Source organism: Lacticaseibacillus yichunensis (assembly GCF_003946405.1).
Taxonomy (GTDB): Bacteria; Bacillota; Bacilli; order Lactobacillales; family Lactobacillaceae; genus Lacticaseibacillus; species Lacticaseibacillus yichunensis.
In genome coordinates this window covers 1-51668 of sequence record NZ_RHOG01000017.1, presented here as the reverse complement: position 1 = coordinate 51668, position 51668 = coordinate 1, and the positions used below count along the sequence as shown (strand labels likewise).

Here is a 51668-nt window from a genome sequence, read left to right as displayed (position 1 = left end):
GCTTAAAGCATAGCACCGGGGAAGACCAGGTGCCTTTTTTGTTATTCAAAAAAGGTCCAAAACTTCCGGCGTTGTCACAATCAACACCAAAAATTTTAGACCCGGCGCACGACGCTGTTTTCAATTGAGCGCATGATACAGGAACTGGGACCGCGTGTTGGCTCAGTTCTTTTTCTTTGCCTCGGCGCACTCGGCTTCTGCGGTCGCCCGGGTCGTTTCATCGCTGCCTAAGGGGACCCGCGGCTCTGGGCCCGGGGCAAAATCAACCTTTGGACCTATGCACAAACCGCTGGGACCAGTCATACTATAGTCACAGTGGTAATCGTAAGAAGACCTGGAGGTAATCCCATGAATGAACGTGAACGTATTTTAGACCTCGTCAAGCAAGGCGTTTTGACCAGTGAAGAAGCGCTGGTCTTGCTGGAAAATTTGGCGAAGGCGCAGGCAGCGCCGACCGCCGATCGAACTGAAGAAAAGAAGGCCGCACCAAAGCCGGATCAAGAACCAAAACATGATGCAGAAGAAGCGGCGCTGACGGCCCTCAACACCAAGATCGCCGAAAAGTCCGGCTCCCTTGATGCGGCCATCGCGCAGCACAAGCGCATCGCAGACAAGATCGCAGCCAATGAGGAACAGATCATTGTGCTGGACACGATGGAGGACCTCGACACCTTAACGGAAGATAAGTACAAGGAACGCGGCGCCCTCAAGAACGAAAATGCGACGCTGAAGGTGCAGCTCGACGAACTCGCCGATCAGCAGGACAAGCTCAAGGGCGAATTGGCCGATCTGAGCCGCCAGCGCCGTGAACTCAACCGGCAGCATTTCACTGACAAAGTGTTCCCGGACGATTGGCAGGATCAGGCAAAAGGCGCGATCAACGACATTTCGAAGACAGTCGGCGATGCGACGTCGCAGATCTCCTCGTTGGTCAAGCAGACCTTCAGCACCGTTTTGGATAACGTCGACTGGAAAGATGTCACCGTCAAAGTGCCGGGCATCGCGACTGAGAAATTTACCCATACGTTTGATTTTCCAACTAGCCAAGCGACCATCATCGATGTGAAGGCGGCTAATGGGGATGTGACGTTCCGGCCATGGGACCAAGCTGGGTTCCGCGTAGATGCGACGATCAAGTTGTTCGGTAAAATGGATGCGGAAAGCCCGCTTCAGGCGTTCCTCGATCGCAGCCGCATCGATGTCACCGATGATCACTTTATTTTCCAGGTGCCAAACAAACGCATCCAGGCCGATCTGGTCATCAGTGTGCCAAAACGCGAGTATGACCACTTCAATGCGCGCCTGCTCAATGGCAGTGTGACGGTCGATGGCCTCAGCGGCAAAGACTTTTACGCGAAGAGCACCAATGGCGACCTGATCTTCAATGGACTTGAAGCTGTGATGCTCGAGACCGATGGGGTGAACGGGTCGATCAAGATCGTGGGCGGCAAGCTGCGCGATGTGATCGCGACCACCGTCAATGGCGATCTGAAGCTGCAAGCCAGCCCGCGGACCGTGGAACTGCAAACGGTCAACGGCACGATTCGCGCGACACTTGCCAGTGATTTCACCTCGCTGCAGGGATCCAGTGTGAATGGCACGGTCAAGCTGGCGGTGCCGGCGACGGTTGCTGTGAACGGCGAGCTGCGGACGCATTTTGGCACGATCAAGAGCCGGATGGCCGGTGTTGATGCCAAGGCAAAGACCAAGGCACTGGATCTGGATCGGCCGGGGACTGGTGAGGGTCGCATCAAGTTCACGACCACCAGTGGTAATATTCAATTAAAAGATACCGATTTAGATGATTAAAGGAGTTTGATCGCGATGCCGTTTCTATTGATACCGCTTCTCTTATTTGTCGGCGGCCTGATCTTGATGATGGTGATCATGTTAGGTGTGACCCTTGTACGCGTGCTGTTTTGGCCCGTTGTGCTTGGCTTATTCATCTGGTGGCTGGTCCGCCGCTCAGATCATTCGCCGCGCCACCCCCACGAAGACTGGCAGGACCACCTGCGGCAAAATCAGCATGCGCGTCGTGAAGCCCATCATGTGACGGAAACGACAGTGCACAAGGAAAAACCGGCCGCCAAGCCGGAGCAGCCGACGTCCAGCCAGTCCCATGATGACGACTGGAGTGATTTCTAATGACTTTTCTGCGCAAAGTGGCCTTGACCACGGTTGTCTTTTTAGCCTGGGCCGCCATTTTTCCCCATCAGCTGGTGATTGCTAGCTGGCAGACCGCCGTCCTGGGCGCCTTGGTGCTCGGGGTCTTGAACGGGCTCGTTCGGCCGGTAATCAAGCTGTTGTCATTACCGATCACGATCTTGACGCTGGGCTTATTCCTGCTGGTGATCAACGGCGCGATGCTCGCTTTGATGGCGGGGCTCGTCGATGGCATCTGGTTCAGCAGTTTCGGCGTGCAGATCGTGATGGCCATTGTCATCAGTTTCGTGAACGCCACATTCGGTGAACCACGCGACTAACGTCCATTGAGGTCGAGGCAGCGATGCCGCGGCCTTTTTTGTTGGGGTTGGACGAAGCAAAAAGGCAGGAGAGATTTCCACCTGATTCTCCGAAGTGTAGTCGGGCTCCGGCGAGTAGGGGCGAGACAAAATAGGCTTCCATGTTAGCCGCTCCTTCTCAGCCATTCAGGGGCCGGCTGTGCCGCTTACACCGAAAGTGAGCTTTAAGACCGCGGTTTTTGCAGGCTTAAAGTCACTTGGGAGCGTTCCAGCCAATTCTGGCCGGCGTTCACCCGCAATCCTCCGCAAACTGAAATGAAATTGACAATCATTTGAGTTTCAATTAATAGAAAGAGAAATAGCTAACCGCGGGCCTCCGCACCGTAGTTGGGCTCCGCGGGGCAGGTCTGAGACATCTAGTCGGCCTGGTCGCCCGATGGCCAAGTGCGCCATCAACCGCCCAGGCCAAGCTAGCTGCTCAGACCTAAGCGCCCCGCTCCGCACCGTAGTTGGGCTTCGCGGGGCAGGCCTGAGACATCTAGTTGGCCTGGTCGCCCGATGGCCAAGTGCACCATCAACCGCCCAGGCCAAGCTAGCTGCTCAGACCTAAGCGCCCCGCTCCGCACCCTGCCCCTGTTAACTTCCGCTGAGTGATGATAAACTGGGAGTAACTATGTGAAAGTCGGGTGACATGATGGCAGATAGCATCACTGTACGACAGCTGGTCGAAAAGACCCACCTTGATGTCTTTAGCGGCGGCGACTACCTGGATGAACGGCAGATCGTTGTCAGCGATATTTCGCGGCCAGGCCTCGAGCTGACCGGTTATTTCAATTACTATCCGCATGAACGCATTCAATTATTTGGGCGAACTGAAAGTGCCTTTGCGCGCAACATGACGTCTGCGGAGCGCCTCTTGATCATGAAGCGCATGGCCACGGAAGACACGCCGGCGTTTTTGGTCTCACGCGGCATCGCGCCACTGGATGAAATGGTGGCGGCCGCCGATGCCGCCCATGTGCCAGTGCTGGGGTCAAAATTGCCAACGACTCGCCTGTCCAGTTTGATCACCGAGTATCTGGATGGGCAGTTGGCCGAGCGCCAAAGCATGCACGGCGTCCTGGTCGATCTGTATGGGCTGGGGGTCATGATCACCGGCGATAGCGGTGTCGGCAAGTCCGAAACAGCACTTGAATTGATTCAGCGGGGTCATCGCCTGATCGCCGATGACCGTGTCGACGTTTACCAGCAAGATGAACAGACGATCATCGGTGAGGCGCCGGCGATCTTGTCGCATTTGCTGGAGATTCGCGGGCTGGGCATCATCGATGTCATGAATCTATTTGGCGCCGGGGCGGTTCGTAGCAACGTTCGTGTCGACTTGATCGTGCATCTGGAAAATTGGACGCCGGACAAGCAATTTGATCGCCTGGGCTCCGGTGAACAGAGTCAGATGATCTTTGACGTTGCAGTGCCGAAGATCATTATCCCAGTCAAGGTCGGCCGCAACTTGGCCAGCATCATTGAAGTGGCCGCGATGAATTTCCGCGCCAAGTCGATGGGCTTTGATGCGACAAAGACGTTTGAAGACAACTTGAACAAGTTGATTCAATCCAATTCGAAAGAGGGCTGACAGATGATCGGCGCATTAAATCCTATTGCCCTTCACCTCGGGGGCCTCGAGATCCATTGGTACGGCGTGATCATCGCCATGGCAGTCCTGATCGCGGTGACCTTGGCGATGAAAGAGGCGACCGCGCGTGGCGTCAACGAAGACCATATTTTAAACTTGGTCCTGTGGGCCTTGCCCTTTGCCCTGATCGGGGCGCGCCTTTATTACGTGATGTTTGAATGGGGCTATTACGTCAAGCATCCGGCGGAGATCATTGCCATCTGGAAAGGCGGTATTGCGATCTACGGCGCCCTGATCGCCGCGGTGATCGTTTTTCTGGTGTACTGCCATTATAAGTGGCTCTCGCCGTGGCTGATCTTCGACATCGCCGCGCCGACTGTCATGCTGGCGCAGGCGATTGGCCGCTGGGGCAATTTCATGAACCAGGAAGCATTTGGCGCCAAGACGACCTTGACGTACTTGCGCGGGCTGCATCTGCCGGAATTCATCATCCAACAGATGAACATCAATGGTGCATTTCGCCAGCCAACCTTCTTATATGAATCCATGTGGAATCTCGTCGGGTTTGTTTTGATCATGAGCATCCGGCATCACAAGCACTGGTTCAAGCAAGGCGAGATCTTCTTGAGCTATGTGATGTGGTACAGTTTTGGCCGGTTCTTCGTTGAAGGGATGCGCACTGACAGTCTCTATTTGGCGGCTGGTCTGCGCGTGTCGCAGCTACTTTCCATCGTGTTGTTCGTCGTTGCGCTGGGCATCTTTATCTGGCGGCGCAAGAAACAAGACGACCCATGGTACTTGGAAGGCAATACATTGAAAGCATTGAATAATTAGGAGTGATCTTTTGGGAAAACGAATCGCGGTACTCGGCGCCGGCTCTTGGGGCACCGTCTTAGCCAACTTACTGGTGGAAAATGGGCATGATGTCCGCTTGTGGACGCATGATCCCGCACAGCTGCCAGAAATCAATGACCAGCACACGAATGAGCATTACCTGCCGGGCTTTCATCTGCATGAGGCCCTTCACGCAAGTACCGACCTTGAAGCGTCTCTGAAAGATGTCGACGCGATCTTGTTCGTCGTGCCAACAAATGCGATTCGTTCGGTTGCCACGCAGGTCCTGCCATTGTTGGCTGAGCGGTCCGTCAAGCCGATCATCATCCATGCGGCAAAGGGCCTGGAAAAAGGCTCGAAGAAACGCATCTCCGAGGTCCTCACTGAAGTCTTGCCTGATGACCTGATTCGTGGCATCGTCGTCATTTCCGGACCAAGTCACGCCGAGGATGTGGCGGCGGGAGACATCACGACCTTGACGGCTGCCTCTGTCAGTGTGGAATGCGCCAAAGCCGTGCAGGCAATCTTCATGAATCAATATTTCCGGCTGTACACCAACACCGATGTCATTGGCGTTGAGCTTGGCGCGGCGCTGAAAAATGTGATCGCGATCGGCGCCGGAGCGCTGCATGGTCTCGGCTACGGTGATAACACCAAGGCGGCGTTGATGACGCGCGGCCTCGCCGAGATCACGCGGTTGGGCGTCGTGTTCGGCGCGGAGCCGTTGACCTTCATCGGGCTGTCCGGTGTGGGCGATCTGATCGTGACCTGCACCAGCGTTCACAGCCGCAATTGGCGGGCTGGCGACCAGCTGGGCCAAGGCGCGAAGATCGATGATGTGCTGGCCAACATGGGGATGGTCGTGGAAGGATATTCCACTGCCAAAGTCGCCCATGAACTGGCCAGCGAAGTCGGCGTCGAGATGCCGATCTCTGAGGCGATCTACCAGGTGCTTTACCAGGATGCGCCAATCAAAGAAGTGATCGCGGATCTGATGGGCCGTGAAGGCAAGCCTGAGTTTGATTTTCAGGGCTAGCGCCGGGTGCGTTGAGAAAAAAATGGGGGGGAGCTCAGGTCGCGGCCTGCGTTCCCGTTTTTTTCCAGAAGCCGGCATCGGCAGTTGACATTTGGCCAAGAGCTGGTAGACTAGATTGTAGACAACTTACATTAAGTAAGCATGAGGCAAAGGAGATCCGTGTATGGCGAAAGAATATGATGTGATCGTGATCGGTGCCGGCCCTGGTGGGATGACGGCGGCGCTTTATGCGTCCCGCTCGAACCTCTCTGTTTTGATGCTGGACCGCGGCATTTATGGCGGCCAGATGAACAACACCGCCGCCATCGAAAATTACCCGGGGTTCAAGTCGATTCTTGGCCCAGAACTTGGCCAGAAAATGTATGATGGGGCCACCCAGTTCGGCGCCGAGTACGCGTACGGCAATGTGACCAGCATCACGCTCGACGGCACCACCAAGGTCGTCACCACGGATGAGGATACTTATCGGGCCAAGGCGGTGGTCATCGCGACTGGCGCTGAGCACCGGAAGCTTGGGATTCCCGGCGAGGAAGACTATGGCGGCCGCGGTGTATCCTACTGCGCGGTCTGCGATGGCGCGTTCTTCAAGAACCGGGAAGTGGCCGTGATCGGCGGCGGTGATTCGGCGATCGAAGAAGGCACCTACCTGGCGCAGCTGGCCTCGAAGGTGACGATCATTCACCGGCGCGACCAGCTGCGTGCCCAAAAGATCTTGCAGCAGCGCGCCTTTGCCAACGATAAGATCGACTTTGTGTGGAATGCGCAGGTCGAGGCAGTCGAAGGCGACGAGAACAAGGTCACCGGCGTGCGCTACAAGGATAAGGTCACCGGTGAGGAAAAGGTCGTTCCAGCCTCTGGGGCCTTCATCTATGTTGGCATCACACCACTCACCGAGGGCTTTGACGGCCTCGGCATCTTGGATGAAAATGGTTGGATTCCGACCGACGAAGGCATGCACACCAGCGTTCCTGGCATTTTTGCCATCGGGGATGTGCGCCAAAAGACGCTACGCCAGATCACCACGGCGGTCGGCGAAGGTGGCTTGGCCGGCCAGGGCGTTTTTGACTACATTCAGAGTTTGCAGGATGACAGTTTGTCTGTGAATGCGTAAGAACGTGGGAAGTCAGTTGCGGCTGGCTTCTTTTTTTGCCCTCAAAATCGGCATTTGGCGTATTTCCTTGAGCCGTGAAACTGCTATCATAGAAACGGCACTGTTTGAGTCGATTTTCTTTGCATCCGGCAAAACGCGTGTACAATGAAGACAGATGAATCGACGATCAAATTTGAGGAGCTGAGCTGAATGGGATATCAAGAAAATTATCAGCGGTGGGCGGATGAGCCAACGCTGATTCCTGAACTGAAACAGGAACTGGCCGCAATGGCGACTGATGAGGAGACGAAGGAAGAAGCTTTCGCCGCCCCGATGGCGTTTGGGACCGCCGGCATGCGCGGCATCATCGGCGCCGGTATCGGCCGCATGAACATCTATACGGTGCGCCAAGCGACGGAAGGCCTCGCACGGTTCATGGACACGCTGCCGGCCGAGCAAAAAGCGGCTGGGGTCGCGATCAGTTTTGATTCGCGCTATGAAAGTGAGAATTTTGCCCATCAGGCGGCTGGGGTGCTGGGCGCGCATGGCATTAAGAGTTTTGTTTTCGACAGTTTGCGCCCGACGCCGGAGCTGTCGTTTGCCGTGCGGTACCTGAAGACTTACGCCGGCATCATGATCACCGCCAGCCATAACCCGAAGCAATATAACGGCTACAAGATCTATGGGCCGGATGGGGGCCAGATGCCGCCGGATGAATCCGACCGCATCACTGACTATGTGCGCTCGGTGGATGATGTGTTTGCAATCAAGGTGGTCGCTGAGCACGCGCTGCGCGACCAGCAGCTGGAGACGCTGATCGGCGAGGATGTCGATCAGCCTTACTATCAGGCTGTCGCCACGGTCACCATCGACCCCGATCTGATTCACACGATCGGCAAGGACATGAGCCTGATCTATTCGCCGCTTCATGGCACCGGCCGCATTCCGGCGCAAATGGTGCTGCGCAACGCCGGCTTTGAAAAATATGAGCTGGTGTTGAAGCAGGCCATCGCCGATCCAGAATTTCCGACCACGCCTTTTCCCAATCCGGAATTTGCCCAGACCTTTGACCTTGCGATCGAGATGGGCAAGGCCAGTCACGCGGATGTCCTGATCGCCACCGATCCCGATGCCGACCGCCTTGGTACCGCTGTTTGGACCGGGGAAGGCTACCAGCTTTTGACGGGCAACCAGATCGCGTCGCTTATGCTGCAATATATTTTGCAGGCGCGTAAGATGGCCGGGACCTTGCCGAAAAATGGGGCAGTGGTCAAGTCGATCGTGTCCACGGAGCTCGCCACGGCGATCGCCAAGGATTATGGCGTGACGATGATCAATGTGGAGACTGGCTTCAAGTTCATCGGCGATCAGATCAAGCATTTCGAGGAGACCGGCGAGCACGAATTTCTGTTTGGCTTCGAGGAGAGCTATGGCTACCTCATCAAGCCTTTCGTGCGCGATAAGGATGCGATTCAATCGACCTTGTTGTTGGCGGAAGTCGCGGCTTCCTACAAGCGCGAAGGCCTGACCTTGTGGGATGGCATTCAGGCGCTGTACAACAAGTACGGCCATTTTGCCGAAAAGACGGTCGGTGTCGATTTTGAAGGCGTCGATGGGGCCAAAGAAATGGCGGCGCTCATGACCAAGTTCCGCGAGCACCGGCCAAGTGACTTCGCCGGGGTCAAGGTGGCGTCGGTTGAGGACTACAAGGCCCAACAGATCACCAAGGCGGATGGGTCAACCACGGCGATCGATATGCCGGTCAGCGATGTGCTGAAATACATCCTCGACGACGGCACCTGGATCGCGATTCGCCCCTCTGGCACCGAGCCAAAGGTGAAGTTCTATGTTGGCACCAGCGCCGGCAGTAAGGATGACGCTGCGAAGAAACTCGATGCGTTTGAAGCGGCGCTGACCGCGTTTCGAACGGAAGCATAATTTTGTGAGAACGGCTTGCCATCATTCGGTGGTCGGCCGTTTTTTTGCAGCTGGCAGGCGCTTGGCCTTGCCCCACGCCGGTCTGCGTGGTACGATTGGAAAAATTTTTACACTCACACAAAATAGGAGGGTCTTTGCTCATGGGCATGCACCAGTTCATCCAGGGTTTGAATAATTTGGAAACATTGCGGCGCGCACCGGGATTTTTCAAGTACGCGGAACACAGCGTTGCCGCGCATAGTTTCAAGGTGGCAGAGATCGCCCAGCTGCTCGGGGACATTGAGGAACACGCCGGCAACACGGTCAATTGGCAGCGGCTCTATGAAAAAGCGTTGAACCATGATTACACGGAGCGCTTCATCGGCGACATCAAAACGCCGGTCAAATACGCGACGCCGGCGCTGCGGGCGATGTTGGCAGATGTCGAGGAGTCAATGACGGAAAACTTTATCCAAAATGAGATTCCGGCCGACTATCAAGCTGTTTACCGGCGCCGTTTGGGGGAAGGCAAGGACGACACACTGGAGGGCCAGATTCTGAGCATCTCCGATAAAGTCGATCTGCTTTACGAATCATTTGGCGAGATCGAAAAGGGCAATCCGGAGCGCGTCTTCGTGAACATCTATACGGAAAGCCTGGCCGTGATCATGTCCTTTGACGCTCGGCCATCCGTCCGCTACTTCCTGGACGAGATCTTGCCGGACATGTTGAACGAAGAATTCGCGGACAGGGACATGTTGACAAAATTGACTCGCGCCATCATGGTCAAGGAGCAGGCATAAGCCGCCTCATGCGCCTAATGGACCTAGCTGCCCCGCCATCCCGCGAGCCTTCACACTGTAGTTGGGTTCCGGCTCGCATGGCGGGGGACATCTAACTGTCTCGTGCACTCGAGGCGAAGTGCGCCTCAAGCACCCGAGCCAAGTTAGCAGCCCCGCCATCCCGCGAGCCTTCACACTGTAGTTGGGTTCCGGCTCGCATGGCGGGGACATCTAACTGTCTCGTGCACTCAAGGCGAAGTGCGCCTCAAGCTCCCGAGCCAAGTTAGCTGCCCCGCCATCCCGCGAGCCTTCACACCCTAGTTGGGTTTCGCGCGGCAGGGCCGAGACATCTAGGCCATCAGTCGCACGAGGCAAAGAGCGCCTCATGCGCCTAATGGACCTAGCTGCACGGCCCAAAACGCCGCGCTTCACACCCTAGCGAAAGTATGTTCGCTATGCTATAATAAGTGCAGCAAAAGTTGGAATCTCGGTTCCAATTTTTTTATGTTCGGCTATCAATTGTCTCATCTTGGAGGAATGCCTATGATCGAGCGTCAATCGGATCGCAAATTTGAGTTGGTCTCGCCTTATGGGCCAGCGGGGGATCAGCCGGAAGCCATCGCTCAGCTGACAAAGGGCTTTGAGGACGGGGAAAAAGAACAGGTGCTCCTGGGCGCCACGGGGACCGGGAAGACCTTCACGATGAGCAATGTCATCGCCAATCTGAATCGCCCCACGTTGATCTTGTCCCACAACAAGACCTTGGCGGGCCAGCTGTATGGCGAATTCAAGGAATTTTTCCCGCATAACGCTGTGGAATATTTCGTTTCCTATTATGATTATTACCAGCCGGAAGCCTATGTTCCAAGCTCCGATACCTATATTGAAAAAGACAGTGCAATCAACGATGAGATCGATAAGCTTCGGCACAGTGCGACCAGCGCCTTGCTGGAGCGCAATGATGTGATCGTGGTGGCGTCGGTCTCGTCGATTTTTGGGTTGGGGTCACCGACTGAATATGCGGACCATGTGCTGTCGCTGCGCACTGGCGAAGAGATCGACCGGAACACGCTTTTGCGGCAGCTGGTCGATAACCAATTTGACCGCAATGACATCGATTTTCAGCGCGGGCGTTTTCGTGTGCGCGGGGATGTCGTCGAGATCTTTCCGGCGAGCCGGGATGATCATGCGATCCGGGTCGAATTCTTTGGCGATGAGATCGATCGAATCAGCGAAGTCGATGCGTTGACGGGCGAAGTGGTCGGTGTGCGCGATCATGTCGCGATTTTCCCGGCCACGCATTTCATGACGTCCGATGACGCGCTGGCCAAGGGGATCGACGGCATCTCGGCGGAATTGACGGAGCGTCTGGGCGAGTTGCGGGCGCAAAATAAGTTGCTGGAGGCCCAGCGGCTTGAGCAGCGCACGACGTATGACATCGAGATGCTACGGGAAATGGGCTACACGAACGGCATCGAGAACTATTCCCGCCACATGGAAGGGCGCAAGCCAGGCGAGCCGCCGTTCACGCTCCTCGACTTTTTCCCGAAAGACTTCATGATCATGGTCGATGAAAGTCACGTGACCATGCCTCAGGTGCGGGCGATGTACAACGGGGACCGCGCGCGAAAGCAGACGCTCATCGATTACGGGTTCCGGTTGCCCAGCGCGTTGGACAACCGGCCGCTGATGCTGAATGAATTCGAGCAGCATGTTAATCAGATTCTATATGTGTCCGCGACGCCGGGGCCGTATGAGCTTGACCGGGTGCCGAAGAAGGATGTGGCCGAGCAGATCATTCGGCCGACCGGGCTGCTGGATCCGGAGATCGAGGTGCGGCCGATCATGGGCCAGATCGATGACTTGGTGTCCGAGATCAATGAGCGTGTTGAAAAACATGAGCGTGTCTTCATCACCACCTTGACGAAAAAAATGGCGGAGGATCTCACTGACTATCTCAAGGACATGGGCATCAAGGTGCAATACCTGCATTCCGATGTCAAAACACTTGAGCGGACCGAGATCATCCGTGACCTGCGCCTTGGCAAATACGATGTGCTGATCGGCATCAATTTACTGCGGGAAGGCATCGATGTTCCGGAAGTGTCGCTGATCGCGATTCTGGATGCGGACAAGGAAGGTTTTTTACGCGCCGAGCGCTCATTGATTCAGACGATCGGCCGGGCCAGCCGAAACGAACACGGCAAGGTCATCATGTATGCGGATAAGATCACCGATTCAATGGATGCGGCGATCAAGGAGACCCAGCGCCGCCGGACCATTCAGATGGCGTTCAACGAAAAACACCACATCACGCCCAAGACCATCGTCAAGCCGATTCGCGCGGCAATCACCGCGTTTGATAAGGAAGGCAATGAGAACCCGGATGACAAGCGCAGTTTTGCCGAGGTCGACTTGCATGACTTGAGCAAGGCCGAGCGCAAGCAATTGATCACTAATTTGCAGGGCCAGATGGAAGCGGCCGCTAAGAAGCTCGACTTTGAGCAGGCGGCGACCTTGCGCGATACGATACTCGAACTGGAAGCGGAGAAATAATATGGCAAGTGACAAGATCGTGATTCACGGGGCGCGGGCGCATAATTTAAAAGACGTCGACCTCACCATTCCAAAAAATAAACTCGTCGTGATGACCGGCCTTTCAGGATCAGGGAAATCCAGTCTGGCGTTTGATACCCTCTATGCCGAGGGCCAGCGGCGGTATGTCGAAAGCCTGTCCGCTTACGCCCGCCAATTTTTGGGGCAAATGGACAAGCCGGATGTCGATTCGATCGATGGCCTGTCGCCGGCGATCTCCATCGACCAAAAAACGACGTCGAAGAATCCACGCTCAACGGTTGGCACCGTCACTGAGATCAACGACTACCTGCGCCTGTTGTGGGCGCGTATCGGCCACCCAATCTGTCCCAACGATGGCACGCCGATCACGTCGCAGTCGGTGGAGCAGATGGTCGATCGGGTGCAGAAGTTGCCTGACAAGACGCGCATCCAGATTCTGTCGCCGATCGTGCGCCGCAAGAAGGGTTCGCACAAGAAAGTTTTTGAGAAGATCATTCGCGAAGGGTATGTGCGTATGCGCGTCGATGGCGACATCTACGACGCCACAGAGGCCCCTGAACTGGATAAAAACAAAAATCATGATATCGAGATCGTGATCGACCGCATCGTTGTGAAGGGGGATGCGCGCAGTCGTCTGTTTGATTCGTTTGAGGCGGCGCTGCGCCTGTCCGACGGGTATGCCACGGTAGATGTGATCGGCGGCGAGCCGCTGATCTTCTCCGAGCATTTTGCCTGCCCGATCTGTGGGTTCACGATCGGGGCCATGGAGCCGCGGCTGTTTTCCTTCAACGCCCCATTTGGCGCATGCCCGGAATGTGATGGGCTCGGCCAAAAACTGACGGTCGATCTGGACCTGGTCGTGCCTGACCCGACGAAAACGCTGGCGGGTGGCGCGATCATGCCGTGGAGCTCCGCGACGTCAGTGTATTATCCCAACATGCTCGCGCAGGCGGCCAAGGCCTTCAAGGTGCCGATGGACAAGCCGTTCCAGGACCTGACCAAGCCGCAACAGGATGTCATTCTCTACGGCAGTGGGACGCGCACGTTCCATTTTCACAGCGACAGCGACTTCGGCAATGTGCGGGATGTCACCGCCCCCTTCGAAGGCGTGATGAACAACGTCGAACGCCGGTATCATTCCAATAATTACGCATTCGGCTCGGATCAGATGCGCCAGTACATGACTGCGCTGGAATGCCCGGTGTGCCATGGCAAGCGCCTTAACCGGCAGGCGCTGGCGGTCAAGGTGGATGGTCACGACATCGCCGAGGCCTCTGATCTGTCAATCAAGCAGGCCCTGCCATTTTTCAAGCAGATTCCGCTGACTGAAAACGAAACGGTTATCGCCAAGCCAATCGTCAAGGAAGTCGTCGACCGCCTGACTTTTTTGGAAAATGTCGGGCTGGATTACCTGACCTTGTCGCGTTCGGCAGGCACCCTGTCCGGCGGCGAGGCTCAGCGGATCCGGTTGGCCACGCAGATCGGCTCCAACTTGTCTGGGGTGCTGTACATCTTGGATGAGCCGTCGATCGGGTTGCACCAACGCGACAATGACCGCCTGATTCGTTCGCTGAAAAAAATGCGTGACCTCGGCAATACACTGGTCGTCGTTGAGCATGACGAGGACACGATGATGGCCGCGGATTATTTGGTCGACGTCGGCCCTGGCGCCGGCGAAAACGGGGGCCGCATCATGGCGGCTGGCACGCCGAAACAGGTGATGCGCAGCGCCAAGTCCCTGACCGGCCAGTATCTGGCTGGCAAGAAGTTCATTCCGGTGCCGGCCACGCGGCGCAAGGGCAACGGCAAGGTGATTCGCGTGGAAGGCGCGGCCGACCACAATCTTAAGCATATCGATGTCGATTTTCCGCTGGGCGAGCTGATCTTGGTCACTGGCGTTTCGGGGTCCGGCAAGTCGACGCTGGTCAATTCCGTTCTGAAGCGGGCATTGGCGCAAAAACTCTACCGCAACTCGAACAAGCCAGGCGCGTATGACCAGCTCCTGGGCTGGAAAAATATCGAGAAATTGATCGACATCGACCAAAGCCCGATCGGCCGCACACCGCGGTCGAATCCGGCGACCTATACCGGGGTGTTCAACGACATTCGCCAGTTGTTTGCGCAGACGAATGAAGCCAAGCTGCGCGGTTACCTGGCCGGCCGGTTTTCCTTCAATGCCAAGGGTGGCCGCTGTGAAAACTGCAAGGGCGATGGCATCATCAAGATCGAGATGAATTTTCTGCCGGATGTCTATGTGCCTTGCGAGGTCTGCCATGGCTCCCGCTACAACTCGGAGACCCTGGAAGTGACCTATAAGGGGAAAAATATCGCCGATGTGCTGGCCATGACGGTCAACGAGGCTGTGCAGTTCTTCAGCGCGATTCCAAAGATTGCCCGCAAGCTCCAGACGATCGTCGATGTGGGCCTGGGTTATGTGACGATGGGTCAAAGCGCGACGACCTTGTCCGGTGGGGAAGCCCAGCGGATGAAGCTCGCGTCTGAGCTGCAGAAGATCTCGACCGGGAAGAATTTTTACATTCTGGATGAGCCGACGACGGGGCTGCACACGGACGATATCCGCAAGCTCCTGCAGGTTCTTCAGCGCCTGGTCGACGAAGGCAACACCGTGCTCGTCATTGAACATAACCTTGATGTGATCAAGTGTGCGGACTGGTTGATCGATCTTGGCCCAGAAGGCGGAGACGCTGGTGGTCAGGTGATCGCAACGGGGACCCCAGAACAGGTCGCAGCTGTGCCAGAAAGTTATACGGGGCAGTATCTGGCGCCAATCTTGGCCCGGGACAAGGCACGGATGGCCGCGCTTGAAGAGACGGCAAAAAAATAATTCAGTTTGTATTCTGGCGGGGTCGGGTGCTCACCAACTGCCGGATCAGGAAGAACTGGGCGGGCTTGCTCAGCTCTTTTTTGTTTTCCAAAACGCGCGCCGTAAGCGTGTTGGCGGGGCCTGTGCGTTTTTCGCTGGCACTGTTTTAGTTGTGCTACCGCTTGCAAGCCGGTATCATGGAGATGGATGCGGCACCTGCCGCCATAAAGGAGTGACATCAATGTTCAGACAGACACATTTTGGTTTTGACTGGGGCGAGTTTATCACGGGCATCGCGCTGTTGATTGGCGCGGTCGTGATGTTGCGCAATCCTGGGGCGACGTTGTTGACGTTGACCTTCATCTTCGCAATCATCGCGATCACGCGTGGCATTGCGACCCTGGCGGCATGGTCAAAATTGCGCCAATTCACCGGCAAGCTTTCCTGGCTGTCGCTGCTGGCGGGAATCGCCGACCTTGCGCTGGGCGTGTTGTTCCTGTTCCAGCCAGGCCTGGGCACCGTGACGCTGACGTATTTGTTTGCCGGCTGGTTCCTGATCGACAGCATCGCGAGCTTGGTCAACGCTGGTCACTTGCGGCAAGCCGGCACAGGCTGGGTCGTCATTGAAGTGATCTTGGACTTGCTGGCGGTCTTCGTCGGCGTGATGCTTTTGATGAATCCGGTCACAAGCATGGTCAGCATCGTCACCTTGCTGGCAATGTTCTTTGGAATCTTCGGCGTCAACGCGATCGTTGTGGCGTTTGCTCGGCGGAATATCTAGCGAAAAATTTTGTGAGGCGGCCTGCAGCGGTGCGGTTCGTCTTTTTTTGATTCAGACTACTTTTTCGGCAAGCTAGCTACTCGATCCTCCCGCGAGCCTCCGCACCATGTAAACGGGCTTCGGCTCGCATGGTGGAAACATATAGGCGTCTCATGCACTCGATGGCAAGGAGCGCCATCAAGCACCTGAGCCGACCTATCTGTTCCACCATCCCGCGAGCCTCCGCACCATGCTATTCATGACACGCCCGGCATGTTATACTTGGTGCTAGTGAACTGAACGCAGCGGGATGCTGCAGAAAGTGGGGCCCTCATGACGGATACGTTGGATCTTGTGATCATCACGGGTATGTCCGGCGCGGGTAAGACCGTGGCCATGCAGTCTTTTGAAGATCTCGGGTATTTTTGCGTGGATAATATGCCACCTGCTTTGTTGCCAAAGTTCTGGGAGCTGGTCAAGGAGTCGGGCAAGATCACGAAAGTTGCACTGGTGATCGACCTTCGCAGTTATGCCTTTTATGATCAAATTCATGACATGCTGGCGAAATTGGATGAGACGTCCTTTGTCTCCACCCGGATTCTATTTTTGGACGCGACGGATGCGGAACTTGTCTCGCGCTATAAGGAAACGCGGCGCAGTCATCCGCTGGCGATGGAAGGCCGGCTGATGGATGGCATCAAGCGCGAACGGGCGATGCTGACTGAGCTGCGGAACCGGGCGCAGGTCGTGATCGACACGACGAACTTGAGCCCGCGGCAATTGCGCGAAAAACTCTTTGTTGGGTTCAAGTCCGCGTCGCATCCGACGTTTCATCTTGAGGTCATGTCCTTTGGCTTTAAGTACGGCATTCCGATCGATGCGGATATCGTGATGGATGTGCGCTTTTTGCCTAATCCGTATTACGTGCCGGAATTTCGCAACCGGACGGGGCTGGACAAGCCGGTCTTTGACTATGTGATGAATAATCAGGCCGCCGAGGATTTTTATCAACAATTCTATGGCTTGTTGCGGTCGATCATGCCGCAGTACCAAAAAGAGGGCAAAAGTGCGGTGACCATCGCGATCGGTTGCACCGGCGGCCAGCATCGCAGCGTGGCGTTTGCCAAGCGCATCGGTGAGGCATTTGCGCAGGATTATCCTGTCGACATCACGCATCGCGATATCGATAAGCGGAAAGAGACGGTGAATCGGTCATGAGTGCGGGGGAAAATAAATTCATTCGGGTCATCAAGGGGCGCCGGCCGAAAGTCATCGTGATCGGCGGCGGGACAGGCCTGCCCGTGATCGTCAAAAGTCTCCATGAACAAGGCGCGGATGTGACGGCCATCGTGACCGTGGCGGATGACGGCGGCTCTAGCGGCATCATTCGCAACTATATCAACGTGGTGCCGCCTGGCGATATCCGCAACGTGCTGGTCGCGCTGTCCGATATGCCGGATCTGGAAAAACAGATCTTCCAGTATCGCTTCAATACGCAGGATGCCTTTTTCGCGGGGCACGCGATCGGCAACTTGATCATCGCGGCGCTGTCTGAGATGCACGGCGGAATCTTCGATGCGGTCCAGCAGCTCAGCAAAATGATGTCGGTCGACGGGCATATTTATCCGGCCAGCAACACGCCATTGACGCTGAACGCGACCTTCACGGATGGCACCAGTCTGTCCGGCGAGGCGGAGATCAGCGCCGCCGGTAAACATATTCAGCGCGTCACCGTCAGTCAAAGTGATCCGGAAGACACGCAGCCGCCGCGCGCGGTGGCAGAGGTCATCGACGCGATCATGGCCGCGGATGTGGTGGTGCTTGGCCCTGGGAGTCTTTTCACCAGCATCTTGCCGAACTTGATGATCAAAAATCTCGGCGAGGCAGTGCTCAAAACGTCCGCCGAGGTCATTTACATCGTCAATATCATGACGCAAAAAGGCGAGACCGAGCATTTCTCGGATGCCCAGCATGTGCAGGTGCTGCATGATCATCTGGGGAAGCCATTCGTCGATACGGTGCTGGTCAACATCGCACCGGTGCCGCAACATTATCTGGACCATGCCAAATATAATGAGATCTTAAGCCCGGTCGAGCACGACTACCAGGCGCTGCGGGGCATGAATTGCCGTGTGATCTCCAGTGATTTTTTGAAATTGCGTGACGATGGCGTTTTCCACGATGGCGATAAGGTCGCCTGTGAGATTCTCAATCTCGCGTTCCAGGTCAATACCAAAAAGCAAAAGAGGTGAGCGCATGGCAAGTTTTGCCAGCCAAGTGAAAAAGGAACTGACCCAGCTGGAGGTGCATCCCGAACACGCGCGCGCGGAGCTGTCGGCGCTGATTCGCATGAATGGGACGCTGGCCATTCAAAACCACCAGTTCATCCTTAATGTGCAGACGGAAAACCCGGCGATCGCCCGGCGCATTTACGCGCTGATTCGCCAGGTCTACCATCACGAGGCCAACCTGATCGTTCGCCGCAAGATGAAGCTGAAAAAAAATAATCAGTACATTGTCCGCTTGGCGACCGGCGTCAACGAGGTGCTCGCCGATCTTGAGATTCTTGATCCGGAGAAAATGACCCTGACGACGGCGGTGAGTCGGCGCATCTTGCGGTCTGAACAGCGGATGCGGTCCTATTTGCGCGGCGCATTTTTGGCCGGCGGGTCGGTCAATAATCCCGAGACGTCTCGCTACCACCTGGAGATCTATTCGCTGTATAGTGACCACAACGCCGGCATTTTGAAAATGATGAATCATTTTGGCCTGAACGCACGCACCGTTGAGCGCCGCAGTGGGTACATCGTTTATCTCAAAGAAGCGGAAAAGATCGCCGATTTTCTCCAGGTCATCGGGGCGACCAGCGCGATGCTGAAGTTCGAGGATGTCCGCATTGTTCGGGACATGCGCAACTCGGTGAACCGCCTGGTCAACTGCGAAACGGCCAACATGAATAAAACCGTGGACGCGGCGCAAAAGCAGATCGAAAACATCAATTACATCAAGGATCACGCGGGGCTGGACTCGCTGCCAACGAAATTGCAGGAAGTCGCCGAGGCGCGCCTGGCGCATCCGGACATCTCGCTGACGGAGCTCGGGACCATTTTGCCAAGTGGGCCGATCTCCAAATCTGGCATCAATCACCGGCTGCGCAAACTGAACCAGATCGCAGAAGGCGCGCAGGCGGGAAACTGAACGGGTTGAGTGGACGGTTTTTGACCCGTTGCGTCGGGCTCGCGGCCACAACTGGACCACCGAATCAATTTTCCAAGCAAAATGCTTTTTTTGTGCGAAACAATCGTGTACAATAAGCTCGATAGTTCGATCCGTAGCGAAAATGCAGGACAGAAACTGGAGGCATATCATGGTAGACCCGATTCGGTTAGATGAACAGCTTTGTTTCTCGATCTACAAGGCGCAGAAACAATTCAATCATTTTTACGCACAGGCGCTCTCACAATACAAACTGACGTACCCGCAGTACATCACGTTGCTGTCGCTTTATGAGCATGGCACGATGTCGGTCAAAGAAGTTGGGCAGACGCTCGACCTCGACTCTGGCACCTTGACCCCGCTGATGAAGCGGCTTGAAAAGGAAGGCTGGATCCACCGCAAGCGCGCCAAGGATGACGAGCGCCGCGTCCAGGTCAGCTTGAGCAAAAAAGCCGAGCAGATGCGCGACGAGATTTACACCCATGTTGGCTCGTGCATGCGGCTACTTGACTTGGACAAGGTCAACTACAACGCGATCAAGGATCAAGTGGATACCGTTGATGAAAAACTCAGCGCGATTCCAGATGACGCATTGATGTAAAAAAGGGGAGGCCCTCTCATGTAACTGCTGGTTGGCAGCTACATGAGAGGGCCTCCTTTTTTGGTGGCAGGAAATCGTGCAGTTCGGTTTCTGTTTTGGCCGGGCAACAAAAAAGGCACCCGCCTGCGTGGATGCCCTTGCTGTGAAGCTTACTTCTTATCTTTATCAGCCTTGCTGGTCAAGATGCCATCGATCAAACCGTAATCCTTGGCTTCCTCGGCGGTCAGATAGTGATCGCGGTCGGTGTCTTTTTGAATCTGGGCAACGGTCTTGCCGGTCGCGTCTGCCAAGATCTTGTTCATGCGCTTGCGCGTCTTCATGATCTCTTCAGCGGCGATCTCGATCTCGGTCTGCTGGCCCTGAGCACCGCCCAGTGGCTGATGAATCAGGACTTCGGCGTTTGGCAGGGCAAAACGCTTGCCTTTTTCACCGCCAGCCAACAGAATCGAGGCCATGGATGCGGCCATACCGATGACGATGGTCTGCACGTCGGCGTGGATCAGGTTCATCGTGTCCAAGATCGCAAGGCCAGAGGTGATGACACCACCAGGACTGTTGATATAAAGGTAGATATCTTTATCGGGATCCTGCGCGTCCAGGAAAAGCAGCTGGGCGACGATCGTGTTTGCCATCTGATCATTGATCTCACCGGACAGCATGATGATCCGGTCTTTTAAAAGGCGTGAGTAAATGTCGTAGGCGCGTTCGCCACGGCTGGTCTGTTCAATAACTGTAGGCACTAACATTGCGTTACCTCCTCAATTGAGCTTAGCACTCATTGTAATTCAGTGCTAACTATACGACTAAAGTCAAAGAAGGTCAAACATTTCGCCGAAAAATTGTTGCGGGAGATGCTGACCGCTGACTTCGTAACTTATCATACCGCAATGGCCGGCGGGGCAAAAGAAACAAGTGCGAGTGGGCGGTGCGCGATCGAAGAGACGTGAGCTTTCAGAGACGGCTCCGCTGGCCGCGATACGATGTCGGGTGGGGCCCCACTATTTTGGCGGAAAGCGGTACAATTATTGTGAGAGCGGAGGCGGGAGCGGATGACGAAGAAGCGTTGGGAAGACGAACAGCTTGGCGGGCCGATGCCTCGGCCGTGGTGGTTGGATGATGATGTGGTGTTGAATCATGATTGGAAAAAAGGGGACCCACCTTCAGAACTCATTCTAAAGATCTCCAGCCTCACACGTGAGCAGTTTATTGAAATGCGAAATAAGGGATGGATTCCTAATTACTATATGATTGATGACTGGATCAAATCTGACGACACCCGATCCAACGGGCAAGGTTTCTATTTGTGAGGTGACTCGATACAAATCGTAGAGGTGCGGGTAAGTGATGATGGCGATATCCGGATATGGAAGGGGAAAATCGGAAATGGCCAAGCCTAAAAATGGAATGACTAGGAAAGGCCATAGTTGAAGTTACTTGAATCCGCTATCTATTGCAGCACAATACACGCAGCGTTTCACTTGGCTTTGTTATGGCACTCAAACGACAAAAGTTGAGCCAAAAATGGGAAAATGCAAGTCGACTGCCAATGGAATCTGTTTTCGCTCGTTTTCGGGCAAACAAAAACGCCCATTTCTAGGCGTTTTGCTTTCGCACAGTTGCGTGCTTTCTATTGATTATGCGCAGCCAGGGAGTCGAACCCTGATTTCGAGAACCGGAATCTCACGTGCGATCCATTACACTAACCGCGCAAGTACCTAATAATGATACGGGAAGGTCTCAGAAAAAGCAAGGGCGAACATCCAGAAAATGCCAAGCGGAAACATGAAATTGTCCTGAGAAAAGAGCCGAATGGTTGAACCGGTCAAGCAGGGGAAAAGGCTTACAGTGCGAATGCCTGATGCGACGCGGTTGGCAATATTCTACTATTGAAAAGATGTTCCCGGAACCCGTGCTTGAGGAGGCAAAAACCTTGCAGGCATTTTCATCCATTGCTATAATGAATGCGTTGGTAAGGAAAGCAGTAGACGATGAGTGTGACTGGATTTCCTAATTTTTTTGGCACTGCTGGGTCGTTGAACGACACAGTTGGACGCTAAGCGACCCACTGAGAGGGATTTGGCTGATGCATTCTGACTTCGCCTGGATCGAAGCGATGGCGCCGGATGTGGTCGACGTCATCACCAAACGTTATCAGGTCCTGCAGTTTGTCAACTGGCTTGCCCCTGTTGGCCGCCGCACCCTGGCTGAACAAATGAAGACATCAGAACGCGCGTTGCGGACTGAGACCGATTTTCTTCGCAAGCAAGGGATGCTTGGCTCGTCCAAATCCGGCATGGTGTTGACCAGCAAAGGCCGCGAGTGCTTCCAAGGGCTTCAGCAATTGATGAACCAGTTGCTGGGCTTCAAGGAAGATGAAAAAAAGCTCGCAGCTCAACTCGGCATTGCGCACTGCATGATCGTCAATGGCGATTGTGATCAGAGCAGCCGGGTGCTGGACGAAATGGGCAAGACGCTTGCCCAGACGCTTTCGACGGTGTTGCCGGAGGGGCAGCTGACCATCGCGGTGATGGGTGGCACGACAATGGCACGCATGGCCGATCAGATGTCCTACAAGGTGTCTGCCGGCCGCGAGCTCACCTTCGTGCCAGCACGTGGCGGGGTCGGCGAGGCGGTCGCGATTCAGGCGAACTCTGTGGCTGCGGCCATGGCGGAAGCAACGGATAGCCGCTACCGTGTCCTCTATGTTCCAGAAAACGTCAGCGCCGAATCTTACCAACCATTGTTGAAGGAACCAGCCGTTCAGCAAGTGTTGCAAATGATTGACAATGCCCAGGTTGTGATTCATAGTATAGGGGATGCGTTGGTCATGGCAAAGCGCCGTTCAATGGCGCCGGAAGCGATCAGCCGCCTCACTGCACAACAGGCTGTTTCAGAAACGTTTGGCACGTTCTTTGATGCAGAAGGGCGCGTCATTTACAAGATCCCAAGAATTGGCCTTCAGATTCCGGATCTTGATCACATACCGTATGTTTTCGCCGTCGCCGGTGGCCGTTCAAAGGCAAAAGCGATCGAAGCATACATGCACAACGCGCCGAAGCACACGTGGTTGATCACGGACATCGGCGCTGCAAACTCGATTTTAACTGGGGAGACCCGTTAGAATAAAACTCTTATTTCCTAAAGGAGGAAATTTTAGCATGACTGTTAAAATTGGTATCAATGGTTTCGGCCGTATCGGTCGTTTGGCCTTCCGCCGCATCTTCGAACTTGGCGCAAAGAGCTCTGACATCGAAGTTGTTGCGATCAACGATCTGACGAGCCCGGCTATGCTGGCACACCTGCTCAAGTATGATTCCACTCACGGCACCTTCCCTGGTGAAGTTAGTGCAACCGACAACGGCATCGTTGTGAACGGCAAGGAATACCGTGTTTATGCTGAACCTCAGGCACAAAACATTCCTTGGGTCAAGAACGACGGCGTTCAGTATGTTCTCGAATGCACAGGCTTCTATACCTCTGCTGAAAAGGCTCAGGCTCACTTGGATGCCGGTGCAGAGCGTGTTCTGATCTCTGCTCCTGCTGGCAAGATCAAGACCATCGTTTACAATGTTAACGATGATACCTTGACTGCTGACGACAAGATCGTTTCTGCTGGTTCTTGCACGACCAACTGCTTGGCACCGATGGCTTACTTCCTGAACAAGGACTTCGGCATCGAAGTTGGTACCATGACGACGGTTCATGCTTACACCTCCACTCAGATGCTGCTTGACGGCCCTGTTCGTGGTGGCAACCTGCGTGCTGCACGTTCTGCTGCTGTTAACACGATTCCTCACAGCACTGGTGCTGCTAAGGCTATCGGTCTGGTTATCCCAGAACTTGTTGGCAAGCTGCAGGGCCACGCACAGCGTGTTTCCGTTGTTGACGGCTCCCTGACCGAATTGGTTTCCATCCTGAAGACCAAGAACGTCACTGCTGATCAGATCAACGAAGCCATCAAGAAGCACACCGACGGCAACGAAAGCTTCGGCTGGAACGAAGACCAAGTTGTATCTTCCGATATCATCGGCACAACTTACGGCTCTGTCTTCGACCCGACCCAGACTGAAGTTACCACCGCGGGTGACTATCAGCTGGTTAAGACGGTTGCTTGGTACGATAACGAATATGGCTTCACTTGCCAGATGGTTCGTACCTTGCTGAAGTTTGCTACTCTCTAATCTGGAGTAACACTCTTTATTACCGCATCAAGAAGGCGGAGGGAGAGACTCCCTCCGCCTTTTTTTCAGGAGATGTCAGGCATCTCCTGTGAACATAGCTTTTCTATTTTAGGAGGGTTTTATTCAATGGCAAAACTGATTGTGTCTGACCTTGACGTCAAAGACAAAAAAGTGTTGATCCGCGTTGACTTCAACGTGCCGATCAAAGATGGTGTCATCGGTGATGACAACCGTATCGTTGCAGCCCTGCCGACCATCCAATACGTGATCGACAACGGTGGCAAGGCGATCTTGCTTTCTCACCTTGGCCGTATCAAGACCGAAGAAGATAAGGCAAAATTGTCCCTGCGTCCTGTTGCAGAGCGTCTTTCTGAATTGCTGAAGAAGCCGGTCACCTTTGTTCCGGCGACTCGCGGCAAAGAGCTTGAAGATGCGATCGCCAAGATGAACGACGGCGATGTTCTCGTTATGGAGAACACCCGGTTCGAAGACCTTGACGGCAAAAAGGAATCCGGCAATGATCCTGAACTTGGCAAGTACTGGGCGTCTTTGGGCGACCTGTACGTCAACGATGCATTTGGCACGGCGCACCGTGCCCATGCTTCGAACGTTGGCATTGCCTCCAACATGCCACAGGCAGCTGCTGGCTTCCTGATGGAAAAAGAGATCAAGTTCTTGGGTGAAGCGGTTGAAAACCCGAAGCGCCCATTCATCGCCATTCTTGGTGGTGCAAAAGTTTCCGACAAGATCGGCGTGATCCGCAACCTTGTTCCTAAGGCTGACAAGATCATCGTTGGCGGCGGCATGACCTATACCTTCTGGGCAGCGAAGGGTCTTTCTATCGGCAACTCCCTTGTTGAAGCTGACAAGATCGAATTGGCCAAGCAGATCATGGAAGAAGCTGGCGACAAGCTGCTTTTGCCAGTCGACAACGTGGTCGCAACTGAATTCAACAACGATGCGCCTCACAAAGTTGTTGAAGGCGACATTCCTGATGGCTACATGGCCTTGGATATCGGCCCGAAGTCTGTTGAAGACATCAAGGCTGCGTTGAAGGGTGCCAAGACGGTCGTTTGGAACGGCCCAATGGGTGTCTTTGAAATGCCTAACTATGCCAAGGGGACGCTTGAAGTTGGTCAGGCACTCGGCGATCTGACCGACGCAACGACCATCATCGGCGGCGGCGACTCCACTGCGGCTGCAAAGCAGCTCGGCATCGCACCGAAGATCACGCATATCTCCACTGGCGGTGGCGCAAGCCTCGAATACCTCGAAGGCAAGACCTTGCCAGGTATCGCTGCGATCTCTGACAAGTAATTACCAGAAGCGAAAGGGAGTTTACAATGCGTACACCAATTATTGCCGGCAACTGGAAAATGAACAAGAACCCGGAAGAGACCCAAGCCTTTTTGGATGGGGTCAAGGGCAAACTGCCTGATTCTTCCAAGGTTCAGACCGTTATCGCTGCACCTGCGATCGATCTGTTCACCCTGGTTGAAGGCGCAAAAGATCAGCCGCTTCAGACGGCCGCTGAGAACTGCTACTTCGAAGACGAAGGCGCGTTCACTGGCGAGACCAGCCCGAAAGCCCTCAAGGAAATGGGTCTTGACTACGTTGTGATCGGCCACAGCGAACGTCGCGGCTATTTCCACGAAACTGATCAGGATATCAACAAGAAGGCGAAAGCTATTTTCAAAAATGGCTTGCTTCCAATCATCTGCTGTGGCGAAAGCCTCGAGCAGCGTGAAGCTGGTCAGACCAACGACTGGGTGGCTTCCCAAGTCGATGCTGCCCTGGCCGGTTTGACGGCGGAGCAGGTCAAGGTCAGTGTCATCGCCTACGAACCGATCTGGGCGATTGGCACCGGCAAGACGGCGACTGCGGATCAGGCACAAGAAGTTGTGGCCCATATCCGTAAGACCGTTGCCAAGCTTTACGACGAAGCAACCGCGGATGCCGTTCGCATTCTTTACGGCGGTTCCGTTAAGCCTTCTAATGTGAAGGAACTGATGGGCAAGGAAGACATCGATGGCGGTCTCGTCGGCGGTGCTTCCATGGACCCAGAAAGCTTCATCGCATTGGCAAACTATCAAGACTAACTATTAGCCCATAAGGCAAAAAGGAGATCTCGTATGTCTATTATCACAGATGTTCTTGCCCGCGAAGTCCTCGATTCTCGCGGCAATCCGACTGTTGAAGTTGAACTTTACACGGAAGATGGCGGCTTTGGCCGTGCCCTCGTTCCGTCAGGCGCTTCCACCGGCGAACACGAAGCCGTTGAATTGCGTGACGGCGACAAGTCCCGTTTTGGCGGCAAAGGTGTTCTGAAGGCCGTTGCCAACGTCAATGACGTGATCGCAAAAGCGGTCATCGGCCTTGATGCCACCGAGCAGCGTCTGATCGACCAGACCATGATCGATCTTGATGGCACCCCGAACAAGGGCAAGCTTGGTGCTAACGCGATCTTGGGCGTTTCCCTGGCTGCAGCCCGTGCTGCGGCTTCCGAAGTTGGTCTGCCTCTGTATCAATACCTTGGCGGCCCGAACGCGCATGTGCTCCCGACCCCAATGATGAACGTTATCAACGGTGGCGCACATTCCACCAACACCATCGACTTCCAGGAATTCATGATCATGCCTGTTGGTGCGAAGACCGTCCGCGAAGCGATTCGCATGGGCGCTGAGACCTTCCACGCCCTTCAGGCACTCCTGAAGGAAAAGGGTGACATCACTTCCGTCGGCGACGAAGGCGGTTTTGCCCCGAACTTGAAGGATAACGAAGAGGCTTTTGAATTCCTCGTCCAGGCGATCACCAAGGCTGGCTACAAGCCTGGCGATGATGTTGCGATCGCATTTGACGTTGCTTCCTCTGAGTTCTACGATCCAGAGACCAAGCAGTACACCCTCAAGTGGTCCGATCCTGACACCAGCTACACGACTGATGAATTCATCGACCTGCTTGCGACCTACATTGACAAGTATCCGATCGTTTCCGTCGAAGATCCTATCGACGAAAATGACTGGGAAGGCTGGCAGAAATTCACCGCGAAGATGGGCGACAAAGTCCAGATCGTCGGTGATGACCTGTTCGTGACCAACACCGATTACCTGAAGAAGGGGATCGATATGGGCGTTGCGAACTCCATCCTGATCAAGTTGAACCAGATTGGGACTTTGACCGAGACCTTCGAAGCGATCGAAATGGCGAAGGAAGCCGGCTACACGGCCGTTGTTTCCCACCGTTCCGGTGAAACTGAAGACACGACCATCGCGGACCTCGTTGTTGCAACGAACGCCGGCGAGATCAAGACTGGTTCCATGAGCCGTACCGACCGTATCGCGAAGTACAACCAGCTCATGCGGATCGAAGACGAACTCGGCACCTCTGCTTTGTACAAGGGCCGCAAGTCCTTCTACAACGTTAAGGCGATCGACTAGTCGACTGGCTTTCGAAAAGCGTCTCTCCATTTGGAGGGGCGCTTTTTGTGTCTGCGGAAAAAAACGGTGGCGTGAGGCTTTTTTTCCAGCGCCTGGCTGTGAACCTTGCGCCACCGGGCTACAAGCAGGGGTGTGCGGTGTATAATGGAAGCATTGGACTAAACGAGGAGGCGCGGCGATGAGCGCTGGGCAAAAAAAGCGGCAGTGGGATCTCACCCGTCTGCGATTAGTATTACAAGGCGTTGTTGTCGGCTTGCTGACCGGCGGGGTGATCAGCTTGTTTCGGTTGGGAATCGAAGAAATTCTAGAGTTCATGCAGACACTGTACCGCCACCCCAGCGCCGGGCTTCTGACCTTGATCGCGCTGGGTAGCGTGGTCTTGGCGATCGTGGTGGGCCTGCTGCTGAAAAGTGAGCCGAACATTTCGGGTTCAGGGATTCCGCAGGTCGAGGGCCAACTGAAAGGCGAGCTCGAATTCAACTGGTGGTCGATTCTCTGGAAAAAATTCACCGCCGGGATTCTCGCGATCGGCCCTGGCCTGTTTCTTGGGCGAGAAGGCCCCTCGATTCAACTTGGGGCCGCGGTGGGCCAAGGGGTGGCGGCCGGCTGGAAGCGGCAAGGCAGTGAGCGCCGTATCATGATCGCGGCCGGCGCGGCAGCGGGGCTGTCTGCGGCGTTTGATGCGCCGATCGCCGGCACCCTATTTGTGCTTGAGGAGGTCTACCATAACTTTTCTCCGCTGGTCTGGGTCACGAGCCTGGCCAGCGCACTGGCGGCGGACTTCATTTCGCTGAATGTGTTCGGTGAGGTGCCAGTGCTTCATCTGACCTACTCACGCCCGATGCCGGTTGACCTGTACTGGCATTTGCTTCTGCTCGGGATCTTGCTGGGGCTGCTGGGCTATTTGTATCAAAAAGTGCTCCTCGCGATGCCGCGTCTGTATGCGTTGACCCATATTCCGCGGGCGTTTCAGGGTATCATCCCATTTCTGCTCGTGATTCCCATCGGCGTGTGGCTGCCGACGATCTTGGGCGGCGGCAATCAGATGATCATCGGGTTTGGCAAAAACGTGCCCGGTTTATCGCTACTTCTGCTTCTGTTTGTACTTCGCTTCGTCTTTTCCATGGTGTCGTATGGCTCCGGGCTACCTGGCGGGATCTTTTTACCCATTCTGTCACTGGGCGCCGTGATCGGGGCCATCTACGGGACCTTCATGCACCAGATGGGCTTGCTCCCGGAAAATTACGTGATGAACCTGATCATTTTCTCGATGGCCGCTTATTTTGCCTGCATCGGCAAGGCGCCATTCACCGCTATTCTGTTGATCACGGAAATGGTGGGGAACCTGACGCTATTGATGCCGATGGCGCTGCTCGCGCTGGTCGCGTATCTGGTGGTCGATCTGCTAGGCGGTGCGCCGATCTATGAATCACTGCTCGAGCGGCTGACGGTGGGCAAAAAAGTCGCCGGCATCACCCACATGGACCGGCTGGAGTTGCCTGTGTTTGCGGGAAGCCCGCTGGAGGATCGGCTCGTCCGTGATTTTCAGTGGCCGGAACAGACGCTGCTTTCCGGTATCCAGCGCGGGGAAAAAACGATCCTACCGCATGGCGATACGGTGATTCGCGCCGGGGACACGCTGGTTCTGCTGACGGATAGCTCGCAGCGGGCGGCGGTGGCGGCTGCGATTCATCAAACAGCAGAGGCAATCAAAGATGAACATACTAGTCAATGAGCGCTGGTTGTGGTAGTCTACTATTAGCGACTTTATGCAAGGGAGGCAGCAGCTTGCAAGCCATTTTACTCAATCTATTGATCATCGATTCGATCGTGATCGTGATCGCAACATTGCTTCAGCCAAGTAAGCAACAGGACGCCTTGAGTGCGTTGTCCGGCGGCGCGACGGATCTGTTCGGCAAATCCAAATCACGCGGTTATGAAGCCTTCATGGAGAAAGTGACCGTCGTCTTGGGCGTCATCTTCTTCGGACTTTCGCTTGTTCTGGTGTATCTTGCATCTCACTAGTATGGTCTCCTGGAAGACAGGGGGCTTTTTTTGAAGATGCAAGTCAAAATGCGCGCCCCACAGCCACTGGATCTGCCGGGCGACCGGCCGACCGGGGTCCTGTTGTTGCACGCCTATACCGGCAGTCCAAATGATGTGAATTCACTGGCGCATGCGCTATCGCGTGAGGGGTTTGCGGTGCAGGCGCCGTTGTTTGCGGGCCACGGCACCCCGGATCCGATGGCGGTGCTGACGGCCCGGCCAGCGCAATGGTGGGCGCAGGTGCAAGCGGCCGTTGAAACGCTTGCGGCGACCCATTTGCGGGTGGCTGTGTTTGGCCTGTCGTTGGGCGGTATTTTTGCCATGCAGGCACTTGAACAGCTGGCGGTCGATTGCGGCGGGGTGTTTGCGTCGCCGGTTATGCCAGGGGCGCAGCAGATCGCCCCGAATTTCATGAAATATGCGGCCTATCTGGACCGGCTGGCCGAGCGCCCGGACCGGACGGCGGCGCTTGAAACGGCGCTCAAGCCTGCGCTGGCGGCCAATCAAGCCGCGGCTTCGACGGTTGCGGCAGGGCTCGGCCAGATTCGGCAACCGGTCTTCATTGCCCAAGGCGGGCGCGACGAGATGATCGATCCCGCGCGCAGTCGGGCGTTGGCTCAGGCGTTGCCCAATGCCGCGGTCACGTTTCGATGGTACGCTGAGGCGGGGCATGTGCTGACGGTGAATTCGGCCCGCCAGCAGTTGACCCAAGATGTGATTCAATTTTTAAATGAGAAAGAAAACGAGGAACAATAATGACGACAGTCGGACATATGCGCAATGAACTGCTGGCCCTTTTCCGCCGTAACCCCCAGATCAATTACTCGATGCAGTCGCTGCAGCGTGCGCTCAAACTGAGCGATGCGGCGGATTTTAAGGTGCTTGTTCAGGCATTGACCGGCCTTGAAAATGACAACCTGATTCACCCGACAGATGGGGAAAAGTATCAATTTGGCCCCAAGGCAGTCGCACTGGTCGGTATTTTCCATGGCAACGAAAAGGGCTTCGGCTTTGTCGCAGTGGAAGGCCAGGATAATGACATGTTCATCGCCCCGCCGAGCACCGCGTTTGCATTGGATGGCGATACGGTCGAGGTCAAGATCGCGCGGGCGGCTCGCCCCGGCGATACCCGCGGGCCAGAAGGGGAAGTCGTCAAGATCGTCGAGCGCAAGGTCACCCGACTAGTCGGCGAATATGCCCCGCTTTCAGACGGCGAAGCGCAGCGCACCGGCTTTATCGGCACGGTGACCAGCCACGAGAAGAAGATGAAGAACTTCCCTGTTTTTGTGAAAAACACGGGGCGCCTGCCGCAACTTGGCGATATGATGATGGTCGAGATCACGGATTATCCGGACGCAACTCATCCCAAGGCGATGCGCGGCATTATTTCCCAAGACCTCGGGAATAAAAATGATCCCGGCGTCGACATCATGTCACTGGTCCTGGCCAACGATATCCGCGTCGATTACCCGCAAGACGCGCTCGACCAGGCCAACGCGATTCCGGATCATGTGACGGACGAGGACCGCATCGGCCGCCGCGACATCACGGATCAGCCTGTTGTGACGATCGATGGGGATGACTCCAAAGACTTTGATGATGCGGTCGTCGCGTGGCAGCTGCCAAATGGCAATTACCATCTGGGCGTGCATATCGCGGATGTGTCCTATTATGTGACGGAAGGCTCGCCACTGGATCAGGAGACATACGCCCGCGGGACCAGTACCTATTTGGTCGACCGCGTGGTGCCGATGTTGCCGTTCCGCTTGTCCAACGGGATCTGCTCGATCAATCCGGATGTGGATCGCCTGGCGATGTCCTGTGACATGGAGATCGATCACGAGGGCCATGTCGTCAACCACGAGATCTATCAAAGCGTGATCCGCTCGCATGGGCGGTTGACCTACAACAACGTCAACAAGATCTTGACGGATAAGGATCCGGTTTTGCGCGAGCAGTACAAGGACCTTGTGCCAATGCTCGATCTGATGGGCGAGATGCACACCATTTTGTACAACATGCGGCATGGCCGTGGCGCGATCGATTTTGAAGAAAACGAAGCGCAGATCATTGTCGATGAAAATGGGCACCCGACAGATATCGTTTTGCGGGATCGCGGCTTGTCCGAGCGCATGATCGAAAGCTTCATGCTGGCGGCCAACGAAACAGTTGCGGAGCACTTCAACAAGCTCCATCTGCCATTCCTGTATCGGGTTCACGAAACGCCTGATGATGATCGCATCTCCGATTTCATCGACTTCCTTTCCAGTTTTGGGATTCACGTGCCGATCAAAAAGGGCCAGCCGGTGACGCCAAAAATGCTTCAGGATGTTGTGACCGAGGTGGCAGGCACGCCAGAGGAAATGATGGTCAATGTCAAATTGCTCCGCAGTTTGAAGCAGGCACATTATTCCGATGATCCGCTTGGCCATTTTGGCATCGCCGCGAAATACTACTGTCACTTCACCAGCCCGATTCGCCGCTATCCTGATCTGACGGTGCATCGTCTGATTCGCACCTACGCGACCCAAGGCACCGGTGAGACCGTGCAGGACAAGTGGCATGCAAAATTGCCAGAGATCGCCGTTCAGTGTTCGACGATGGAGCGGCATTCGATCGATGCGGAACGCGCCGTTGATGACCTGAAGAAGGCCGAATTTATGGCCGATAAAGTCGGCGATGAGTTCGATGCCGTGGTCAGTGGTGTGGCCAGCTTCGGGATGTTCGTGGCGCTGCCGAACACGGTAGAAGGTCTCGTTCACATTTCCCGCATGAAGGATGATTATTATTCCTTCATCGACAGTCAAATGGCGCTGGTCGGCTCAAACAGCCACCGCACCTTCCGCATTGGCCAGCCTTGCAAGGTCAAGTTGGATAATGTGGATGTCGAGCAACGCCAAGTCGATTTTTCCCTGATTCCAACGGATGACATTCCAATCTCCGACATCGAGATCCCGCGCGGCAATCCACGGGGCGCACGGCCAAGCAACGGGCCACGGCGCGGGCACAGTCAACCGGATCGCGAACGCGGCAACCGTAAGACTGGCGAAAGTCGCGGGTTCCATCCGACGATCGCCAATCGCGTGAATAAGCCCAACCAGCGCGGACAGCGCGGCGGCAACCAGCACTAACAGAAAGGAGGCCCTCTTGTGGCCAAGATGAAGCCCAAGGCGGATAACTTGTTGGCCCAAAACAAGAAGGCCCGCCATGATTATACGATCGTTGACACGTATGAGGCTGGCATTGCGCTGACCGGCACCGAGATCAAATCGGTCCGCGACGGCAAGATCAACTTGCGCGATGGGTACGCCCGGATTCAAAACGGTGAGGCCTGGCTGGAAAATGTCCACATCAGTCCTTACAAAGAGGGCAACCAGTTCAATGCTGATCCGTTGCGGCGCCGGAAACTCCTGTTGCACAAAAAAGAGATCGCCAAGCTCCAGCAGGCACTTGAGCAACAAGGATTCACCTTGGTGCCGCTGAAAATGTACCTCAAGCATGGCTATGCAAAACTCCTGATCGGCATCGCCCAAGGGAAGCACAACTATGACAAGCGCGAAAGCTTGAAGAAAAAGGACCAACAGCGCGAAGTCGCAAGGGCTCTGCGCGCCGGTCAACGATGAGAACACAAAAGCACGTCTCTGCATGGCTGTCATTACATGCAGAGGCGTGCTTTTTTGAATTAGGGCAAGGAAACACGTTCTTTCAAGGACGTGATGAATTCCCTCGGTGCAGTATTTGCGTCGTCCGTCATGATTACGCGCGCAGGTAAAAATCGGCGCGAATATAGGGCCACTTGCCCCGGGTCTCCCAGTAAGTCACCTTGGCGTAGACGAGAAGGCCCGCGTCCAGCAACCGGGCGAAAATGGTGTTGTCGCCCTTTGGCACATAGCCGATCTTCTTCCCGTCTGCGCTATCGATGCGCGTGGCGAAGGCGTCGTGACTGTTGTGTTCCCGCACCAAGGTCAACTGCGCCCCAAGTGTGAGCGCATCCAGTAGGTGCTCGGGGTCGTCGACATGCATCGTGCCTGCAATGTGGTGATTGGTCAGCAAGATGTCCTGTTGGCCAGGCCGCGGAAAAGGCAAAGGGGCCGGCGTCGGCTTGGTCGGATCGAAATGAAACGGCACAGCCGGTGGGTCAATTGGTTTGGGTGTCCAATCACTGTTCGTCATTTATGCCTCCTAGGTCGCCGATCAGCACACCATAGCGCACATTGTCGGCGGCCACTTGCAAGGGCCACTGTTGCAAGAGCTGCTGATAATGGGCATGCTGCTGCGCCACCCACCGCGGGACGTCAAGCAGACCCGCCACGTTCAGCGGCCATTCTTCATACAGGGCCAATGTCTGCGCTTTTTCGTGCAGGTACCGCTGCGCGAGGTAAAATAGGTCGCGCTTGGCAAAGCGAAATGGATCTGCGCCTGGCGCGGTCATGGTGGCCGGATCAGTCGATGGGGCGGCGGGGACGCTTTCAGTGCCTGCAGTGGCCAACAGCTCGACCAGCGTCGCCATCAAGTCAAGATTACCATCGGCCAGCGCGGTTTGGGCAAGGACAAACAGATTGGCATCGCGCGGGGATTGGTCGGGGTGCAGATCCGGGTGTAGGGCCTTGACCAGGGTCTTGAAATCCGTGTGCAATTTCTCGCTGTCTTCTGGGCTCAACGGCGTGGTGTTCTCGAGGTGATCCGTTGCCCATGTTACGAGATCGCTGGCTTGCTTGATCGCGGCCTGTTTGTCGTGAAAGGCGACCTCGAGTTGCTGGGCCAGGGTGCTGGCGTTGATCGGCTTGCCTTGATTTTTCAATGCTTGGGCCATGCGGACGCGTGCGCTGGCTCGGGCCGCTTGGTAATCGAGGATGGCGAGCTGCAGTTCTTCGTCACCGAATTCGTGCGTATAGCGCGCCTTGAAATAAGGAATACGCTGATGCACCAGCATGTTACGCTCAGTTAAGGTGTCAACGAGCCGATTGCGCAGGACCGCAAAGCGCAGATCCAGCAGTGTTTTTTCTGGTGACAGAATCATGTCGTAGGCCATTTGCAGTCCTCCCTTGCCCTTTATTTTAGCATAGCGGCGGGCGGGCCTGGGCAAAATGTGGAAGCGCTGTCGAATGCTGGCCCGGAAACGGCTATAATAGGAGCTATTATTGACTTGATGAGGTGGCGTTTTGCGTAATTTGATACACCGCTGGTACGCCGGCGAGACGTTTGACGAGCGGTATGTGTTCAGCCTGCTGGGTCCGGTTGTGTTCGACCAGTTTTTCTTGATCAGCTTCAACTTCTTAAATACCGCGCTGATCAGCTCAAGCGGTGCGGCGGCGATCAGTGCCGTCAACATGGTCGGCAGTGTCAACGTGTTTTTGATTCAGATCTTCGTGGCTGTTGGACTAGGCGGCACGGTGCTGACGGCGCAATATTTTGGGCGCGGCGAGCGGCAGATGCTCAGCAAGGTCGTCAACGGCACCATTTTTGGCGCCGTCTTGGTGGCGGCGGTGATCGCGCTGTTTTTCGGCTCGCTCCATAATGGCATCTTGGACTTGCTGTTTGGCAGCGCGTCGCCCGCGGTGATGGCAAACGCGCGGCTGTATATGGTGGGGGTGATGCTGAGTTATCCGTTTGAGGCCACGGTGGAAGGCACGAATGGCTGTCTGCGCGGCATCGGCAAAACGAAGAACTCACTGCAGCTGTCCTTAGCGATGAACCTGTCGTATCTGGTGTTCAACGTGATCTTCATCTACGGCCTGCATTTGGGCGTGCTGGGGATGCTGTTTGCGCTGAATCTGTCGCGCTGGCTGGCTGCGGGGCTGGCAGTGTGGATGCTGCGGAGCCATCGCGACCTCTTTGCCTTGAAAATGGTTACGATGCTGTACCCCAACTGGGCGATGATCAAAAAGGTCTTGATCGTCTGCATCCCATTTGCGGCGGAAGGCGTCTTTTTCAACGGCGGAAAAATTCTCATTCAGATGATGGTGGTGTCGCTGGGCACCAGCTCGATCGTGGTGTACGCGATCGCGACTTCCTGGACGCAAATGAGTGAGATCATTCCATCGGCGCTTGGCACAGCGCTGGTCCCGATCGTCGGCCAGTGTGTCGGCCGCGGTAACATTGCTGATGCGCGCAAGATCACACGTGCGTTCATCCTCACAGGCATCGCCGCCTTCGTGGTGGTGGACGGGGTGATGCTCCTGTCATTCGATCATGCGATCTTGCTGTTTTCGCCGGCCCCGGCGCTGGTTTCGCGCATCTTCAACATGTATTTGATCTTTGTGGGCGGGCACCTGTTGGCCTGGACGATCAGCTTCGTCACGCCGAATGCCCTGCGCGCCGCGGGGGATGGCAACTTCACGACGGTCGTCTCGCTGACGACGATGTGGCTGTTTCGGGTGGCTGGCGCCTATTTCCTGTGCATCAAGTTGGGCTGGGGGCTCAATGGTATCGCGGCAATCATGGGCTTTGAATGGCTCGTCCGTGGCGTGATCTTCCTTTGGCGCTTCCACGGGCAAAAATGGGTCGCAAAAAAATTGATCTGAGACGCAAAAACAGGAATCGCACGTGCGCAGCCTTTGTGGCACGCGCATGCGGTTCCTGTTTTTAAGTGCGATGGTGGTGCCTTTCAGTGCGAAGCTAGCCATGCAAAGCGAGGCGCAGCTCAGTCTTGGTCCGGTTCATCGAGATCATAGTACAAGTCTTTTTCCGGTAGCAGCACCTGGGCCTTGGTCTGTTCATCCAGCGCCTGGGCCTCACGCTCAGGGTGAAAACTGTGCCACGGCACGACGATCTGCGGGGCGATCCAGCGCACTAAGGTGACGAGATCTTGGCGCAGGGCGTGGCCGGAGCAAGACAGAAAGACCAGCGGAATCTCGTGGTCTGCGAGCCAGTCCTGCAGCTGTTTGAACCGCGGATCATAGTCGCCCAGCGGTTCGCCATTGCTATGCAGATAAACGCTGATCGGCAGGTCGGCCAGTTGCGCGAGTTGGTCAAAATCGTTTTGCAACAGGTAGTGGCTGGGGTCAGCCTGAATGGTGCGCAGGTGGATGTCGTCATCGAGCACAAAATCGGGCTCGACCCCGCACATTGTCTTAAGCACGGTGGCGTCATTTTTCCCCCAGACCATTTGGCGGCCGGCGCGATGGGCGGTCGCCTGAATGTTTTCCAGGCGCGCATAGTTGCGAATATACGGGTTGATCACGACCAGCTGCGGGGCGGCCTTGAGCTGTTCCTCAAGCCGCTCCTGCAAGGTGTCCTCCGTCAGCGGCACACTTGGATGGGCGCTATCTTCCACCGGCGCCGGGCTGGCGAAGGAAAAAGTCGTTCCTTCCACCATGAACATCGCGAGCTTCTTGTCACGGAAGGCCGCCGCCCAATTTTTCACGCGGTCAAGATGCGGGCCGTTGAGCCGGACGTCGCCGGAATGGCCGAACCACCGCGTGCCATCGCCGACCAGCAGCGCCATGACGCCCGGTTCGTCGTGGTCGCTGGCAAAGCCTTCCACGGAAAATGCGCCGATCTGAATCGGTGTTTCAAACGGCAGGGGATGGAGGTTTGCGACCGGTTTTTCAACGCCCAGTGCGATCAGCGTCTGATACAGTTGGTAGCTGGGCGCGGAGAGGTAGATCGGAATGTCGCGCTTGAGGTATTGCAGCGCGCCCATGTGATCGATGTGCAGATGCGAGATGAAGATGGCCTCATGCGCGAACGCGTCCGGGCCTTCGCCAAACAGTTCCGGCACCTGCGGCAGCTTGCCCGCCGCCATCGCCGACTCGATCGTTTCGTTGGTCAGATCAGCGGCCACCCCGAAGTCCATGATCACGCGACTGTCCCCGTTGGAAAATTCGACGATATTGCCGCCGATCGTGGTCAACCCATTCAAAAATCGTATCTGTGTCATTTGCGCAACTCCTCCTTCTGTTGTAACACTCCATCATAAGCCATTGGTCGGGTCATTGGAAAGGGGCAACCGCCACCTGACGGACGCTGCCAGTAGTTCCTATCTCGTGCACCAATGTGATCGCAGTGTCGTGGGTCAACTGTCCGGCTCCGAGCATCAGGCGCCAATCACCTGGTCCAAAGGTCGGACCTGGCGCTTGAGACGCTTACCTGTCGGACCCAAGCCCGCCCTTTGTCCCACTTCCGTCAAAAAAAGCCCTGCCGCATTTTCTGTTGCAAGGCTTTCCGTACATTATCGCTTAGTTATTGTCCTTGATGATTTTTTCCGCCTTGGTCTTCAAGTCAGCCAGCGCCTTTTCAGGTTGGGTCTTCTTGGAGATCATGGCGTCAACGGCATCAAGCAAGTCGTTGCGGTATTCGGTGAAGCCGACAAAAGCGGTCGACTGGAAGCCGAAGTCCAGCGAGTTAACAGCAGCCGCATTGGCCGGGTTCTTCTTCAGCCAATCCTGGAAGGTAGGATCTTCAACGGCGGACTTGCGCAGCGGCACATAGCCGGTGCCTTCAGCCCACTTGATTGTTTCCTTCTTGGACAGCAGGAACTTCATGAAGGCCCATGCGCCCTTCTTTTGGGCATCGCTACCAGAGTTGAACATCACAAGGTCATTACCGGCCAGTTCGGTCGCCTTTTGACCATTGTAAGTTGGAAGTGGGGCGGTGTGCCAATCAAGCGACTTTGGAGCAGTCTGATTCATGTTGGTGACACCAGCAGAGGAGCCGACATAGAACAAGGTCTTGCCGGTCTGGAACGCCTTGTCGCCGTAGAAATCTTCGCCGGCGGTCTTGGCGTAACCCTTTTGCAGCATGTCCCAGATGAAGTGGGCCGCAGTCAACGTTTCTTTAGAATCGACGTTGACTTTCAGTGAGTCAGGTTCAACCAGCGCGTTGCCGGCTTGGCGAGCGAGACCCTCGAACTCCATGTCGAAGGACTTATCAAAGCCGATCGCCATGATGCCCTTTTTCTTGAGCTGTGGGCCAAGGGCTGCGATCTCTTCCCAGCTGGTCGGCATCTTGACGCCAAGTTGATCCATCAGCTTCTTGTTGTAGAAGAGGACACGGACGGACTTGGAAAATGGCACAGAATAGTACTTGCCTTGATATTTGGAACTGGACAAGAAGGCCGGATAGATATCATCCATCGATGCGGTGGAGAGTTTGTCGGAACCCTTCAGCATGTATGGATCCAGTGGTGCAAGGAAGTTGTTCTTAACGTAGTCCGGAACGGTCGTGTAAGTTGTCTGTGCGATCGTTGGGAGCTTCTTGGACTTGGCTGCGGCCATGATCTTTTGCTGCAAGGTCGCGTAGTTGCCCTGGGCAGTGCCTTTGACGACGTACTTGTCTTGGGAGTTGTTGAAGTCCTTGATGATACCGTTCAAAGCCTTACCATAAGGGCCCGTCATACCGTGCCAGAAGGTGATCGTGACTTTGCCGCCGTTGCTACTCTTATCTGAGCTATTGTTGCTACCACAAGCGGTTAGGACCAGGCCCAATGCGAGCGCGGAGATCCCCAGTAGTGCTTTACCCCAAAAACTCTTTTTCATGAGAAAGACTCATCCTTTCAAACCAGCTTTGGAAATACCAGCAATAATGTATTTTTGCAAGAACATGTACAAAATGACCATTGGGATGATCACAAAGGTGGAAGCGGCCATCAGCAGTTCGTAGGTGGTCCCAGAGTCAGTCGTGAAGGCTTGCAACCCAACTGGCAGGGTCCGCATGTTTTCGCTGTTCGTTGCGATCAGCGGCCACATGAACGAGTTCCACGAACCGATAACGGCTAAAACGGTGACGGCAGTGATCGTCGACTTGCTCATCGGCACCAGGACGGTCCACAGGTATTTCCAGTCAGAGGCGCCGTCGATCTTGGCGGCGTAGTAGATCTGGTCCGGGGTGGCCTGGAAGGTCTGTCTGAGCGTGAAGACGGTGAAGAAGCTTGCGAGCCACGGCACGATCAAGGCCGCATAATGGTCGATCATGCCGAGCTTAGACAAGGTGACAAAATTAGGAATGATCAGCATTTCGCCTGGAATCATCATCGTGCCAAGGAAGATCATGAAAAGCAGGTTTTTGCCGTAGAACTGAAGCCGAGAAAATGCGAACGCAGCCAAGATGCTGGTGAACAATTGCCCGACCGTGGTGACCACGGTGACGACCACACTATTGATGAAATACTGCGCGAATGGCGCGGCGTTCCAAGCCTTGATGTAGTTGCCCCATTGGAGCACCTTGGGAATCCAGATCGGTGGGACTTTGATCGTTTCAGGGCCGGTCTTCAAAGACGTCGACACCATCCAGATAAACGGCACGAGCATCGTGATGGCCCCGACCGAAAGCAACACGTAAATAATGACTTTACTGAGTTTTTTCGCCATGGGGTCCTCCTAATAATGCACGTGCTTGCGGGAATACCACATCTGCACAAGCGTGACCAGCAAGATCAGGAAGAACAAGAAGACGCCACTGGCGGCAGCCAGCGTGTACTTGTTTTCCGTGTAAAACTTCTCAAAGAGGTAATACACAATGGTCAAGTCCGCTTTGGCGGGGCCTGGCTGGCCGCCGAACAACGCGTAGACCTGGTCGAAGACTTTGAAGCTGCCGATGACACCGTTGACCGAGACCAAGAAGGTGATCGGGGAGAGCAGTGGGATGGTGACGTTCCAGAAACGTTGCCAGGAATTGGCACCATCGATCTCGGCGGCTTGATAGTAGTGCTTGTCGATGTTGTTGAGTCCAACAAGGAACAAGATGATGTTGAAGCCGAGGTTCTTCCAGATACTCATGATGATGAGCGCCAGAAGCGAGTAATTCGGGTCCGTCAACCAATTGATCGGATGAATCCCCACGAGCCCCAGAAAATAATTCATCAGCCCGTAATCAGAATGGTAGATCCAGTTCCAGACCATCGCGATGGCGACGGTACTGGTGACGAACGGCAGGAAGTACACCGTGCGGAAAAAGCCGGACAGCCATTTGATCTGGTTCAAAAGAAGCGCGATGATCAGCGACAAAATGACGGTGATAGGCACCACGCCGACCACGAAGATCAGGGTGTTGCGCACTGCCAAATGGAACTCAGGGTCCTGCCAAAGCGTGACAAAGTTATCAAACCCGATCGCGCTGACCTTGTCGTTATAATAATCGTACTTCGTGTAGAAACTCATCATGAAGGAGCTGATGATCGGCCAGATGCTGAAGGTGATCGTCACCACCAGCATCGGTAGGAGATATAACAGCGCCTTCAGCGTGGATTTAATGGTGGGTTTTTCATTGATCATGAGCTTCACCGCCAAAAATCAACGCACCAGCCTCGTCAAACAGGAAGAAGCCTGCTTTCGTGATGAAGAAGTCGCCTTCCTTTTGATCGGCTGGTAGGCCCGCCATTTCGGTGGACAGCAGCGTTTGGCCGTTATAGTTCAAAGCTGCCGTCGCTTCACGGCCGTATTTTTGCTTGTCGGCCAGGGTCGCATGGAACGTGGTCAAGATGCCCTGACCGTTGTCAAATGGCACCAGCGCTTCCGACCGCAGACCCGCCGTGACGGCCTTGGCAAGAATCTCATCAGGCACATGGCCTTGAAGATCCGCCTTGAGCGTTTCGGCTGGCAGGGTGTTGATCACGGGTTCCCCAATAAACTTGGCGACAAACAGATTGCTTGGGCGTTCATACAGGTCGTCTGGGGCAGAAAACTGCTGAATTTTCCCAAACGACAGGACCATAATGTTGTCCGAGATGTGCAAGGCTTCATCCTGGTCATGGGTCACGAAGATCGTCGTGACGCCTGTCTCGCGCTGAATGCGGCGAATCTCCTGACGCATCTCGATACGCAGGCGCGCATCGAGGTTTGACAGGGGTTCATCGAGAAGCAGCAGCGAAGGCGACTTGGCCAGCGCGCGCGCAATGGCGACACGCTGCTGCTGCCCGCCGGAAAGTTCGCCGGGTTTCTTGTCGAGCTGGTCATCAACATGCACCAACTTGGCCAATTCCTCCGCCTTGGCGTAGCGTTCTTTGCGGCTGACATGCTGCATCTTGAGTGGAAACGCGATGTTGTCGCGCACCGACAGATGGGGATACAGCGAATAGTTCTGGAATACCATCCCTACTTTACGGGCCAATGCATCCTTTTTGGTGACGTCTTCGTCTCCAAAATAGATGTGGCCGCTGGTCGCCGGCAAGAGCCCAGAGATCAGGTTCAATGTGGTCGTCTTGCCACCGCCACTCGGCCCTAGCAAAGAGACCAGCGAGCCGTCAGGAATCTCGAAGTTGAGATGCTTGAGGGTGTCGATCTTTCCGTCGTAGGAGAGGGTGACGTCTTTAAACGTAACTTTCAACCCAGTTCGCTCCTTCAAAATAGTCTGGTGACCCTCATTGCCGTCGAAAAAGTCACCATCATCATGGTAGCAAATGCGCACGCGACTAACAAGATATTGTGTGATATGATTGCTTCTCATCAATATGTCGGTCAATTCTCACCTTTGTTCATTATATTAATTTCTTTTACTGAAAAGGAGACCATCAATCGCACTTTAGCGTACTCAAATAACAGCAGCCTCGCCGCATCCCCTCGTTATAATTTATAAACATTTTTCCTGATCAGCACGTTGGAGAGGGTCTTGATCAGGCGAAGCGGTCCACACGGTGTTTCACCAAAGCCGAACGATGTTGAATAACGATAAAATACTGTTCGCACCTATTAATCGAGTTTGGCCTGGCCTTGTACATTGTTCGGCTTTTGGTATACTTGAGCGTAGATGCGCGCCTGGCGCGCCTCGCGACTGGTTCAATTGGAGGCGATCACCGCACCGCCAGCCGTGGGTCAAGATGGTGCGGTGTTGTATGATACGAGCAAGTCACCCCGATGACGCGGCGCAGGTCGTGCCGTTGATCGATATTGTTTTTGAAGAGATGGAGATTCCGGCGCTTCAGAAAATGGCGAAAAAGGATCTGTATCCTGTGTTTGAGCAAGCCTTTTTGATGAAGGATTATCGCTATGGCTATCCGCAAACGCATGTCCATGTGAATGCAGCGGGCGCGATCGACGGGATCTTGGTCGGCTATCCGCACGTGAAGGAAGCCCACATCGATGACGCGTTTCAGCCGCTGCTCCCAAAAGTCGGGCTACCCGAAGACAAAGAGCTATTTCCCGACACGGAAACATATGCCGGCGAATGGTACATCGACACGCTGGCAGTTGCGGAAAACACGCAAGGACATGGCGTCGGCACCGCGCTGCTTCAGGGCATTGAGCCGTTGCTTGCGGCGCAGGGCCAACGCTGCTTGAGCTTGAATGTCGATCAGACGAACCCGCGGGCGGAAAAGCTGTACACGAAAATGGGCTACCATAAGACCGGTGAACTGATGATCGGGTCGCATCGCTACAATCATATGATCAAGGCACTGGCGTAAAAAATTTAAGTGATCGCGCACAATCGTCCCGCATGTGGCGGCGCAAGTTGGGCGCGACGCGGAGACGCAAAAAAACGGAGCTGGAAGAAAAAATTCCAACTCCGTTTTTGTCTGGTTATAGGCCGTAACTGATGCCCACGTCATGACGGACGAGTGGGTTGGCCAGGTTTGCCTGACGCCAGCGGTCCAGCAAGGCGGCGACCAGCAAGCCAGGCACGACATCACGCGGATTGGCGATGTCGAGTTTCAAGATCGTCTCACTGGCGGTGCCAACCGAGGCGATCGTGGTGACCGTTTTCATGCCATGATAAATGTGATATTGGTTGGCGAGCATGTTGCCGATGACCATCCAGTTAAGCTCGGAGACGAAAATGAACTCGCGCCAGACGCCGAACATCTTCTTGATCGAGGCAACTTTTTCCCCACCGATGAGCAGGTCGAAACGCGGGTTGACGCTGACGGTGCGCTGGCGGATCTCACCAAGTTCGTTGCCGCTGATCGTGTGAAGAAAAAAACCATCATTTGCGATGCCACGGCGGCCGGTGAGAATGTAGACCGGTTGATTTTTCTCATCCTTGATGACGGTCATGTTGGTGTCATGTAATGTCTGGACATCCACGTAGAATTCCATTTAGTGGCCTCGATTCTCATCAAGTGCGTGTTGAATCGCGACGGCGACACCGTTTTCACGGTTCGTTGCCGTGGTCCACCAGGCGATCTTCTTGATCTCGGGGATGGCATTGCCCATCGCCACGCCATATTTTGCCATTTTGATCATGGAGGCGTCGTTGAGATTGTCACCGATCGCCATCACTTCGTCCATGCGAATGCCTTTTTGGCTGGCATAGGCCTCAAGCGCGGTGCCTTTTTGCGCGGCGATGCTGTTGATCTCGAGATTGTTTTCTGCACTTGAGGTGACCGCCAGCTCGCCGGTTGCGTCGAACACTTTTTTCACGCCGGCAAGCTTGGCCTGGCCTTCCCGGGAAAAAGCGACAACCTTGTAGATCTTGACGGCGGGATCCGTTAAAAGCTCGGCATAATTGTCGACGTAAGTGATGTGAATCAGCTCAAGGCGCGCGGCTGACAGTGCGACTGCGATCTTGTATGGCGTGTCTGGATTGAGTTTAACGAGGACATCCGCCACGTTTTGAATCCGCCGGGCGCGGTCATCAGAGGCAATGCCGCGACTGGTGAACAGCTCATAGTAAATATTGGCCTCACTCAGCGTTTGGGTGATCGACAACGCAAGCGGGCGGGGAATCGCAGCTTCGACTTTCAGCGTCTCTTGTTCGTCGTAGACTTTGGCCCCGTTGATGGTGATAAAGGCAGGATGCAGGTCATGATCGGCAAAAAGGGGCTTGGCCTCGCTCAGGCCGCGTCCCGTTGCCACCATGAATTCGATGCCGGCTGCCTGTGCAGCTTTGATCGCGTCTGCGTTTTCCTGTGAGACCTCGTTTTTGTCGTTGAGCAGGGTACCGTCCATGTCAGATGCGATGATGCGTATCATACAATTGCCACCTTTCGTCGAAACGTTACGCGCTAAGTGTAGCATACCCGGCCGATTCTGGCGTCGGATGGGTTCGATGGTGAGGCCCTCCTCATTTCCGCAAGGCATCACGGCAAAGCGAGTCTGGTGCTTGATGTGCGATTCAGAAACTTCCCCCAGCGGCTGGTCGAATGCCTGCTTCCCTTGTAAAATGAGGGGCGGAGGGCACGCAATGAAAACTTTGATACATAATGACTGGCAGACGGTCTTGGCGCCGGTGTTTGATGGGCCGGTGTACGGCAAGCTGCATACCTTTTTAAAAGAAGAATATCGCACGCAGACGATCTATCCGGAGATGCACCATATTTTCCAAGCGTTCGAATGGACACCGTTTGCGGAGGTCAAGGTGGTGATCCTCGGCCAGGATCCGTATCATGGGCCAAATCAGGCGGTCGGGGCGAGCTTTGCTGTGGCGCCGGGGATCCCGCTGCCGCCGTCGCTGAAAAATATCTACAAGGAATTGCAAAGTGACCTCGGCATTGCGCCGGTGACGCACGGGTATCTGAAGGCCTGGGCAAAACAGGGCGTGTTGCTGCTCAATGCGGTGTTGACAGTTCGCGACGGCCAGGCGTATTCCCATCAGCATCAGGGCTGGGAAGAGATGACGGATGCGGCGATCGCGGCGTTGTCCGATCGCGGCGGGGTCGTCTTTATTTTGTGGGGCAATGCGGCGCGGGCGAAAACGGCGCTGATCGATTCGACGAAAAATGCGATCATCGCTTCCCCGCATCCGAGCCCGCTGTCAGCTTCCCGCGGCTTTTTCGGAAGCAAGCCTTTTTCCCGCACCAACGTGGCGCTTACGCAAATGGGGGAGCGCCCGATCGATTGGCAACTGCCAAGTTCACCGCAGGACTAGCGCTCGGCTTTCAAGTCGGCTATGATAGAAAACGAAAACGCTTTTATGGAGGGACCCATCTTGGATTTATTTGACAGCTTAAAGCAAAAAATCAGTGGTAAGAACCTACGCATTGTTTTTCCTGAAGGCACCGATGCGCGCATCATTGGCGCGGCTGTGCGCCTGGCCGCAGACGGCCTGATCGCCCCGACGCTGCTTGGCAACGCCGAAGAGATCGCCAAGGTTGCCGGCGAAAAAGGCTTCGACGTTTCCAAAGTCACTATCCGCGATCCCCAAACGGATGCCTTCCACGCCGAGATGGCCAAGGCTTTCTTTGACCGCCGCAACGGCAAGGCGACTGAAGAACAAGCGGATCAGATCGTTCGCGATCCCAATTATTTTGGTACGATGCTCGTCTTTTTAGGCGAGGCGGATGGCATGGTCTCTGGGGCGGTGCACTCCACGGCTGACACCGTTCGCCCGGCGCTTCAGATCATCAAGACACGGCCGGATGCGTCGCGCATCTCTGGGGCCTTCATTATGCAGCGCGGCCGCGACGAACGCTATCTGTTTGCCGACAACGCGATCAACATCGACCCGAACAGCCAGGAGCTGGCCGAGATCGCCGTTGAATCCGCAAAGACCGCCAAGCTGTTTGACATCGATCCAAAAGTTGCGCTGCTCAGCTTTTCCACCAAGGGCTCTGCAAAGGCGCCGCAAGTGGATAAGGTCGTTGAAGCGACAAAGATCGCCCATGAATTGGCGCCAGAGCTCGCGCTTGATGGTGAATTGCAGTTTGATGCTGCCTTTGTGCCGACCGTTGCGAAGCTCAAGGCCCCAGATTCTGAGGTGGCCGGCAATGCCAATGTCTTTATCTTCCCAGATCTGCAGGCAGGGAACATCGGCTACAAGATCGCCCAGCGCTTTGGCAACTTCGAAGCAATCGGCCCGATCTTGCAGGGGCTGAACAAGCCGGTTTCTGATCTGTCGCGTGGCGCCAACGAAGAGGATGTCTACAAGCTGGCAATCATCACCGCTGCCCAGAATCTGATCGCATGACGACCACCTTTGCCAATGAGGCCGCCCTTCAGACATTCGCGGCCAAGATCGCCCCACTTCTACAGGCGGGGGACGTGTTGCTTCTTGAAGGCGACTTGGGGGCTGGCAAGACCAGTTTCACCAAGGGTCTCGCGAAGGGCTTGGGCATCTCCCAAAATGTGAAGAGTCCGACCTTCACCATCATCCGCGAGTATCCAAGCGGGCGGTTGCCCTTGTATCACATGGACATCTACCGCTTGGAAGATGGCGGGGTGGAAGACCTTGGGCTTGAGGAGTATTTTGACGGCGATGGCGTCAGTGTGGTGGAGTGGCCGCAATTTCTGGGCGTGGCCGCCCCAAGCGACGCATTGACGATTCGCCTTGATAAAGAGCCACTGGTTGACGAACAGCGCCTGCTGACCATCAGTGCCACCGGACCGCGGGCGACCGCGCTGGCTGCGCAGATCAGCGCGCTGAAATAACCAAATAGCGGGGCACGTGCCGAAAATGGCATGCGCCCCGCTATTTGGTTGCGTTCCTTCTATTATATTGTCGTTTCTAATTGTCGTTCCTACGCCTGTTTAAGCATTGCAGACAAGGTGTCCTGCCCAAATGCGGCCGCTTGTGCCAACAAAATGCGGGCGCAAGCATAACTGTCAGCCAGCGCGTTGTGATGGTCGTACAGCGGCACCGCCAGCGCGGCACTGACCGTTTCCAACTTGTGATCGTGTAGGTCCGGCATCAGTTTGCGCGCGGTGCGGGCCGTGTCCAGCACTTGGTAATGGACCGGCGGCAAGTCATAGCGAACCAGTTCTTGGCGTAAGACGGACACATCAAACGGCGCATTATGCGCGGCGACCAGGCCGCTTTCGGCAAAAAGCGGGGCGATATGCGGCCACACTTGGGGAAAGCTCGGCTGCCCTTGCACGGCGCGACTGGTGATGCCGTGGACGCGGATGTTTTGCGGCTCAAACGCTTCCTCGGGATCGATCAGCGTGTAAAAACTGTCGACGATGCGGCTTGCCCGAACCACCACCAACGCCAGCGAGCACGCTGAGGCCCGGGTGCGGTTCGCCGTTTCAAAATCCATCGCGACGAAATCCATCACTTGGCCTCCAGCAGCGCCGAATCGACCGTTAATTCGACTGGGCAGTGGTCGCTGCCCAGAACCTCATTGTGAATCGCCGCGTCTTTCATAAATGGCACAAAGTCGCTGCTGGCCACAAAGTAGTCGATGCGCCACCCGGCATTGCGACTGCGCGCGGAGAAGCGATAGCTCCACCACGAAAAGATGTCTGTTTGATCAGGGTAGAAATGCCGAAACGAATCGACGTAGCCTGCCTCAAGTTGCGTGGTGAAATCCTGTCGCTCCTCATCGGTGAAGCCGGCGTTGTGATGGTTGCTGGCCGGATTTTTCAGATCGATCTCGTGATGGGCGACGTTCAGATCGCCGCAATAGACCAGCGGTTTTTTTTCAGCTAAGGAATTGGTGTAGGCCAGGAAGGCTTGATCCCATGTTTGGCGAAAGGCCAGCCGCTTCAGGTCGCTGCCGGAATTCGGGGTGTACACGGTGATCAAGTAAAAATTCGGGTACTCCAGGGTGATCACGCGGCCCTCGGTGTCCAGCTCAGGCACCCCGATGCCATAGGTCACGGCCAACGGTTCATGCTTGGTGAAGATCGCCGTGCCGGAATAGCCTTTGCGCTCGGCATAATTGAAGTATTGATGATAGCCGGGCAGGTCGAGGCTTGCCTGGCCTTCTTGCATCTTTGTTTCCTGGATGCAGAACCAATCGGCATCCAGTTGGTTGAACGTGGTCATAAAGTCGTGCGTCAAAACGGCGCGCAGCCCGTTGACATTCCATGAGATCAGTTTCATTCTTGCCGCCTCGCTTCTTGTTTGCCTCCATTGTACCCGATGGAAGGCGGGGTCGCTAGGGGCCGTGTTTATGTTAAAATTGAACCAGTTATCCGCAGAAGGGACCTGATCAAATGACAGAAACAGGCAGTTTTGGTGGGCTCAGCGTGCATCTCAATGAGCCGCTCAGCCATTATACTTTCACCCAAACAGGCGGGCCGGCTGATCTGTTGGCTTTGCCGACCAGTGTCGTTGAGGTCCAGCAATTGCTGACCGAAGCGCATGCCCAGGCGCTACCAGTGACGGTGATCGGCAATGCCAGCAATTTGATCGTCAAAGACGGCGGTATTCGCGGGCTGGTCATTTTGCTGACAAAAATGACAGAGGTGACTTGCGACGGTACGCGATTGATTGCTGACGCCGGCGCGCGCTTGATCGATGTCACCGAGGTTGCGTATCAGGCTGGCCTAGGTGGGCTGGCGTTTGCGGCGGGAATTCCCGGCAGTATTGGCGGGGCTGTATTTATGAATGCCGGTGCCTATGGTGGGGAGATCTGCGATGTGCTGGCCAGCGCTGAGGTGTTGACGCGCGATGGCCAATTGACAACCTACTCGAATGAAGATATGCAGTTTGCCTATCGCCATTCGTTGGTTCAAGACACAGGCGATATCGTGTTGCGGGCCACTTTTGAGCTCACCCAGCAGCCGCGGCCACAGATTCGCGCGGCGATGGATCATTTCAATAGTCTGCGGGCGTCCAAGCAACCGCTTGATTATCCGTCCTGTGGTTCCGTGTTCAAACGGCCTGCTGGGCATTTTGTCGGTCCGATGATTCAGCAAAGCGGACTGCAGGGCCACATCATCGGCGGTGCGCAGATCTCGGAAAAACATGCGGGGTTTATCGTCAACCTTGGTGGGGCCACGGCCAGCGATTATCTGGCGATGATTCATTATGTGCAGGAGCATGTCGCCGCGAAGTTTGGGGTGGCCCTGCATCCGGAAGTGCGAATCATTGGCAGTGACGCGGCCAAGGGGTGACGCTGACGTGTCGTCTGTCACACTGAATGGTCGGGGCGTCGTTTAGTTTTGGCAAAATCGTGTGACGTTGGAAGGAGGCCTGTGAATGCAACTTGTGGAAGCGGTCTTATTGCTGATCGTGTTGGTGATCATTTCTAATATCATCAGCCATTATCTAGTGGCGGTGCCCGTGGCGTTGATTCAGGCGGCGCTGGGGCTGGCCGCCGCGCTTGTCTTCAATTTGAAACTGGACATCGCAACAGACTGGTTCATGTTGCTGTTCACCGCGCCGCTTTTGTTCAATGATGGCCGACGGTTTCCCAAGCGCGAGTTATGGGCGCTGCGTTGGCCGATTTTTGGCAATGCGATCTTGCTGGTGTTTGCGACGATGTTCATCGGCGGCTATTTCATTCACTGGTTAGTGCCGGCGATGCCACTTGCCGCCAGCTTTGCACTCGCTGCGATTCTGTCGCCGACCGATCCGATCGCGGTGCAGTCGGTCGCAAAACGCGTCAAACTGCCAAGCAAAATGTTGCACCTGGTGTCCGGCGAAAGCTTGATCAATGATGCCAGCGGGCTGATCGGGTTCAAATACGGAATCGCGGCCGCGGTGTCGGGGAGTTTTTTTCTCGGCCAGGCAATCGGCGACTTTGCCTATGTGGCGGTGATTGGGGCGCTTACCGGGGCGTTTTTGATGCTGCTGATCAATGCGCTGCGCGTTTGGTTGCTGCAGCAAGGAATCAACGATGTCATCTTGCACACCGTGATGCAACTGGTGACGCCGTTTTTGATCTATCTGGTGGTTGATGAGGGACTCCACGCGTCCGGTGTCATTGCTGTCGTGGTGGCTGGCTTGCTGGCCACGGGCAGCTCCGAGCAGCGCTACATTTCGGCGTTGCCCGAACTGCGCATCGTCTCCGAGCGAACTTGGGACATCATTGTTTATTCGCTGAACGGCATCATTTTTCTTATCTTGGGCATTGAGTTGCCCGTGGCGATGCGCACGACGATCGAAAGTCGAGCTGTTTCGACGGGCCGTGCGTTGCTGGATGTGGTACTGGTGTACTTGGCGGTGCTCGCGATTCGGACGCTTTGGTCGTTTGCCAATCTCTGGTTTGAAAAACGCGCCGGGGAGCCTATTCATTTCAGCACTGCGCTTTTATCCGGCTTGTCGGGCGTCCGCGGTGCGATCACGTTGGTGGGGGTGCTGGCCGTCCCCATGACCGTCGCCAATGGCCAGCCGTTTCCCGAGCGCAGTCTGATGCTGTTCATCGCGGCCGGCTTTGTGGTGCTCAGCCTGGTCGTTGCAGTGGTCGGCTTGCCGCTGGTCACAAAAATGCGGACGCCGCTTGAAACCCGTGGCTCCAGTGTCGTCAGTGATGAACCCGAGGCAGAAGACACGGCCGATGTGCGGGTGATCACGCTGGAGCAGGCCAAACGCTTTCTTTATCAAATGGCGGTGCGCCGGCTGGAAAGCGAGCGCCGGGAAACCAACCAGAAGCCCGTGCTCGATCTGATTGCCGAATATCAAGATCTAATTCGGCGGCTGGCCAAGGCTGAGGAGACCGAAGCCCTGCCCAAGCGTGTGCAGGACGAGCTGGAGCTGCGCCAGATCGGTATCGAAGGCGAACTGATGACACTGGATCAGCTGGCCCAGGAAAGCCAAGTCGAGCCGCGGCAATACCGTCGACTGAAAAAGCATTTGACCCACAAGCATGACGCCTTGGCGACGACGCTAAGGCGCAGTGGCCATCCGCCGGTGTATGCGGTGCTCGAGCGAATTTTCGCCCCAGTATTCAAGCTGCGGCAGACGCTGCTGCATCAGCGTGGGCAAACGGCGCAACTGCAGGTCGAAAAAGCGTTGGCCAAGGGCGGGCTAAAGTATCTGTCCAGCTTTTTGAAGCAACCGGAACACCGCGCGCATAATTATGATCGCCAGGTCATCTACTCGCTGATTGTGACGTATCGCAACCGCATCGCCAGCATCAAGGCACTGGGCAAGCAAAAGGCGACCCAGTACGATCGAGAAAGCGACCGGCTACGGGCCGGCGCGCTGGCGGCTGAACGAGCGGCTGTGCATGATCTGCTTGAGCAGGGCTACATCACGACCCCGATGGCACAGAAGCTGAACCAGGAACTGAACTACACGGAAAATGCGGCCGCGATGACACGGCTGGATGAAGCGTAATGGCAAACGAATGGCGCTGAGAGTGCGAGCTCTCAGCGCCATTTTTTCCCCGGTTTGGCATTGTGCCCAAAAATCGGCGCGATTTTTTGTGCACGTTTAGATTTTTTGTCGATTCTCACTTTTTTGAAAAAAGGTCAGAATCGAAAAAAAAGATTCTGGCCCTTATGTACAACAAACACACCGGTCGAGGTGTCGTTTTCAGCATTGCCAGTGTGTTTGCGTGATTATTAGATTAGGATACTGCGGGCGCCTTGCTTGTGGGGCTTGGCGCGATCAGATTTCAACGGCGACAGTGTGATCAAAAGTCGATGCTTACTGCCGGACAACGGTGGTACTGATAAAGCTGGTAAAACGATGGAACTGTAGAACAACCCACTCGCCTAATTTATGACACCACTGACTCGGATGCCCTTCATAGCAGCCACTCTAGGTTTGCGTACGGTATCCCCCGCA

The 51668-nt window shown here is 55.3% G+C and carries 47 protein-coding genes and 1 tRNA gene; 35 read left to right on the top strand and 13 right to left on the bottom strand.

Annotation, left to right across the window (positions count from 1 at the left end; all coding sequences use genetic code 11):
* Positions 1 to 348: 348 nt before the first annotated feature.
* The 17 genes from liaX (at position 349) to EKM95_RS06565 (ending at position 19732) form a co-directional block, all read left to right on the top strand.
* On the top strand, positions 349 to 1809 hold the full coding sequence (gene liaX / locus EKM95_RS06640) for a daptomycin-sensing surface protein LiaX (RefSeq protein WP_125697059.1): 1461 nt from the start codon (positions 349 to 351) through the stop codon (positions 1807 to 1809).
* 15 nt (positions 1810 to 1824) lie between these two features.
* The gene (locus tag EKM95_RS06635; protein ID WP_125697058.1) at positions 1825 to 2145 is read left to right on the top strand and encodes a hypothetical protein; all 321 of its coding nucleotides are present in this window, start codon (positions 1825 to 1827) and stop codon (positions 2143 to 2145) included.
* Complete coding sequence (locus EKM95_RS06630) at positions 2145 to 2483, top strand: phage holin family protein (protein WP_125697057.1); 339 nt, start codon at positions 2145 to 2147, stop codon at positions 2481 to 2483. The genes EKM95_RS06635 and EKM95_RS06630 overlap by 1 nt, the downstream gene beginning before the upstream one ends.
* Before the next feature lie 673 nt (positions 2484 to 3156).
* The gene (gene hprK, locus EKM95_RS06625; protein ID WP_125697062.1) at positions 3157 to 4095 is read left to right on the top strand and encodes an HPr(Ser) kinase/phosphatase; all 939 of its coding nucleotides are present in this window, start codon (positions 3157 to 3159) and stop codon (positions 4093 to 4095) included.
* 3 nt (positions 4096 to 4098) lie between these two features.
* A complete protein-coding gene (gene lgt / locus EKM95_RS06620; protein WP_125697056.1) occupies positions 4099 to 4929 on the top strand; it encodes a prolipoprotein diacylglyceryl transferase in 831 nt (276 codons plus the stop codon).
* A 10-nt stretch (positions 4930 to 4939) separates the two neighbouring features.
* On the top strand, positions 4940 to 5965 hold the full coding sequence (locus EKM95_RS06615) for an NAD(P)H-dependent glycerol-3-phosphate dehydrogenase (protein WP_125697055.1): 1026 nt from the start codon (positions 4940 to 4942) through the stop codon (positions 5963 to 5965).
* 163 nt (positions 5966 to 6128) lie between these two features.
* A complete protein-coding gene (gene trxB / locus EKM95_RS06610) occupies positions 6129 to 7076 on the top strand; it encodes a thioredoxin-disulfide reductase (protein WP_125697054.1) in 948 nt (315 codons plus the stop codon).
* On the top strand, positions 7069 to 7224 hold the full coding sequence (locus tag EKM95_RS11640; RefSeq protein WP_164510113.1) for a hypothetical protein: 156 nt from the start codon (positions 7069 to 7071) through the stop codon (positions 7222 to 7224). The genes trxB and EKM95_RS11640 overlap by 8 nt, the downstream gene beginning before the upstream one ends.
* 41 nt (positions 7225 to 7265) lie before the next feature.
* Positions 7266 to 8993, top strand: a complete 1728-nt coding sequence (locus EKM95_RS06605; RefSeq protein ID WP_125697053.1) for a phospho-sugar mutase — start codon at positions 7266 to 7268, stop codon at positions 8991 to 8993.
* A 140-nt stretch (positions 8994 to 9133) separates the two neighbouring features.
* Complete coding sequence (locus EKM95_RS06600; RefSeq protein WP_125697052.1) at positions 9134 to 9775, top strand: HD domain-containing protein; 642 nt, start codon at positions 9134 to 9136, stop codon at positions 9773 to 9775.
* Between the two features lie 522 nt (positions 9776 to 10297).
* Complete coding sequence (gene uvrB / locus EKM95_RS06595; protein WP_125697051.1) at positions 10298 to 12310, top strand: excinuclease ABC subunit UvrB; 2013 nt, start codon at positions 10298 to 10300, stop codon at positions 12308 to 12310.
* Between the two features lies 1 nt (position 12311).
* Positions 12312 to 15176: an excinuclease ABC subunit UvrA gene (uvrA, locus tag EKM95_RS06590; protein ID WP_125697050.1), complete on the top strand. Its 2865-nt coding sequence runs from the start codon at positions 12312 to 12314 to the stop codon at positions 15174 to 15176.
* Positions 15177 to 15396: 220 nt separating this feature from the next.
* Positions 15397 to 15936, top strand: coding sequence for an HdeD family acid-resistance protein (locus EKM95_RS06585; protein ID WP_125697049.1), 540 nt, complete (start codon positions 15397 to 15399; stop codon positions 15934 to 15936).
* Between the two features lie 312 nt (positions 15937 to 16248).
* Positions 16249 to 17133, top strand: coding sequence for an RNase adapter RapZ (rapZ, locus tag EKM95_RS06580; protein ID WP_125697048.1), 885 nt, complete (start codon positions 16249 to 16251; stop codon positions 17131 to 17133).
* The gene (locus EKM95_RS06575; RefSeq protein ID WP_125697047.1) at positions 17130 to 18167 is read left to right on the top strand and encodes a gluconeogenesis factor YvcK family protein; all 1038 of its coding nucleotides are present in this window, start codon (positions 17130 to 17132) and stop codon (positions 18165 to 18167) included. Before rapZ ends, EKM95_RS06575 begins: the two co-directional genes overlap by 4 nt.
* A gap of 4 nt (positions 18168 to 18171) precedes the next feature.
* Positions 18172 to 19113 carry a DNA-binding protein WhiA gene (gene whiA, locus EKM95_RS06570; protein WP_125697046.1) on the top strand — a complete coding sequence of 314 codons (942 nt, stop codon included), beginning with the start codon at positions 18172 to 18174 and terminating at the stop codon, positions 19111 to 19113.
* 169 nt (positions 19114 to 19282) lie between these two features.
* A complete protein-coding gene (locus EKM95_RS06565; protein WP_125697045.1) occupies positions 19283 to 19732 on the top strand; it encodes a MarR family winged helix-turn-helix transcriptional regulator in 450 nt (149 codons plus the stop codon).
* A 149-nt stretch (positions 19733 to 19881) separates the two neighbouring features.
* Here the strand turns inward: EKM95_RS06565 and clpP are convergent, their stop codons facing one another.
* Positions 19882 to 20478: an ATP-dependent Clp endopeptidase proteolytic subunit ClpP gene (clpP, locus tag EKM95_RS06560; RefSeq protein WP_125697044.1), complete on the bottom strand. Its 597-nt coding sequence runs from the start codon at positions 20476 to 20478 to the stop codon at positions 19882 to 19884.
* 303 nt (positions 20479 to 20781) lie between these two features.
* Here clpP and EKM95_RS06555 point away from each other — a divergent pair, with 303 nt between their 5' ends.
* Positions 20782 to 21039 carry a hypothetical protein gene (locus EKM95_RS06555; protein ID WP_125697043.1) on the top strand — a complete coding sequence of 86 codons (258 nt, stop codon included), beginning with the start codon at positions 20782 to 20784 and terminating at the stop codon, positions 21037 to 21039.
* Positions 21040 to 21369: 330 nt separating this feature from the next.
* Here EKM95_RS06555 and EKM95_RS06550 read toward each other — a convergent pair.
* Positions 21370 to 21441, bottom strand: a tRNA-Arg gene (locus tag EKM95_RS06550).
* Positions 21442 to 21815: 374 nt separating this feature from the next.
* Here EKM95_RS06550 and EKM95_RS06545 point away from each other — a divergent pair.
* From EKM95_RS06545 to smpB, 10 genes are all read left to right on the top strand, one after another.
* Entirely contained in the window at positions 21816 to 22853 is a 1038-nt protein-coding gene (locus EKM95_RS06545; RefSeq protein WP_125697042.1) for a sugar-binding transcriptional regulator, read from the top strand.
* A 37-nt stretch (positions 22854 to 22890) separates the two neighbouring features.
* Positions 22891 to 23913: a type I glyceraldehyde-3-phosphate dehydrogenase gene (gene gap / locus EKM95_RS06540; protein WP_125697041.1), complete on the top strand. Its 1023-nt coding sequence runs from the start codon at positions 22891 to 22893 to the stop codon at positions 23911 to 23913.
* Positions 23914 to 24039: 126 nt separating this feature from the next.
* Positions 24040 to 25230 carry a phosphoglycerate kinase gene (locus EKM95_RS06535; protein ID WP_125697040.1) on the top strand — a complete coding sequence of 397 codons (1191 nt, stop codon included), beginning with the start codon at positions 24040 to 24042 and terminating at the stop codon, positions 25228 to 25230.
* A 26-nt stretch (positions 25231 to 25256) separates the two neighbouring features.
* Positions 25257 to 26012, top strand: coding sequence for a triose-phosphate isomerase (gene tpiA / locus EKM95_RS06530; RefSeq protein WP_125697039.1), 756 nt, complete (start codon positions 25257 to 25259; stop codon positions 26010 to 26012).
* A gap of 33 nt (positions 26013 to 26045) precedes the next feature.
* On the top strand, positions 26046 to 27350 hold the full coding sequence (gene eno / locus EKM95_RS06525) for a phosphopyruvate hydratase (RefSeq protein ID WP_125697038.1): 1305 nt from the start codon (positions 26046 to 26048) through the stop codon (positions 27348 to 27350).
* A 178-nt stretch (positions 27351 to 27528) separates the two neighbouring features.
* On the top strand, positions 27529 to 29085 hold the full coding sequence (locus tag EKM95_RS06520) for a ClC family H(+)/Cl(-) exchange transporter (protein WP_125697037.1): 1557 nt from the start codon (positions 27529 to 27531) through the stop codon (positions 29083 to 29085).
* A gap of 53 nt (positions 29086 to 29138) precedes the next feature.
* Complete coding sequence (secG, locus tag EKM95_RS06515; protein WP_125697036.1) at positions 29139 to 29375, top strand: preprotein translocase subunit SecG; 237 nt, start codon at positions 29139 to 29141, stop codon at positions 29373 to 29375.
* A gap of 36 nt (positions 29376 to 29411) precedes the next feature.
* A complete protein-coding gene (locus EKM95_RS06510; RefSeq protein WP_225423208.1) occupies positions 29412 to 30152 on the top strand; it encodes an alpha/beta hydrolase in 741 nt (246 codons plus the stop codon).
* Complete coding sequence (gene rnr, locus EKM95_RS06505) at positions 30152 to 32527, top strand: ribonuclease R (RefSeq protein ID WP_125697035.1); 2376 nt, start codon at positions 30152 to 30154, stop codon at positions 32525 to 32527. Before EKM95_RS06510 ends, rnr begins: the two co-directional genes overlap by 1 nt.
* A 27-nt stretch (positions 32528 to 32554) precedes the next feature.
* Positions 32555 to 33019 carry an SsrA-binding protein SmpB gene (gene smpB / locus EKM95_RS06500; protein WP_125697060.1) on the top strand — a complete coding sequence of 155 codons (465 nt, stop codon included), beginning with the start codon at positions 32555 to 32557 and terminating at the stop codon, positions 33017 to 33019.
* Positions 33020 to 33152: 133 nt separating this feature from the next.
* Here smpB and EKM95_RS06495 read toward each other — a convergent pair whose 3' ends face one another.
* Positions 33153 to 33569 (bottom strand): HIRAN domain-containing protein, encoded by a 417-nt coding sequence (locus EKM95_RS06495; protein WP_125697034.1) that lies wholly within the window; start codon positions 33567 to 33569, stop codon positions 33153 to 33155.
* Positions 33556 to 34428 (bottom strand): hypothetical protein, encoded by an 873-nt coding sequence (locus EKM95_RS06490; RefSeq protein ID WP_125697033.1) that lies wholly within the window; start codon positions 34426 to 34428, stop codon positions 33556 to 33558. Before EKM95_RS06490 ends, EKM95_RS06495 begins: the two co-directional genes overlap by 14 nt.
* 130 nt (positions 34429 to 34558) lie before the next feature.
* On the opposite strand from EKM95_RS06490, the gene EKM95_RS06485 reads away from it, so the two are divergent.
* The gene (locus EKM95_RS06485) at positions 34559 to 35920 is read left to right on the top strand and encodes an MATE family efflux transporter (RefSeq protein ID WP_125697032.1); all 1362 of its coding nucleotides are present in this window, start codon (positions 34559 to 34561) and stop codon (positions 35918 to 35920) included.
* Between the two features lie 119 nt (positions 35921 to 36039).
* On the opposite strand, the gene EKM95_RS06480 is transcribed toward EKM95_RS06485, so the two are convergent.
* The 5 genes from EKM95_RS06480 to EKM95_RS06460 all read right to left on the bottom strand — a co-directional run bounded on the left by EKM95_RS06480 (position 36040) and on the right by EKM95_RS06460 (position 41660).
* Complete coding sequence (locus tag EKM95_RS06480) at positions 36040 to 37278, bottom strand: MBL fold metallo-hydrolase (RefSeq protein WP_125697031.1); 1239 nt, start codon at positions 37276 to 37278, stop codon at positions 36040 to 36042.
* Positions 37279 to 37576: 298 nt separating this feature from the next.
* Positions 37577 to 38875 (bottom strand): ABC transporter substrate-binding protein, encoded by a 1299-nt coding sequence (locus EKM95_RS06475; RefSeq protein WP_125697030.1) that lies wholly within the window; start codon positions 38873 to 38875, stop codon positions 37577 to 37579.
* A 9-nt stretch (positions 38876 to 38884) separates the two neighbouring features.
* The gene (locus tag EKM95_RS06470) at positions 38885 to 39706 is read right to left on the bottom strand and encodes a carbohydrate ABC transporter permease (protein ID WP_125697029.1); all 822 of its coding nucleotides are present in this window, start codon (positions 39704 to 39706) and stop codon (positions 38885 to 38887) included.
* A gap of 9 nt (positions 39707 to 39715) precedes the next feature.
* Complete coding sequence (locus EKM95_RS06465; RefSeq protein WP_125697028.1) at positions 39716 to 40609, bottom strand: carbohydrate ABC transporter permease; 894 nt, start codon at positions 40607 to 40609, stop codon at positions 39716 to 39718.
* On the bottom strand, positions 40599 to 41660 hold the full coding sequence (locus EKM95_RS06460; RefSeq protein ID WP_125697027.1) for an ABC transporter ATP-binding protein: 1062 nt from the start codon (positions 41658 to 41660) through the stop codon (positions 40599 to 40601). The genes EKM95_RS06465 and EKM95_RS06460 overlap by 11 nt, the downstream gene beginning before the upstream one ends.
* Before the next feature lie 505 nt (positions 41661 to 42165).
* Here EKM95_RS06460 and EKM95_RS06455 point away from each other — a divergent pair.
* Entirely contained in the window at positions 42166 to 42735 is a 570-nt protein-coding gene (locus EKM95_RS06455; RefSeq protein ID WP_125697026.1) for a GNAT family N-acetyltransferase, read from the top strand.
* A gap of 115 nt (positions 42736 to 42850) precedes the next feature.
* Here the strand turns inward: EKM95_RS06455 and EKM95_RS06450 are convergent, their stop codons facing one another.
* Positions 42851 to 43366, bottom strand: a complete 516-nt coding sequence (locus EKM95_RS06450) for an LURP-one-related/scramblase family protein (protein WP_125697025.1) — start codon at positions 43364 to 43366, stop codon at positions 42851 to 42853.
* Positions 43367 to 44242 carry a Cof-type HAD-IIB family hydrolase gene (locus EKM95_RS06445; RefSeq protein ID WP_125697024.1) on the bottom strand — a complete coding sequence of 292 codons (876 nt, stop codon included), beginning with the start codon at positions 44240 to 44242 and terminating at the stop codon, positions 43367 to 43369.
* Positions 44243 to 44453: 211 nt separating this feature from the next.
* Between EKM95_RS06445 and EKM95_RS06440 the strand changes: the two genes are divergently transcribed.
* The 3 genes from EKM95_RS06440 to tsaE are packed head-to-tail and all read left to right on the top strand — an operon-like array spanning position 44454 to position 46636.
* Positions 44454 to 45137, top strand: coding sequence for a uracil-DNA glycosylase (locus tag EKM95_RS06440; RefSeq protein WP_125697023.1), 684 nt, complete (start codon positions 44454 to 44456; stop codon positions 45135 to 45137).
* 60 nt (positions 45138 to 45197) lie between these two features.
* Complete coding sequence (pta, locus tag EKM95_RS06435) at positions 45198 to 46175, top strand: phosphate acetyltransferase (RefSeq protein WP_125697022.1); 978 nt, start codon at positions 45198 to 45200, stop codon at positions 46173 to 46175.
* Entirely contained in the window at positions 46172 to 46636 is a 465-nt protein-coding gene (gene tsaE / locus EKM95_RS06430; protein WP_125697021.1) for a tRNA (adenosine(37)-N6)-threonylcarbamoyltransferase complex ATPase subunit type 1 TsaE, read from the top strand. The genes pta and tsaE overlap by 4 nt, the downstream gene beginning before the upstream one ends.
* 89 nt (positions 46637 to 46725) lie before the next feature.
* Here tsaE and EKM95_RS06425 read toward each other — a convergent pair whose 3' ends face one another.
* A complete protein-coding gene (locus tag EKM95_RS06425) occupies positions 46726 to 47259 on the bottom strand; it encodes a 3'-5' exonuclease (RefSeq protein WP_125697020.1) in 534 nt (177 codons plus the stop codon).
* On the bottom strand, positions 47259 to 48032 hold the full coding sequence (locus EKM95_RS06420; protein ID WP_125697019.1) for an exodeoxyribonuclease III: 774 nt from the start codon (positions 48030 to 48032) through the stop codon (positions 47259 to 47261). The genes EKM95_RS06425 and EKM95_RS06420 overlap by 1 nt, the downstream gene beginning before the upstream one ends.
* A 113-nt stretch (positions 48033 to 48145) precedes the next feature.
* Here EKM95_RS06420 and murB point away from each other — a divergent pair, with 113 nt between their 5' ends.
* Both murB and EKM95_RS06410 read left to right on the top strand, forming a co-directional pair.
* Complete coding sequence (gene murB, locus EKM95_RS06415; RefSeq protein WP_125697018.1) at positions 48146 to 49048, top strand: UDP-N-acetylmuramate dehydrogenase; 903 nt, start codon at positions 48146 to 48148, stop codon at positions 49046 to 49048.
* 85 nt (positions 49049 to 49133) lie between these two features.
* On the top strand, positions 49134 to 51215 hold the full coding sequence (locus tag EKM95_RS06410; RefSeq protein ID WP_125697017.1) for a cation:proton antiporter: 2082 nt from the start codon (positions 49134 to 49136) through the stop codon (positions 51213 to 51215).
* Positions 51216 to 51668: the final 453 nt, after the last annotated feature.

What these genes read in the sequence shown, in the direction of transcription:
- liaX (WP_125697059.1), top strand. Translation starts at nt 349, where the DNA reads ATGAATGAACGTGAACGTATTTTAGACCTCGTCAAGCAAGGCGTTTTG.
- EKM95_RS06635 (WP_125697058.1), top strand. Translation starts at nt 1,825, where the DNA reads ATGCCGTTTCTATTGATACCGCTTCTCTTATTTGTCGGCGGCCTGATC.
- EKM95_RS06630 (WP_125697057.1), top strand. Translation starts at nt 2,145, where the DNA reads ATGACTTTTCTGCGCAAAGTGGCCTTGACCACGGTTGTCTTTTTAGCC.
- hprK (WP_125697062.1), top strand. Translation starts at nt 3,157, where the DNA reads ATGGCAGATAGCATCACTGTACGACAGCTGGTCGAAAAGACCCACCTT.
- lgt (WP_125697056.1), top strand. Translation starts at nt 4,099, where the DNA reads ATGATCGGCGCATTAAATCCTATTGCCCTTCACCTCGGGGGCCTCGAG.
- trxB (WP_125697054.1), top strand. Translation starts at nt 6,129, where the DNA reads ATGGCGAAAGAATATGATGTGATCGTGATCGGTGCCGGCCCTGGTGGG.
- EKM95_RS11640 (WP_164510113.1), top strand. Translation starts at nt 7,069, where the DNA reads ATGCGTAAGAACGTGGGAAGTCAGTTGCGGCTGGCTTCTTTTTTTGCC.
- EKM95_RS06605 (WP_125697053.1), top strand. Translation starts at nt 7,266, where the DNA reads ATGGGATATCAAGAAAATTATCAGCGGTGGGCGGATGAGCCAACGCTG.
- EKM95_RS06600 (WP_125697052.1), top strand. Translation starts at nt 9,134, where the DNA reads ATGGGCATGCACCAGTTCATCCAGGGTTTGAATAATTTGGAAACATTG.
- uvrB (WP_125697051.1), top strand. Translation starts at nt 10,298, where the DNA reads ATGATCGAGCGTCAATCGGATCGCAAATTTGAGTTGGTCTCGCCTTAT.
- uvrA (WP_125697050.1), top strand. Translation starts at nt 12,312, where the DNA reads ATGGCAAGTGACAAGATCGTGATTCACGGGGCGCGGGCGCATAATTTA.
- EKM95_RS06585 (WP_125697049.1), top strand. Translation starts at nt 15,397, where the DNA reads ATGTTCAGACAGACACATTTTGGTTTTGACTGGGGCGAGTTTATCACG.
- rapZ (WP_125697048.1), top strand. Translation starts at nt 16,249, where the DNA reads ATGACGGATACGTTGGATCTTGTGATCATCACGGGTATGTCCGGCGCG.
- EKM95_RS06575 (WP_125697047.1), top strand. Translation starts at nt 17,130, where the DNA reads ATGAGTGCGGGGGAAAATAAATTCATTCGGGTCATCAAGGGGCGCCGG.
- whiA (WP_125697046.1), top strand. Translation starts at nt 18,172, where the DNA reads ATGGCAAGTTTTGCCAGCCAAGTGAAAAAGGAACTGACCCAGCTGGAG.
- EKM95_RS06565 (WP_125697045.1), top strand. Translation starts at nt 19,283, where the DNA reads ATGGTAGACCCGATTCGGTTAGATGAACAGCTTTGTTTCTCGATCTAC.
- clpP (WP_125697044.1), bottom strand. Translation starts at nt 20,478, where the DNA reads ATGTTAGTGCCTACAGTTATTGAACAGACCAGCCGTGGCGAACGCGCC.
- EKM95_RS06555 (WP_125697043.1), top strand. Translation starts at nt 20,782, where the DNA reads ATGACGAAGAAGCGTTGGGAAGACGAACAGCTTGGCGGGCCGATGCCT.
- EKM95_RS06545 (WP_125697042.1), top strand. Translation starts at nt 21,816, where the DNA reads ATGCATTCTGACTTCGCCTGGATCGAAGCGATGGCGCCGGATGTGGTC.
- gap (WP_125697041.1), top strand. Translation starts at nt 22,891, where the DNA reads ATGACTGTTAAAATTGGTATCAATGGTTTCGGCCGTATCGGTCGTTTG.
- EKM95_RS06535 (WP_125697040.1), top strand. Translation starts at nt 24,040, where the DNA reads ATGGCAAAACTGATTGTGTCTGACCTTGACGTCAAAGACAAAAAAGTG.
- tpiA (WP_125697039.1), top strand. Translation starts at nt 25,257, where the DNA reads ATGCGTACACCAATTATTGCCGGCAACTGGAAAATGAACAAGAACCCG.
- eno (WP_125697038.1), top strand. Translation starts at nt 26,046, where the DNA reads ATGTCTATTATCACAGATGTTCTTGCCCGCGAAGTCCTCGATTCTCGC.
- EKM95_RS06520 (WP_125697037.1), top strand. Translation starts at nt 27,529, where the DNA reads ATGAGCGCTGGGCAAAAAAAGCGGCAGTGGGATCTCACCCGTCTGCGA.
- EKM95_RS06510 (WP_225423208.1), top strand. Translation starts at nt 29,412, where the DNA reads ATGCAAGTCAAAATGCGCGCCCCACAGCCACTGGATCTGCCGGGCGAC.
- rnr (WP_125697035.1), top strand. Translation starts at nt 30,152, where the DNA reads ATGACGACAGTCGGACATATGCGCAATGAACTGCTGGCCCTTTTCCGC.
- smpB (WP_125697060.1), top strand. Translation starts at nt 32,555, where the DNA reads ATGAAGCCCAAGGCGGATAACTTGTTGGCCCAAAACAAGAAGGCCCGC.
- EKM95_RS06495 (WP_125697034.1), bottom strand. Translation starts at nt 33,569, where the DNA reads ATGACGAACAGTGATTGGACACCCAAACCAATTGACCCACCGGCTGTG.
- EKM95_RS06490 (WP_125697033.1), bottom strand. Translation starts at nt 34,428, where the DNA reads ATGGCCTACGACATGATTCTGTCACCAGAAAAAACACTGCTGGATCTG.
- EKM95_RS06480 (WP_125697031.1), bottom strand. Translation starts at nt 37,278, where the DNA reads ATGACACAGATACGATTTTTGAATGGGTTGACCACGATCGGCGGCAAT.
- EKM95_RS06475 (WP_125697030.1), bottom strand. Translation starts at nt 38,875, where the DNA reads ATGAAAAAGAGTTTTTGGGGTAAAGCACTACTGGGGATCTCCGCGCTC.
- EKM95_RS06470 (WP_125697029.1), bottom strand. Translation starts at nt 39,706, where the DNA reads ATGGCGAAAAAACTCAGTAAAGTCATTATTTACGTGTTGCTTTCGGTC.
- EKM95_RS06465 (WP_125697028.1), bottom strand. Translation starts at nt 40,609, where the DNA reads ATGATCAATGAAAAACCCACCATTAAATCCACGCTGAAGGCGCTGTTA.
- EKM95_RS06455 (WP_125697026.1), top strand. Translation starts at nt 42,166, where the DNA reads ATGATACGAGCAAGTCACCCCGATGACGCGGCGCAGGTCGTGCCGTTG.
- EKM95_RS06450 (WP_125697025.1), bottom strand. Translation starts at nt 43,366, where the DNA reads ATGGAATTCTACGTGGATGTCCAGACATTACATGACACCAACATGACC.
- EKM95_RS06445 (WP_125697024.1), bottom strand. Translation starts at nt 44,242, where the DNA reads ATGATACGCATCATCGCATCTGACATGGACGGTACCCTGCTCAACGAC.
- EKM95_RS06440 (WP_125697023.1), top strand. Translation starts at nt 44,454, where the DNA reads ATGAAAACTTTGATACATAATGACTGGCAGACGGTCTTGGCGCCGGTG.
- tsaE (WP_125697021.1), top strand. Translation starts at nt 46,172, where the DNA reads ATGACGACCACCTTTGCCAATGAGGCCGCCCTTCAGACATTCGCGGCC.
- EKM95_RS06425 (WP_125697020.1), bottom strand. Translation starts at nt 47,259, where the DNA reads ATGGATTTCGTCGCGATGGATTTTGAAACGGCGAACCGCACCCGGGCC.
- EKM95_RS06420 (WP_125697019.1), bottom strand. Translation starts at nt 48,032, where the DNA reads ATGAAACTGATCTCATGGAATGTCAACGGGCTGCGCGCCGTTTTGACG.
- murB (WP_125697018.1), top strand. Translation starts at nt 48,146, where the DNA reads ATGACAGAAACAGGCAGTTTTGGTGGGCTCAGCGTGCATCTCAATGAG.
- EKM95_RS06410 (WP_125697017.1), top strand. Translation starts at nt 49,134, where the DNA reads ATGCAACTTGTGGAAGCGGTCTTATTGCTGATCGTGTTGGTGATCATT.